We start from the raw sequence: 56664 nt of genomic DNA, 5'->3' as shown, positions 1-56664 counted from the left end.
CAGACGCTATGCGAAACGCCAGCTAACCTATTTCCGTAACAAGATGGATGTAAACTGGGTAACAGGTGATATAGAAGAAGTAAAAAAGTTTTTCTAGTTTTTTCTTTATTTTGAAGGAATATCTATATTAATGCCGAATAGTACAGTTATAGAAATATAATGACCAGGGGGAGCTCTCGTGAAATCAATGAATTTACAGGACACATTTTTAAATCATTTGCGGAAAAACAATGTTTTCGTAACAGTTTTCCTTTTGAATGGCTTCCAACTTAAAGGCCTTATTAAATCATATGATAATTTTACCGTATTGTTGGAATCAGAGGGTAAGCAGAATCTCATCTATAAACATGCCATCTCTACATTTGCCCCTGCTAAGCAAGTAACACTGAATGCAGAAGAATAGTAATTTCATCGCGCCACTGGCAACCTCCTCTTGTATCCCTTATAATGACAAGGAATGCTGATAGAGGAGGCGAATAGTATGAAAACAATGACAACAGATGAGTTATTGAATCTACTGGATGCAAATGAAGATTTAAATGTAATCGATGTACGTGAGGACTTCGAAGTAGAACAGGGCACGATCCCTGGTGCAAAGCATATTCCACTTGGTGATATTCCGGCACGCGCAGAAGAACTCGACAAGTCAAAGGCTTATATTCTTGTATGTAAAGGCGGCGTACGCAGTGCCAATGCATGTGAATATTTAGAGGAACAGGGCTTTGACGTTACGAATTTAGAAGGCGGTATGATGGCATACGACGGAGAGTTGGAGTTTAAATAATAAGATGAAAGGCACAGCTTTTGCTGTGCCTTTCATCCTGTTGACAAACGCTTTCATCCTGCGTTGCTTGTCTCGCTCGTCCGCTCATGAACTCAGGTTCTATTCGCGTCTTCACTCGTCAGCGCGCCTTGTCTGGCAAGCGTTTTCAAGACAGGCTGGGGACACCATCTCTTTTGTATTAACTAAAAATACGTAAAGACAAAGTCGTAAAAAGACTTTGTCTTCACTCTGGAAGGCCCAGCTTTTTGCTGTGCCTTTTTCTTTTGGAAAAGATGAGAAATCAAAAGACGATCCGCCAAATAAAAGAGAACAAATTTTTCTCTTTAGCAGATGCTGCCTATCCTACTTTTCGATATATAGTTTTTTACGGGGCAGCTGCCATTTCCGTGAGTAGGACATATAGCGGCAGAAGATAATGACTGCAAACAATCCGTATAATAACCAGTCGTTTATCATAAGCTGCATTCCGATGAGCAGTCCCGCAATAGCTGCCCATAATGCATATATTTCATCCCGCAGCACAAGTGGCTTTCTTCCAGCGAGCAAATCACGGATAATGCCTCCGCCGCAGCCTGTTAAGATGGCTGCTACGATTACCGCACTCAGCGGCAGCTCCAGTCTGACTGCATGCATCGCCCCCTGAATAGAAAAAGCGGCCAATCCGATGGCATCCGTAATGTTTCCCCAACGGTTCCAATGTTTAATAAGATGGTGGGGCATAAGGAAGAACAGTAAAATGGCGACCAATGTAATCTGAAACAGCATTTCCTGGTTCCATAGGGTAGAAACAGGTAAACCGATTAGTACATTCCGGATGGCCCCGCCGCCAAAAGCGGTAACAATCCCCAATATATAGACACCAAAAAGGTCATATTCTTCTTCCATAGCGATAATCGCACCAGATATCGCGAACGCCACAGTTCCAATAACACTAAAAAAAGTCCAAGCCACAAAAAAGCCTCCTAAACAATTTCTGAACCTTGAGAATAGCAGGTTTTAAGCAACTCGGCAATATGAAATAGTTGACGCATCCTTTCGAATTGATAAGATGGTAGAGGAATATAAAAGATAGGAGAGTCATCATGGCATTTCAGACCATATTAACAAACGATACATTGGCATTAGCCAAAAAAGTGGAAGAGCTTGTTCTTCCTTACCATAAAAGAGTAGATGATATGGCGTTCTTCAATCAGCAAAAAGTGCTGGCAGCGTTCCGTAAGCATCAGGTAAGCGATTATCATCTGCATCCATCGAGCGGCTATGGATATGACGATGAGGGGCGGGATAATCTAGAACGTGTCTATGCAGAAGTGTTCGGTACAGAGGCAGCAATTGTCCGCCCGCAAATTATTTCTGGTACGCACGCTATAACACTGAGCTTGTTCGGTGTGCTGCGTCCGGGGGATCATCTAGTATATATTACCGGAAAACCGTACGACACACTGCAGTCTATAGTAGACGGCGGCGAGAAAGATACAGGCTCGTTGAAAGATTTTGGCATCCACTATAGCCATGTGGATTTAGTAGATAATAAAGAAATCGATTGGGACGGCGTTAAGCAGAAAGTGAACGAACAGACAAAAATGGTCGCCATCCAGCGTTCAAAGGGCTATGCGACACGCCCTTCATTCACGGTGGCACAAATTGCTGAAATGGTAAAACAAATTCGTGCCATTGCCCCGAATGCCGTTATTTTTGTTGATAATTGCTACGGTGAATTTGTAGAGGCACTGGAGCCGACAGAAGTAGGCGCGGATTTAATGGCAGGCTCGCTTATCAAGAACCCGGGCGGAGGACTCGCAAAAATCGGGGGATATATTGCCGGCCGTGCAGATTTGGTGGAAAAATGTGCCTATCGTATGACTTCTCCAGGCATTGGGGCAGAAGCAGGTGCCACATTAAACACATTGGCAGATTTCTATCAAGGCTTCTTTATGGCTCCACATACGGTAGCACAAGCATTAAAGGGGGCGATTTTTACAGCAGCGATGCTGGAGGAAATGGGAATGACTACTTCGCCTCATTATACAGACGAGCGTACTGACCTGATTCAGTCCGTATCATTTCAGACAGCTGAACAAATGGTCGCTTTCTGTCGTCAAATCCAGGCCGCATCTCCTATTAATGCGCATTTTGCACCGGAACCTGCCTATATGCCGGGCTATGAGGATGATGTTATTATGGCAGCTGGTACATTTATTCAAGGCTCAAGCATAGAGCTGACAGCTGATGGCCCGATTCGTCCGCCATATACAGCGTTCATCCAGGGCGGGCTGACATATGAGCATGTAAAATATGCAATATGCTGTGCGGTACAAGCGTTAAAATAATGTTCACGTAAACATCACAACTCCGCCTCCACCTTATGCTATGCTAGCGGTGGAGGTGTTTTATATTGAAAAAATGGATTGGGGTAGCGTTTATTGTCATATTAATTGGGATAGCAGCCTGGACCGGTTTACGCAAGCCAGCCGTTGAATATGGGCTGACGGATAACGGTACAGGTGTTGAGCAGGGAGATACACCGCCGCAGTTTAAATTAGAGACACTTGACGGTGACCCAATGAGTCTGAAAGATGTAAAGGGGAAGAAGGTCATCCTGAACTTCTGGGCAACATGGTGCGGGCCATGCAGAGAAGAGATGCCAATCTTTGAAGCCTATGATGCTGCCCATGATGATGTCGTTGTAGTGGCCGTTAATATGACAAATAAGGATGCAAAGCTTGAAACGGTTTCTGCCTTTGTAGATAAGTACGGATTAACGTTCCCGGTACTGCTCGATCAAACAGGAGATGTTTCGAAGGCATACCAGGTCTTAAATATTCCAAGCACCTATTTTCTTAACGAGGAAGGTGTTATCCAGATGAAAGTTGAAGGATCCCTGGACAAAGCGATGCTTGATTCGTATATGCAGCAAATGTAGCGGGGAGCTGTTAATCCGCACGTACAACATATGTAAAGGGGAATGATATGTTAGGGGAGATAAGTGTTCAGGTAAAGTTAATTGTGTTTGCGCTAGCTTTGACTATTCTCACGCCATTTTTTACATTCTTTATACCGCTCGCTTACTTTGAAACAATCTATATACATATCGAAAGCTGGCTGATGCTTATTCCGATGCGGAATTTCGTACTGCTCGGGATAGGGTTCTCAGGACTTGTCGTTGTTTTAATGCTCCTGGCATGGAAGCGTAGCCGGTACACATATGTACTGGGTACTGTATTGCTCTTATGCACATTGCTTATCTTTTTTCAGTCGCAGCGCAACTATATCGCATTTCAGGAAAGCGGAATAGAAATGCTTGTGTATGGGCATGTGAAAAACTATTACTGGGAAGATATGAAGAGCATTGTGTATGAATCAGATGATAAAGATGGGAGCTATTATATTTTTCATATGAGAGATGGCCGTGCATTTGATATTGCAGAAAACGGACAGCTAAAAGAGGCAAGAGGAAAGCTGTTGGCGACAATTCGTCAATATGGAGTTTCTTACAAAGAAAATTACCATGAGTAAAGTACCCATTTTGGGTACTTTTTTATTTAACAATTAATAAAGAGTGGAAGAAGGGAAGGTGAATATTCTTCTAAGGTCACCTAAAGCTGGATGTATTGACTATTTCCTTGAGTTTTGAAATAGAGATTTATGAAACAGAAATTAGGAGAATAATAAGAGAAATAGAATTATTCGCTCTTTTGCCTATGTTTTTGTGTGTTTTTTTCATAGTGTGTTAGTTTTTCTGACATGTGATTGACAATGAATGTGACAAAGAGTAATATAACAGTAAGGGAGGTGGATTGAATGAGTAGTGAAATCAGAAGAACAATGCCGCTTTTGCCGATCAGTATTGTTATGCAATTGACAGAGCTGACAGCACGGCAGATCCGCTATTATGAGGAACATGAATTAATTCAGCCACACCGTACGGAAGGGAATCGCCGTATGTTTAGTTTAAACGACGTCGATACCTTATTGGAAATCAAGGATATGCTTGAACAGGGTGTAAACATGGCGGGTATTAAAAAAGTATTCGAAATGAAAAATGACCCGGCTGTCCAGGCGCAGGCAAAAGAAATTACAGATGGCGAACTCCGTAAAATATTACGCGAGGAAATGCGCCAGGCGCAACGTATGCAGAAAACATCAGTACGTCAAGGGAATTTATCGCGCTTTTACCAATAAAACGGTAAATTTCTATTCATCTGCTTTCCCATCAGCCGTCTAGTAGCACGAAGGCGAATGGCGCTGATGGAGAAGCAGGGGAGAGTTGCCGTTATGGTACATAAGTGTGTAAATTATATAACGATGAGGGAATTCCTCGGACAGCTTAAACATTTTAGGAGTGTGAAATTTTGGTTAAATACACAAAAGAAGATATTAAACGTCTCGTGCAGGAACAAGAAGTAAAATTCATTCGTTTACAATTTACAGATATTTTGGGAACGATTAAAAACGTTGAGATTCCAGTAAGCCAACTTGATAAAGCACTGGACAATAAAATGATGTTTGACGGTTCTTCCATTGAAGGATTTGTACGTATTGAAGAATCAGATATGTATCTATTCCCAGATTATGATACATTCATGATCTTCCCTTGGACTGCGGAAAAAGGAAAGGTAGCACGCTTTATCTGTGACATCGCACGTCCAGACGGTACACCGTTCGCCGGCGACCCGCGTTCAAACTTAAAGCGTATTTTAAAAGAGATGGAGGAACTAGGGTTTACAGACTTTAACTTAGGACCTGAGCCGGAATTCTTCCTATTCAAGCTTGATCAAAAAGGCGAGCCGACATTAGAAGTAAACGACCATGGCGGTTACTTCGACTTGGCACCAACTGACCTTGGGGAAAACTGCCGTCGTGATATCGTGCTGGAGCTTGAAGAAATGGGCTTTGAAATTGAAGCATCTCACCATGAGGTTGCACCAGGCCAGCACGAAATTGACTTCAAATACGCAGACGCTATAACTGCATGTGATAATATTCAAACATTCAAATTAGTAGTAAAAACAATTGCCCGCAAACACGGTCTGCACGCGACATTCATGCCGAAGCCATTATTCGGCGAAGCTGGATCAGGTATGCACTTTAACGTTTCTTTATTCAAAGGAAAAGAAAATGCATTCTTTGATGAATCAACAGAGCTAGGCTTATCTGAAACAGCAATGCAATTTATGGCTGGTGTTCTTGCGCACGTAAAAGGTTTTACAGCTGTCATCAACCCAACAATTAACTCGTACAAACGTTTAGTTCCGGGATATGAGGCGCCATGTTACGTAGCATGGTCTGCACAAAACCGTTCACCACTTATCCGTATCCCATCTTCACGCGGTGTATCAACACGTGTCGAAGTACGTTCGGTAGACCCATCTGCCAACCCATATTTGGCAATGGCAGTTATTTTGGAAGCTGGTCTAGAAGGAATCCGTCAGAAAATGACGCCGCCACCGGCGATCAACCGCAACATCTACGTGATGAGTGAACAAGAACGTAAAGCAAACGGTATCGACAACTTGCCAGCATCCCTTGACGATGCATTAGAATTACTTGCACAGGACGAAATCGTGAAAAACGCCCTTGGTGAACACATCTACGAAAACTTCCGTGAAGCGAAAGAAATCGAATCGGAAATGTTCCGTACAACTGTACACCAATGGGAACGTGACATGTATATGAAAATGTATTAATAAATAGGGAAAGCGTTGAAGCGGAAGGGCTTCAACGCTTTTTTTTGTTTGTGTTAAGGGGAGGGGGCGAATAGGAAAAACCGCTGTGCGACACAGCGAGATGAAACACCGTTGGTATTATGAATCGTATTGAATTTATATTACTTTAAGGTCAATCCACCTCTAACATAGGCTGTTCTATAATAGTAGGTGTTTGAGGTTCTACAGAAGGTTGATTTTGGATAATACTTTCTCCGTAGGTTATTGAAGATCCACCGCTGACTGTTGCTGAATCAGCAACAACTGTTCCTTTAACATGGGCTCCACGTATAACCTGAACATGAGCATTTGGAGCAATTATATACTGTGCATTAGCTGTAGCTCCACCGTTAAAAGTTACCTCTGGACCGGTAGTTACTATGTTTCCTCTTATTCCTCCCCCAATATTTTCGAATTTAATAGAAGTTTTTGCGAATAATGAGCCGCCTATCAATGTTTCTCCTATAAAGGATAAAGGTGAGTTCCCATTATAATAAATATTAGATAAATTAGGATCACGATTTTGACTATAATAACCTTTTATCGCTAGTGAATCTTTGACATACAAGTTTAGCTTACCGCTGCCAATTAGGTTAATAGATCCTTGAATAACATTTAAATTATCAACAATTAGATTTTTTTCTGTATCCCCTACATAAATATCCAAAACTCGATTACTCTCAATGGTAATGTTTTTTATATAAGAGTTGCTATCCAATTTTAAGCTACTGTCAGTCCCACCCTTTAGGTGTATGTTTTTAAGTTGGGTATAGACAGAGCTGTTTGAAAATATATCAGTTGGAAATGGTGGCGCTATTTGATTAAAATCAAAATATCCTAAACTCTGTTTGATTTTATTCTTATCTAAATTAAAATTTGAAGGTTGAGTAACCTTGTTTGGATTAACATTAATATTTCCGTCTAAAGAAAGTCCCCAATCTAATTTCAAATTTCCCGATAACGTACTAATGTCGCCTGTAATACTACTAGAAATCGTAGCACTCCTTTTAAAGATAACTGCGTGTTTTCCATCAATGGAAATATCCTCTGACGAATCTTTTAAGAAGGTGGGAGTAGGAATCGTCAATAATTGTGAAACGGTTCTAGAACTAGTTAATTTGGGTAAATAACCGGTTGACGTTAATTTATAAATTAATGGATTATCGGAATATTGTTCGACGGTAATAAGTGCTTCGGGAGATTGGTTATTTTGTTTTTCGAAACGACTATAAGTTGTCTTATTAATTGTATTAAGTCTTGATTTAATAATATTGAAGTAATTCATTACAAGTTGTTCTTCTGTACTTTTAGGATTAATAGAGGCTAAAACTTCGTTATAAGTATTTTGTACTACGTCGTTTATTTCATATTTGATATAGGTTAACCCCCCTTCTGCAATATAAAAAACAGACTGATCTTGGCGTTCTTTATCAGTTATTTTCATAGAATTTGCAGAGATAGTTAGCAAACCTACTCCGAGTACCGTTACTAAAATTAGTACCATAAATGTGTAAATCAACGCATAACCACTATCATTATTAAAGAAACTTTTGAAAAATTTCATTTGTTAGCTCCTCTAAAATATAATTTTGTTTCTATTGCTGGTCCCTTTTCTGAAGCGATTATTATATCCAAACTTTCATTTACCGAAAACTCTATAATATGATCTGCTAATAAAGTTCCGTTGCGATAAACTTTATTTGTTGAGTTGTTATATTCATAAAGATATTCTTCGCCAGTAACGCTGGAAGTAATTTTGAAGTTGCCATAATCTCTAAGCTTTTCATAATGAGTAGACTTCCGGATATCTTTAGTCAAAACTTTAGATAAATAGGTCACATCGACTAATTGTTGATTTTCTATAACCTGATTTTTATGTGTTTTACTACTGTTAGTAAGGATATTCATAATAATGATAGAAATAAGTGAAAGAATAATGACAACAGCTAAAATTTCAATGAGAGTTAAGCCGCTGTTATCCTTTTTTAGATTTTTCATTTATATTCCTCCCCAAATATAAATGTTTTCCATTTTACTTTTTAGTATATAACGATTATCAGATTGCAATTCTGAAACTTCAATGATGATTGAATATAGATTAGGTCTCAGTTCATTGAAACGAACAGCTATTTGATACTGTTGATCATCAGTTAATTGAATTAATTTATTGCCAACTAATTTATACTTTGTAAAAACCTTTCCAATAGCCTCTATATCAAATTTATTTGCCTTACTATACGCGTAGAAACTTTCCATTTCCTGTTGGGCTATATATGTGGAATTAATAACTCGTTCGGAAGTAACGCGGGCTTTTGATGTTTGAGTAAATATACTAATAAAAGATATCGAAATAATACTAATTAACAATATTGCAGCAATTACCTCTACTAAGGTAAAACCTCCCTTATTCTGTTTAAACCAATTTTTTATCATGTATTTACACCCCTAATTTATAACTCTTCATATCTGGATCGCATGTTGCTGATAGTGAGATTTTCCCTTTCTATCAATACCTGAAAGAAAACTAATAAATTTTATATGTGATTTATATCTTTTGTTAATAGAAAAGAAACTCTTATTCTAAATTGCTATAAAGAATAATTTTCTTTTAACCTTTATCCTTATATTTCGTTGTTTAATTTTCATGAAGTAACCAATAATCAATTTTTTGGAAAGTAAATATATTCTATTTACTATATCGATAAAGTGAAAATGAATCTATATTTCTTACATAAAGTTCCTATTTTAAGCATATAAAAAATATAAAAAAGACTAAAGGACTATACAAAGCGTATAGTGTTAGTGTATCTTATCTTTATAGTTATTTTCTAGTCTAAATGTAACTAGTACGTAAAAAATATTAAAATATGGTAGGAGTGTTGAGGGTGAAGAAAAATATCATTATGTTAGCTCTCCTGGCAAGTCTGCTGATTTATATTGTTTCCCCTCTGAACAGCTTTGAATTTAAGACTGCCTATGCCGAAGAAAACGGCTCTGTATCAACGATTGCCGGTATCGAGGTTGGGAATCTAACAGAGGGTGAAATGAGGACAGTACTGACAGATGCAGTCAACCAGTGGATGAATGAACCACTTGTAGTCACAGATGGAGGAAATGAACTTTCCTTGAATACGAGTGTGATTAGGTATGATATCGATAGTACGATAGCTTTATATAAAAACATGGTAAAAAAGGATTGGTATGCTTTTTGGAAGGATGATAAAGTCATCCATATTCCTCTCGAGGCTTTGCCAAATGAAGAAATAAAAAATGAAATTTCGAAGATGAGTATGTGGAATGAGGAAGAAACATACGCACAGGTCATGAGCTTTGCCGGTTATTTAAAATCAGGTGAGGTGGAAGCGGCAGTGGAAGATACATCGGCTTTGGAAACAGAGCGTATTGCTCTTGCGATAGAGAAAATTCCTGAAACGGCTTTTGGTACATATGATATTGCACAGGTATTAAATGATCAGGTTATTGCGCCGGGTGAGACGTTTTCTTTCGTTCAATCACTTGGAGAAAATGCTGATATAGCTAATAGTGAGGCGCTTCAATTTGTTGCTTCTCTTATTTACCAAAATGCTTTAAATATAAATACAGAAATTGTAGAAAGACAATCTCAGCATAAAATACCTAACTATTTGGAGCCTGGGATAGAGGCCGCAATTACTAGCAGCGGGGACAAGAATCTACAATTCACTAACCGCCTGGCAACCCCTATTAAGTTGAAGCTTTCAGTAGAAGAGCAGCAATTGAAAGCGGAAATGTATACAACACAAAAGGAAGCGGCTGTCACGACAAGGGTTGTACGTGATGAAGAGATCAAACCTCGGACAATTACACGCTATTCAAATGAGCTTGCAGCAGGACAGGTGAAGGAAGTCCAAAAAGGTGAACAGGGCTTACGTGTTTCGGTATACCGGGTAATAGACGGAGTTGAGGAACTTGTCAGCCGGGACTACTATCCACCGGTGAACCGTGTTCTTTTAAAGTCTTCGCGCCAGTTGCAGACACAGCAGTCTGCAGATACTGATCCGGATCTTCAAATGGATTTGAATGGTGATGGTCTGGCAGATGTGGAGTCAAGCGATGAAGCGGGAGCTGGGACAAAAGATGAAACGAATAATGAAACAATCAATGAAGCAGAGCTTGAGGTAGATGAAAACGGGAACGCAATCTTGCCTCCGGGCAGCTATTACGATAAAGGCGGCAACTTGATTACACCATAGGAAGGGGAGCCTAATGATGAGGACGGCAGCTCGCAAACGAATAGGGGACTTGCTTTTAGAAGCGGGAGTTATTACGGAAGAGCAATTGACGAATGCCCTTGACAATAAAAGCCGGGATGAAAAACTAGGGGATTTTCTGATTAAGGAAAACATCTTAACAGAGCAGCAGCTTATTGAAGTACTCGAGTTCCAGCTTGGAATTCCTCATATTTCGCTCAATCAAATTCCGATTGATCCGGAGCTTTTGCATCTTGTACCGGCTGAACTGGCAAAACGGGCCCAGCTTATCCCGATTCGGCGTGAGAAAAATAAGCTGTTCATTGCCATGGCAGACCCGATGGACTACTTTGCGATTGAAGAGGTACGGATGGCGACGGGATGCCAGATCGAAACGACGATTGCGGCAAAGGACGACTTATACCGGACGATTACAAAGTATTATGACCTGCAGGAATCGATGGAAGCCGCTTTGTCTGATGTACAGGTAAATGCACAGGATGCCCAGCAGGAAATTACGGATGAAGATTCACCGATTGTACGGCTTGTGAACCAAATTATCGCAAACGGAGTGGCACAGCGGGCATCGGATATTCACTTTGACCCACAGGAAACAGAGTTCAGAGTGCGCTACCGTGTGGATGGCGTACTGCGCACAGAGCGTTCTCTGCCGAAGCATATGCAGAATATGATGACCGCCCGTGTAAAAATCATGGGAAATTTGAATATTACAGAAAATCGGATTCCGCAGGATGGACGGATCAAGATAAATGTAAATTTCCGCCCGGTCGATATCCGGTTATCAACACTCCCGACAGTGTACGGTGAAAAGATCGTTATGCGTATTTTGGACTTGAGTAATGCACCGAATGATATCGGACAAATCGGGTTTTCTCCGGAAAACGAAGAGTTATTTAGCAGCATCATTAACCGCCCAAACGGGATTGTTTTAATAACCGGACCAACAGGTTCAGGGAAATCCTCGACGCTATATGCTGCTCTTTCTGAATTGAACGGAGAGGACGTTAACATTATTACAGTTGAAGACCCCGTCGAGTATCAGATGACAGGTATCAATCAGATTCAGGTGAAGGAGGAAGTCGGACTGACATTCGCAGCCGGACTACGCTCGATCCTGCGGCAGGACCCAGATATTGTCATGATCGGGGAAATCCGGGATTTAGAAACGGCACAAATTGCGATACGTGCATCCCTGACCGGTCACCTTGTACTCAGTACATTGCATACAAACAGTGCAGTAGAATCCATTTCACGACTAAAGGATATGGGGATAGAGCCGTTTCTGATCTCTTCGTCTTTAGTAGGTGCCATGGCGCAGCGTCTTGTACGAAAAATCTGCCGGGATTGCTCGAGAGAAGTCCCGGCAACAGAACGGGAAAAAGAGATATTTGCGGTTAACGGAATGACTGTTACAACTGTCCATCGTGGACGCGGCTGCGCAGCTTGTAGTAATACAGGCTATCGTGGACGTATGGCTATCCATGAAATTCTGCCGATTGACCGTGAATTGAAGGAGTTAATTCTTTCTCAAGTAAGCGGTAATGCTCTCCGTGACTGCATGAAGAAAAAAGGCTACAACACATTGCTGCAAGACGGACTTTTAAAAGTATTGAGCGGCATTACAACGACAGAAGAAGTGCTGCGTGTGGCAACAACGGAATAGGAAGTGACGAAATGACAATGACTGACAGCCTGCAAATTAAAGACTTGCTGCTATACGCCTATGAACAGAACGCGTCTGACCTGCATATAACGGTCGGGGTACCGCCTGTATACCGGGTGAACGGCAAGCTTATTCAATACGGGGAGACATCTGTCACTCCGGATATGGTAAATAAGATGGTCCGTGAACTTCTGCCGGAGCCGAAAATGGAAGAGTTTGACGAAAAGGGCGAAACAGACTTCGACTATACGCTGGAAGGCTACTGCCGCTTTCGTGTAAATGCCTACCACCAGCGGAATGCAGGTGCAATCGCTGCCCGTCTTATTTCCAATAACATTCCGACGATTGAGTCACTGAATATGCCAAAGGTGCTTTACGAGTTAGCGGAAAAACCACAGGGACTTATTTTAGTGACAGGGCCTACCGGTTCCGGAAAATCGACGACACTCGCAGCAATGATCAATTATATTAATGAAAATAAAGCGAAGCATATTATTACGCTCGAAGACCCGATTGAATATGTACATCATCATAAAAGATCCATCATTAATCAGCGTGAAGTCGGGACCGATACAGCAAGCTTTGCGAACGGACTGCGGGCATCACTCCGCCAGGATCCGGATATTATATTAGTCGGGGAAATGCGGGATCTGGAAACGATCTCGACTGCGATTACCGCGGCGGAAACGGGACATTTAGTATTTGCGACATTACATACATCCAGTTCACCAACAACAATTGACCGCATTATTGACGTGTTCCCGCCCCATCAGCAAGGGCAGATTCGAATTCAGCTGGCAAACGTCCTGCAGGGGATTATCTCACAGCGTCTTTTTGTTAAAAAGGACGGGAAAGGCCGGGTCGCAGCAACAGAAATTTTAGTCGGCGTGCCGGCAGTAACGAACCTTATCCGAAACGAGAAGGTACATCAAATCCCAAGTGTCATGCAGACAAGCCGGGCACTCGGCATGCATACGCTTGAATCATGTATACAAGGTTTAGTTTCGGAGGGGAAAATTTCACTTGAGGAAGCACGGCCGTATTTGAATGTGGGTGAGTACATTTGACCGTTTTTAAATACAGTGGACGTTCCAAAACAGGTGCGTTAAAAAAGGGAACGATCCAGGCAGCGAATAAAAATAACGCGATTCTCAAACTTCGCGAACAAGGGATAAACCCGCGGGAAGTGGAAGAGTCGACAAGCATCCTCCATAAGGATTTGAGTATCGGTGGAGGTATCAAAAATCAAGACTTTGTTATTTACTGCCGCCAGTTTGCGACACTCATTCGTGCCGGTATTTCAATTGTAGAAGCCACGAATATACTTGCCCGTCAGTCGACAAGCAAGCTGCTGAAAAAGGCACTTGAAGAGGTAGAAGAAGACGTGCGGACAGGGACTGCCTTTTCACAGGCAATTGCAAAGCATCCAAAAGTATTTCCAGATTTATTTATCAATATGATGCGGTCAGGCGAGGCAACCGGTAATATCGATGAAACATTGGACAGACTTGCCAATACATTTGAAAAGCAGTTTCGGATTAAAAAGAAGGTACAGTCGACGATGACATATCCGGCGATCCTGCTGCTGATTACGATCGGGGTTGTCTTCTTCCTGTTGATTTACATCGTGCCAACCTTTGTCCAAACGTTTGATGAGATGGGGGCGGAGCTGCCGCTGATTACCGTTATTACGGTGAAAATCAGTGACTGGCTCACAAGCTTTTGGTGGCTCATTTTAATAGGGATTTTAGGCGCGGTAATAGGATTTAACTCGCTTTATAAAAAGAATAAAAAATTCAATTATTTAGTTCATTACTCAATGCTGCGGCTGCCTATATTTGGACCATTGTTACAGAAAACAGCTATTTCCAGGCTGACACGCACGCTGTCTTCGCTATTCAGCAGTGCCGTGCCGATTTTACATGCCATTACAATTTCCGAGCGGGTAAGCGGAAACCCGGTCATCAGTGAAGTCATGATTGAGGCAAGAGAAAGCCTAGAAAAAGGTAGCACGCTAACCGAGCCACTGCAAAAAAGCTGGCTGTTCCCGCCGCTTGTGACGAGCATGACGCAGATCGGGGAATCGACAGGGTCGCTTGACTATATGCTCGAGAAGATCGCCGATTTCTACGAAGAGGAAGTCGATCGTGCCGTAGATACGCTGAAATCGTTGATTGAGCCCGCAATGATCTTATTTTTGGCCATTATAGTCGGCACAATTGTAGCAGCCATTATGCTACCGATGTTCAGCCTTTATGAACAAATGTAAGGTTTTTATTAAAAATAAGGATAATAGATTGCAAGTTAATTAAGGAAAAATGACTGGACGTTTGTAAGGAGGCATCAAAGCAATTTTGACGTCCGTACACAACAAAAAAACAAAGAATCAAAAAGAGGAGGTATTTTCATATGTTTCAACAAATGAAAAAACGTATTAAAAATGAAAAAGGTTTAACACTTATTGAGCTTTTAGCTGTAATCGTAATCTTGGCGATTGTCGCAGCAATTGCTATTCCTGCGATTGGAAACATTATTAACAACTCACGAGATAAAGCAATATTATCGGAGGCTACAAACGTAATAGCTGGAGCTAAATTAGCAAAAATAGATGGAGTATGTGGAGAGGGTTCTACTAAACCTTGTACAAATACAACTACTGATATAGGAAAATATATTGAGGGTGTCAAAGGGACATTTACTACTTACTATGATGGAACAGAATGGGTTATAACATATGGTGAGATGTCTAAAATTAGTAGTGGTGGTAAATTCAACGGTATGCAATCCTTAACTTTAATTAAAGAATCTGTAATAAAAAATGCACTCGATAAAGGTAGTTACAGTGCATCAACCCCAGCGACTTAAAAAGTTAGTAATTCATCGAACCCCCAACCCCTAGCAGGTTGGAGGTTCCATTGAGTGATTAACACTATATTCTAGCAGACTAACACGAAAGAACAGGAGGCCCGACTATGCTGAAATTATTAACACCAAGAAAGAAATCCCATGTCAGTATTGAGCTGAATGATTATGTACTGCGGGCACTTGTGGCGAAGGGGCCGGATCTAACGCAGGCAGAGTGTTTTGATATCCCGCTAGCGCAGGGAGTTTTGCAGGATGCGGCGATAATGGATGAGATGAGCCTGTTTGAGATTGTGAAGGCAAATGTGGCGCAGTGGGGCGGGAAGCGGCAGCATGTGCGCTTTTTTGTGCCGGATACGTCCGTTTTATTGAAGACAATCGAGCATCCGGATGATTTGACGGACATAAAGGATTTGCGTGGCTATGTTCAGCTGGAGGTTGGGCATTCCATTCATCTGCCGTTTCAGGAGCCGCTTGTTGATGTGTATGATCCGAATCCGGAAGATGGGAAAGCCGTATTATTTGCGGCGCCTCCGGAAGAAGTGCGGAAGTTAATGGGCATATTACTTGATAACCATTTATCACCTCAGGTTGCGGATATCCGCGCGCTGGCGAATTTACGTCTTTTGGCATCACTTGACTTGATCAATGATCACAAAACATATTTGATCGCGGATTGGTCAATTAATGAATTATCTATTTGTATCTATTCGGAGGGGCATGTAGAGTTTCTTCGTTATCAGGCGATCGAAACGGATTTAGAGAAATGGCAGACGGAACATGACGGAGAGAATGAATATGATATTTCGTTTACATATAAAGGCAATCTCCAGGATTACCTGATGATTGTAACGGACCAAGTGCTGGAGCTCGACCGAATGATGAATTTCTTTAAATTTTCTCTACATAAAGGTGAAAAATCAGTGGATGAGATTATTATTTTAGGGGACAATCCGCTGCTTTCCAATATTACGGAGTTTTTGGCGCAGAATTTTGACAACCCGATTATCGAAGTAAATGATGTCCTTATTGGCAAGAAATATCCAGGCTTTCAGGCGAAGCATGCGTCTCTCATCGGCCTTGCGTTAAAGGGGGAGACTGTATGAGTATGATTCCTGATATTAACCTGATGCCGAATTCCGAACAGGAAGACGGCCAATCCAAGCTGTTTTTCATCTTGCTTGGAATACTTGTCATCATCATGCTTGCGGTTATGTCATGGCTGTATTTTACGGCGAAGGCAGACGTGACAAATTTAACAAAAGAGGAACAGGCACTTCAAAGCGAACGAGATGCCCTGCAGTCAGAGTTATCTACTTTACAGGGGGCAGCACAAGGCTCTGTAGAGGAGTCACTTGCGTTTATTGAGCATATTTCTTATCCAGTGACGCCGCTCATTGATGAAACGAAAAATTTATTGCCGGAGAATACATACTTGCGTGATTACTCCTTTGGGGAATCGGCGGTGACGTTCTCTGTCGATTTTGAAACATTGAATGCCGTATCGACTTATATTAGCCGGCTTGAGGGCAGTCCGTACTTCCTGGATGTGCAGGTAGGAACAATTGAAGAATTCGAGCTTGGTGCTGAAGGGGAAGAGCGAAATGACGAAGTACGGTTCAGCGAGGTACCTCGTTATACGGTAGAGGTAACACTCGCTATCAGTAACGCGCAATTGGTTGCCGGGGGTGAATTATAATGCAGCTTTCCAGCAGTAAATACTCAGGGCCGCTTTTAGTGACAGCGCTTGTTTTGGCAATATTGTTTGCGCTATATTATTATGTCGTACTGCCGAAACAGGACGAAGCGGAGGCGAAGCAGAATGAGGTCAATACTTTACATAGCGACATCTCCACAATGAAGGAACAGCTAGCCCTTATAGAGGAGGGCGGCAACAGCAGCGTCCATAATGAATTTGCCATCCGTAAAAAGTTGCCGGCAAGCCGTGAGATTGACCAGCTCCTTCTATCATTTGAGGAGATTGAGTATGTATCGAATTCCCGTATTGTAGGCATCAGTTTTAATAATTACGATGATCTTGTTTCTGCATCAGGGCTTGCCGATCCGAATGCAGCAAGCGAAACAGAGGAAACTTCAGGAGAGGCATCGGCCGGCGGTACTGTCGATGAATCGGCTGCTAAGGAAACAGACAAGCAAGAAGAGGTTCCTATATCGACAATGTCGGTTGAAGCACTGCCTGCAAATTTAAAATTAATTACATTTCAAATAGATATTGAATCACCGGATGATGAGGAGCTGCAGCAGTTTATCAGAGAAATCGAACAGATGGAACGGGTCATGCATATTGATACAATCGAATACTCGCTGCCGGGTGAGGAAGATATGCTGACAGAAGAGGGTTCCACGATTACGTCAGCGAGCATCCAGGTGACGACGTTCTATTTTGAATAAGAGGTCATAAGATGGAAATTGTTTATAGTATCTTTATTGCGTTATTCGGTCTTGTGCTCGGGTCATTTTATAATGTCGTCGGGCTGCGGGTGCCAAAGGGAGAATCAATCGTGAATCCGCCTTCCCACTGCACGAGTTGTGACCGCAGACTGAAGGCTTTTGAATTAATCCCGGTTCTTTCATATGTAATGCAGGGAGGAAAGTGCAGAGGGTGTGGGGCAAAGGTATCGCCGATTTACTGTATAACGGAAATTGCGACCGCTGCTTTATTTGTAGGAAGCTATTTAACGTTTGGTTTTACAGCAGAGCTGGCCGTGGCCCTTTTGTTTATATCGCTTCTCGTAATCATTAACGTTTCAGACATGGCGTACATGCTGATCCCAAATAAGATTCTTTTATTTTTCCTGCCGCTTATAGTCATCGCGCGGATTGTTTCGCCGCTTGATCCGTGGTGGGATAGCCTGCTAGGAGCAGTGGTGGGATTTGGCATATTACTGCTCATTGCCGTTATTTCGAAAGGCGGTATGGGCGGCGGCGACATCAAGCTATTTTTTGTGCTCGGGCTTGTCCTAGGCACCGTCAATACACTTTTAACGCTTTTCTTAGCTTCACTTATCGGGATGGTTACGGGAATGATTATTCTAAAGGTGCGCGGACAGGGAAGAAAGACGCCGATTCCGTTCGGGCCATCGATTGCGCTCGGGGCTGTCATCACCTATTTTTATGGGGCGGACTTGATTGAATGGTACTGGCAGCTATTTTAAAAGAGAAGCTCATTATATCGGTTAAAACCCTTGGTCATTCCAATTATGGATAGCCAAGGGTTTTAAAATTTGTAAGGTTATACTGATAAATGTCTGCTCTATCGGAAAATCGCAGAGGTTCCTATCTAATACCGGTCCACCATTTCCGGCTCATTGACAGATTTAATATATTCTTCTTCTTCGTCACGCGTGAATTCCGTGTAGGTGGTGATTAAATCTTCATCGTATATTATTTTCAGCCGGGAATATTGTTTTGCGGTACCATTTAGCAATTGGGCTTGCTGGGTTGCGGAAAGGTAGCCGTTTGCTGTGTCTCCGCGCACTGCCGTTAAAATCAACCGCCGTGCTGAGATGCCGCCTGTTAAATTGATGTTTGAACCAACCCCATACATGAGCATATCCTGCTTCGTATAGAAAAATCCTTTAATTTTCGAAGCATTGGCTTGGTTGCTGTTCACCGATAAATTGTACATATCGATATTGCCGTTTGCAAAAACAATCATTGTACTATTTTCATCCACACCTTGAATCGTGCTTTCTGAAATATCGACTTTGCCTTGTACATAAAGAATAGCATCAGCCTTCAAATTGACATTGGTGATTGTTAAATCGCCATAAACATAATATGTGCCTTTTAATGTAATGTCTTTTCTATCGGTTTTGGTGCCTCCATTGATTGTCATACTGCCGAATTTAAAGGTATTACGATCTACCAGCCTTGTTCCTGTCCGTTCCTGCTGTTCCCATTCCACACAAACTTTTTCCTTCCAAATCGGCCAAAGAATCCATTTATCTTCTTGCTTAATACAAACATTTTCATAATAAGTATAGGTTTCTTGTACTTTTTCAGTGGCTGTACTGCTTACAAATACTGCATCCTTTTTTCCGTAACTTCTCGTTGGATGGTTTGTAGTAGTGATCTCTAAGTTATTCGTATAATTCGCCTTGTTGGAACTTGCATTGTATCTATCCAAAATCTTTGTAGTAATTTCCACCGTATCCTGTGGAACAGAGCTTTTTGTGATGACGCTTATCGCAGGGCTGTTGAAGAATAGATTGGATATTGCCGTCTGTCCGGCAGCGGTCGCCGTATCAAACTTTGTATAATACCCGGCTTTGCTAAGGTTCGTCCCGTTAATATGGTTGTTATAATCCTGGAATTTATTCAAATCATACACGGCTCTATTTTCTTTGCTGAAAATGACTTTTGGCGTCACACTGCCTGGGCTGGCTGTTAATTTAGCCCTCACACTGGGCTGCCATATAGCGGTACTGCCGCTGAACCAAGTGGCATTGCTTGAAATGATTAAATCATTATCTGTTTTAATATCGCCTTGGATTTCTACGCCGCCATGTAAATATAAGTTTCCGCCGTTATTGGTGGAAAGGGCATAACGCAATTGATCGGGAATAGCATCTGTACCAATGATAACTTTTGCTGTCGTTACTCTTTCTTTTCCATCTACTAAACCTGTGCTGATAATAGGGACTTGTTTTTTTAGCTCCTGCAGTATTTTTGTTCCGTCATCTTTTTCAGTGTAGACATTTTGAATGTTCTTTACATCTATACATACCGTTGTATTTCCTGTGTCTCCCGGAATTTTGATGCCTCCCCCCGTACAGCTCAACTCACCCGATGTAATAGTTTCATTTAATTTTGCCTGGAACTGCGCCTTTCCGATATTTCCTGAAAGGACATAGTTTCCAAGCTCGGCTTGCAGGCTGTCGACCATAAATTCAATGCCTTTATCCGCCAGGTCAGTAGCTTGTACGATATCTTCCCGGGTATTGTTCTTTAAAATGCCGTTTGTCGTCAAGGTAATCAAACTTAATCCGAGAATGGTAAAGATGAGGATGGTGCCTATTGCTATTAATAAAGAATATCCGTCGTCATTTTGTAAATATTTTCTCAAGTTTTCACCCCCCTCCAATAGACTCATTTTGAAGTGAGAATAGGCTGGATTTCATTAATGAACGTTTGTTGTTTTGAAATTTCCTTGTTCCCTCTTCTATAGGTACTTTGCAATGCAACAGTCACTTTATATAAATTTGTGCTATCTGGATTTCCTTCTATATAAGAGCTAGGCAAAATTTTGATATCCGTATGGGCAATGGCATAAACCTCATCCAAAATATAAAGCTTCGTCACATTGTTGCTAGTTTTGAAGCCAATCGGTTGTAAAGTAGCATTGCATGCCGCTGCTGTCACCAATACACCTTCCTCATTCTTTTGACATTTCCGCAAGTCGTTTGTCACTTCGATATAGCTATCACCTTTTCCATTTGTCACGTTCCGAATAATGTGAGTCTGCTTTGTTGAATAAAGCGCTTTAATGAATTTGCTTACAATAATATCTGCCTCATCCCTTACCATCGTTTCCTGCTGGATTATCCGGTTATGCTCGATCGTTTTTGTAATGAGCGAAAAAACGAAAATAGAGAGAATCGATAACAGGACAATACTTGCCAAAAGCTCAATCAACGTTAAACCTTTTTCATTTTTTAGGTGTTTATTCAAGGGAAACATATCCTTCCGAAGAGCCTTTGATTTTCCCATCAGGCGCAGTAACGGTGACGACTACCTTGATTAAATTAAGGCTTTTTTCCGAGTAACGTATCTTTCCGCTGGATGGTGAAACGTCACTTTGTGAGGCCTTATAGGAAACCATATATGTCTTCTCATTCATCGCTATCGCTAAAGGAGGCCTCTTTTTAATGGGATCCTTTTCAGTGGTATCGATAAAGTAATCGTTCATATTAGTAATGGCAGGTTTTTTTGTAAAAGTTTCCGATTGCAGTTTTGCAAGGGCTGCATCCGCCAAATTGATCGTGACAAGTTTCTCATTATTATGGACTGAGGCTTTATTTGCCTGAATAAAAAGTTGTGCAAAGCTTATAAGTACAATGGAGACTATAGCTATTGAAGCGACTAGTTCTATTAAACTAATCCCATTCTCGTTTTTTATTATTTTCAATGAAAAGCTCAACTCCTTGTTTAAAAATGTCAAATAAAGTCTATATGATAACAAGATAGTTTAATTTAGTAATATATTTCGCGAACAATTTTTCCTCTTTATGTAAATCTATATTCTTGCTTTTTGTTACATATTTATGATGGATTTCTATTACAGTTCATTTAAAAAATACCTTTTAAAAAATATTTAAAACATACATAAAAGCGTTTGTTGTTTTTAATAGTCAGAATATTCGGTTTTACTGTATTGCATCGCACTTTCCTTAAACATGTGTACTAGCTGCACGTTCCGCCTGAGGAGCCTATTATATTCGCCTTGATGAAACTAATAGACAATGAACAAAGATAGAGGAGGATATGAGAATGAAAACAAAACTGATTTTATTCGCTTTTATTGCAGGTCTGCTCATGTATATCATTTCGCCGCTGACTAATATTCCGACTGAAAATGCGTATGCTGATCAGGAAAATACCGGTTCGACCATTGCCGGTATAGAAGTTGACGGGTTAGAAAGGGATGAATTAAAAAAGACGCTTACTAAAGCGATTGACCAATGGCTGAATAAGCCAATGATTGTTTCGGGGAATGACAGCTCGCTGAACATTGATAAAATCAATATTCAATTTGATATTGATGGTACTATTTCTCTCTATGAATCTAAGGCAAAGCAAAAGTGGTACGCCTTTTGGAAAGATGAAAAAATATTCCACCTGCCTCTTGAGATAGTACTGAATGAAAGTGTGAAAGAGGAACTCGCTACAATAGCAGGATGGGATACAGAAGAAACGTACGCAAAGATTCTACATCATGCTGCTTATCTAAAAACAGGGGAAGTCGAAGCAGTCGCAGGAGATACATCCATTTTAGAAGCAAATCGGATAGCTCTTGCGATAGAAGAAATTCCTGAAACGGCTTTCGGTACATATGATATTGCTGCTATATTGAATGACCGGGTGATTGGGCCGGGGGAAACATTTTCCTTCATTCAGGCACTCGGGGAAAACAATGAGATTGGAAATACAGAAGCACTTCAATTTATCGCTTCTGTTATTTATCAAACTGCTCTGCAGATCAACTCGGAAATTGTAGAGCGCCACTCGCAGCATGAAATACCGGTGTATCTTGAGCCGGGAATCGAGGCAGCGGTTACTAGCAGCGGGGACAAGGACCTGAAATTCATTAACCGCCTAGCAACACCTATTAAGCTGAAGCTTTCAGTGGAAGCACAGCAATTAAAAGTGGAAATGTATACAACGCAGCAGGAAGAACCTGTGGCGACAAGGGTGGTGCGCGATGAAGAAATCAAACCACGGACAATTATCCGTTATTCAAACGAATTGGCAGTTGGACAAGTAAAGGAAGTCCAAAAAGGTAAACAAGGTCTGCGTGTTTCGGTATACCGGGCAATAGACGGAGTCGAGGAGCTCGTCAGCCGGGATTATTATCCACCGGTAAATCGTGTGTTATTGGAGTCAGCACGCCAATTGCAGACACAGCAGCCTGCCGAGAGCGATCCGGATCTGCAGATGGATCTGGATGGTGACGGATTAGCGGATGTGGAGTCAAAGGATGATGAGAAAAACGTACCTGTAAAACAAGAGGAAGAAGGTACAGAGAATAACAATAAAGATGAAAATCCAAAAAAGAATCAAGATAAAGAAGTAAAGATAGATGAAGATGGAAATCCAATATTGCCCCCAGGCAGCTACTACGATAAAGGCGGCAACTTGATTACACCGTAGAAAGGGGAGACCAGGCATGAGAGCGGCAAATCGTAAGCGGATAGGTGACTTGCTGTTAGAGGCAGGCGTTATAACCGAAGCGCAGTTAACATATGCACTTGAAAATAAAAGTCGGAATGAGAAATTAGGGGATTTCCTGATTAAGGAGAATATTTTGACAGAGCAGCAGCTCATTGAGGTTCTAGAAGTACAACTGGGCATTCCCCATGTTTCACTGAATCAAATTCCGATTGATCCGGAGCTTTTGCAGCTTATACCGGCTGAACTGGCAAAACGGGCACAGCTTATCCCGATCCGCCGAGAGAAAAACAAGCTGTTCATCGCCATGGCTGACCCGATGGACTACTTTGCAATCGAAGAAGTGCGGATGGCAACAGGGTACCAAATTGAACCGACAATTGCGGCAAAAGACGATCTGTACCGGACGATTACAAAGTATTACGATTTGCAGGAATCGATGGAAGCGGCATTATCGGATATGCAGGCCAACCTGCCGGATGCCCAGCAGGAAATCAGGGATGAGGATTCGCCGATTGTCCGCCTTGTGAACCAAATTATCGCAAACGGCATAGCGCAGCGGGCATCAGATATTCACTTTGACCCACAGGAAACGGAATTCAGAGTGCGTTACCGTGTAGACGGCGTGCTGCGTACGGAGCGTTCTTTGCCGAAGCATATGCAAAATATGATGACCGCCCGTGTGAAAATTATGGGGAATTTAAATATCACGGAAAGCCGGATTCCACAGGATGGCCGTATGAAGATTACGGTGAATTTTCGCCAGATCGACATCCGGTTATCAACACTTCCGACAGTGTATGGTGAAAAAATCGTTATGCGTATTTTGGACTTAGGCAACGCACCGAATGATATCGGGCAAATCGGTTTTTCACCTGAGAATGCAGAGCGCTTCAGCCGCATCATTAACCGTCCAAACGGAATTTTTCTCATTACAGGACCAACTGGTTCGGGGAAATCCTCTACCCTTTATACTGCTTTATCTGAGTTGAATAAGGAAGGGATTAATATTATTACGATTGAAGACCCTGTCGAATACCAAATGACTGGCATTAATCAAATCCAGGTGAAAGAGGAAGTTGGTCTGACATTCGCAGCAGGACTTCGCTCGATCCTGCGTCAGGACCCGGACATTGTCATGATCGGGGAAATCCGGGATTTGGAGACAGCGCAGATTGCGATACGTGCATCTCTGACAGGCCACCTTGTGCTCAGTACATTGCATACGAATAATGCAGTCGAGTCTATTTCACGTCTGAAGGATATGGGCATTGAACCATTTCTTATTTCCTCATCGTTAGTAGGGGCGATGGCACAGCGTCTCGTACGGAAAATCTGCCGGGACTGCTCAACAGAGGTAACAGCGACAGAACGGGAAAAAGAGATTTTTGGAGAAAATGGGCTGTCCGTTGAAACGGTTCATAGAGGACGGGGGTGTGCTGCCTGTAATAACACCGGCTACCGAGGGCGTATAGCGATCCATGAAATCCTGCCTGTTGACCGAGAGTTAAAAGAACTGATCTTTTCCCAAGTCAGCGGCAATGCGTTCCGTGACTATATGAAGAAAAAAGGCTACAACACATTGCTGCAAGACGGGCTTTTAAAAGTTTTGAGCGGCATTACAACAACCGAGGAAGTACTGCGTGTAGCAATGGCGGAATAGGAAGTGATGAAATGACGAACAGCCTGGAAATCAGAGAGTTATTATTACGTGCCTATGAACAAAAGGCATCCGATCTGCATGTTACGGTCGGCGTGCCGCCTGTATACCGTGTTAATGGAAGGCTTATGCAATACGGCGAGACACCCGTTACCCCGGATATGGTAAATAAAATGGTCCGTGACATTTTGCCGCAGCCGAAAATAGAAGAGTTCGATGAGAAAGGTGAGACAGATTTTGACTATACACTGGAGGGCTACTGCCGTTTCCGTGTAAATGCCTACCATCAGCGGAATGCAGGTGCGATTGCCGCCCGGCTTATATCGAGCAATATTCCGACGATTGAGTCACTCAATATGCCACAGATACTTTATGAGCTGGCCGAGAAACCGCAGGGGCTTATTTTAGTGACAGGTCCGACCGGTTCCGGAAAATCAACGACACTCGCAGCGATGATCAACTATATTAATGAAAATAAAGCAAAGCATATTATTACGCTCGAAGATCCGATCGAATATGTACATCACCATAAGAAATCGATCATTAATCAGCGCGAAGTGGGAACAGATACGGCAAGCTTTGCGAATGGCCTGCGGGCATCTCTCCGGCAGGACCCTGATATTATTCTTGTTGGAGAAATGCGGGATCTGGAGACGATTTCAACAGCAATTACTGCGGCGGAAACGGGGCATTTAGTATTTGCAACACTTCATACATCGAGTGCACCAACAACGATCGACCGCATTATCGATGTATTCCCGCCTCATCAGCAGGGGCAGATCCGAATTCAGCTGGCAAATGTTCTGCAGGGAATTATCTCGCAGCGTCTCTTTACAAAAAAAGACGGGAACGGACGGGTCGCAGCGACGGAAATACTTGTCGGCGTGCCGGCAGTGACAAATCTCATTCGGAATGAAAAGGTATACCAAATTCCGAGTGTCATGCAGACAAGCCGGGCGCTCGGCATGCATACGCTTGATTCCAGCATCCAGCGATTAATTTCCGAGGGCCAGATTTCACTTGAGGAAGCGCGGCCGTATTTGAATGTAGGTGAATACTAATGACCGTTTATAAATATAGGGGACGCTCGAAAAGTGGTGCATTAAAGAAAGGGATTATTCAAGCTGCCAACAGAAATGTCGCGATTGACCAGCTGCGTGAACAGGGAATCAATCCACGCGAAGTTGAAGCATCAAAAAATATATGGCATAAAGACCTGAATATCGAGCGGCCTGTCAAAAATCAGGATTTTGTTATTTACTGCCGCCAGTTTGCGACACTTATTCGTGCCGGTATTTCGATTGTAGAGGCAACGAATATCCTTGCCCGCCAATCTACAAGCAAGCCGCTGAAAAAGGCGCTTGAAGAGGTGGAAGGAGACGTAAGAAAGGGGATTGCTTTCTCCCAGGCTATTGCCAAACACCCAAAAGTGTTTCCGGATTTATTTATTAATATGATGCGTTCCGGGGAGGCGACCGGCAATATCGACGAGACGCTCGAACGCCTTGCCAATACATTTGAAAAGCAGTTCCGGGTTAAAAAGAAGGTACAGTCCACACTGACCTATCCGGCGGTATTGCTGCTGATCACAGTTGGTGTCGTCTTCTTTCTATTGATTTATATTGTGCCGACCTTTGTCCAAACGTTTGATGAGATGGGGGCAGAACTGCCGCTTATTACTGTCATTACGGTAAAAATCAGTGATTGGCTTTTGCGCTTTTGGTGGCTGCTGCTTCTGATTATCATTGGAGCGGTAATAGGCTTCAATTCGCTTTACAGGAATAATAAACGATTTCATTATCTAGTTCATTATTTTCTGCTCCGTGTGCCGATATTTGGTCCATTGCTGCAGAAAACGGCTATTTCCAGGCTGACACGTACGCTGTCTTCCTTATTCAGCAGTGCCGTGCCGATTTTACAGGCAATTACGATTTCCGAGCGGGTCAGCGGCAACCCGATTATCAGTAAAGTGATGATTGAAGCAAGAGAAAGCCTTGAAAAGGGGAGCACCTTGACCGAGCCGCTGCAAAAAAGCTGGCTGTTCCCGCCATTAGTTACAAGCATGACGCAGATCGGAGAATCGACAGGGTCTCTTGATTATATGCTCGAGAAAATTGCCGACTTCTATGAAGAAGAAGTCGATCGGGCGGTGGATACGCTGAAATCACTCATTGAACCGATGATGATTTTGTTGTTAGCCGTCATCGTAGGCTTTATCGTTGCTGCCATTATGCTTCCGATGTTCAGTCTTTATGAACAGATGTAAAAATCACAATGCTGTCTAGTTTGTTTGAATGCTGATTGTAATGTAAAGGGGTGCCAATCGGGCGTTTTGTAAGGAGGCATCAAAGAACTTGGCGTCCGTACAAAATAAATAACTACCATTAGAAAGGAGATGCAGTAAATATGCTACAGCAAATGAAGAAACGTATGAAAGACGAAAAAGGGTTAACATTAATTGAACTCTTGGCAGTAATTGTAATCCTGGCAATCATTGCGGCGATTGCCATCCCGGCGATAGGAAATATTATTGATAATTCCCGTGTGAAAGCAGCAAAGGCAGACGCAGTAAATATTTTAAATGCCGCCAATATGTACTTTACGGATGAAGGGGCGGGAAAAACAACTGCTGACAAAGAAGCCCTGAAAACTTATGTAGATAATTGGGGGACTTTTAAAGATGATACTGAGGTTAAAGTAACCAACGAATCTCCGAATAAGCTAACAGGTACAGCTACTTTATCCAGCGGGGAAACAATAACTTTCAAGGGTGCAACCATTGAAGACATTAATGAGGCAGATGTGGAACCAGGTGATACAATTTCAGGATCTCAACCTTAGAGGTATCCACTCACAGAACACCTAACTATAGTTAGGTGTTCCATTGAGTGACTGATAACTCGCAATAAGAGAAAGCTAGATAGGGAGGCCTTGTATGTTCAGTATATTCGGTAGTAAGAAGAACGCCCATGTCAGTCTGGAGCTGCATGACTACGTGCTCCGTGCGCTTGTAGCGAAAAGCGCGGATCTCGGACAGGCGCAATGCTTTGACATTCCATTGCCGGAAGGACTCGTACAGGAAGGAATGATTATAGACGAAATGGGTCTGTTTGAAATTGTAAAGGCACATATTGATGATTGGAATGCGAAGCGGCAGAATGTAAGGTTTTTCGTGCCTGATACGTCCGTTTTGCTAAAGGCTATTGAGCATCCGGAAGACCTCAACGATCAGAAGGAGCTGCTCGGCTATGTTCAACTGGAGGTAGGCCATACCATTCATCTTCCGTTTGAAGATCCTCTTATAGATGTGGTGGATAGGGATTCAGACGATGGAGAAGCAGTCATTTTCGCAGCGCCATCAGAGGAAGTACGCAAATTCATGGATATTTTATCGGACAACCACTTAAAGCCCAAGGTGGCAGATATCCGTGCACTTGCCAACCTGCGACTTTTGGATTCTTTAGGTCTACTCAGTAATAGCAGAACATATCTCATTGCCGATTGGTCGATCAATGCCTTATCCATCTGTATCTACTCATATGGAAATGTGGAATTCCTAAGGTTTCAAACGATTGATACGGATCTTGAAGAGTGGCAGTTCACGAGGGAGAATGAGAACGATTATGATGTTTCTTTCCATTATGAAGGGGATCTGCAACATTATCAGAGTACGGTAACAGATCAAATTCTAGAGCTCGACCGGATGATGAGTTTCTTCAAGTTTTCATTACATAAGGGAGAGAAGTCAGTGGATGATATTATTGTTTTAGGTGATAACCCGCTGCTTTCCAGTATTGCAGCATTTTTAGCGGAGAATTTTGAAAATACGATTATTGAAGTGAACGATCTCCTCATCGGGAAAAAGTATCCTGGCTTCAAGGCCAAGCATGCCTCATTAATCGGCCTTGCCCTCAAGGAGGATAACCTATGATTCCAGATATAAATCTTCTGCCGAATACAGGACGAGACGAAGAGCGATCGAGGATACAGTATATCATTCTTGGTATTATAGTCTTTCTTTTGCTTGCGTTTCTCTCGTGGATGTATTTTTCTGCCAGAGCAAATGTAACCAATCTGACGAACCAAGAACAAACCCTTCAGGCAGAATATGATACAGTACAAAAAGAGCTGGAAGAGCTGCAAGGCGCTGAACAGGGGTCAATTGAGGAGTCTTTAACATTTATTGAACAAATATCATACCCAGTGACACCGCTTATCGGGGAAACACAAGTACTGTTGCCGGAAAATACATACCTGCGCAGTTTTTCATTTGACCAAACTGCTGTTCATTTTACGATTGATTTTGAAATATTGAATGCCATTTCCACTTTTATCGAACGCCTTGAGCAAAGCCCTTACTTTCTCGATGTACAGGTAGGCGAAATTGCGAACTTTGAAATTGGACAATCAACGGACGAGAAGGATATGGAGGAAAGATTTAACGAACTTCCACGCTATACAGTAGAGATGACGGTACTGATTGATCCGGTATATGTATCTACAGGAGGTGGAGTGTAATGCAGCTTTCTGGTGGCAAAAATTCGGGACCCCTTCTCATAACGGCTCTTATACTGGCTCTTTTATTTGCAGTGTATTACTATGTCGTTCTGCCAAAACAGGAGGAAGCAACAGAAAAACAAAATGCTGTAAACCATTTAACGAGTGAAACAGCAACGATGAAAGATCAGATTGCTTTGATTAAGGAAAATAGAAATGATGAGGTAGACAGTGGGCTTATAATACGCCAAAAGCTTCCTGCCGATCGGGAAATCGATCAACTCCTCCTTGCTCTTGAGGAGGCAGAATATGTTTCAGGCTCACGTATACTTACTATTACCTTTAATAATTATGATAATCTCGTTTCAGAATCGGGACTTCTCGATCCGAATGCACCAACCGGGGATGAACAGGCAGATGGGGCAATGGAGGAAAGTGAGCGTGACGAGACAACAGACAATAGTGAAACAAATGAAAACATTGAAGATAAGGGGACACCTGAAAGTGATCAAACGGGCGGAACAGCTGTCGGGGAGACAGAGCAGGAGGCGGTTCCTGTATCGACGATGTCGGCTGAAGCACTGCCTGCAAATTTAAAATTACTTACATTTCAAGTAGACATTGAATCACCAGATGATGAGCAGCTGCAGCAGTTTATGAAAGAAATCGAACAGATGGAACGGGTTATGCATATTGACACAATCGAATACTCGCTGCCGGGTGAGGAAGATGCGCTGACAGAAGAGGGAGATAAGGTTGTCTCAGCGAGTATTCAGGTGACGACATTCTACTTTGAATAAGAGGACATCATATGGAAATTGTTTATAGTATCTTTATTGCGTTATTCGGCCTTGTGCTCGGATCGTTTTATAATGTTGTCGGACTGCGGGTGCCAAAGGGAGAATCAATCGTGAACCCGCCTTCCCACTGTACGAGCTGTGACCACAGATTGACAGCTTTAGAATTAATCCCGGTTCTTTCATATGTAATGCAGGGCGGAAAGTGCAGAGGGTGTGGGGCAAAGGTATCGCCGATTTACTGTATAACGGAAATTGCGACCGCTGTTTTATTTGTCGGAAGCTACCTGAAATTTGGTTTTACAGCAGAGCTGGCTGTGGCCCTTTTGTTTATGTCACTGCTTGTAATCATCAATGTATCAGATATGGCATACATGCTGATTCCAAATAAAATCCTGCTGTTTTTCCTGCCGCTTCTAATGATATCGCGGATTGTTTCGCCGCTTGATCCGTGGTGGGATAGCCTGCTAGGAGCAGTGGTGGGATTTGGCATATTACTGCTCATTGCCGTTATTTCGAAAGGCGGAATGGGCGGAGGAGATATCAAGCTGTTCTTTGTCATCGGGCTTGTCCTAGGCAACGTCAATACGTTTCTAACGCTTTTCTTAGCTTCGCTTATCGGTATGATTGTGGGAATAGTCATTCTAAAGGTGCGCGGACAGGGAAGAAAGACACCGATTCCGTTTGGGCCATCGATTGCGCTCGGGGCAATTATTGCCTATTTCTACGGGGCGGAGCTTATCGAGTGGTATTGGCAGCTGTTTTAGGGAATCATTTGTATAAAGAAAAGAAAAGTGTAGAAAAAGCTGTGTTAGCAGCATTTCTACACTTTTTTCATGGGTACAAACCAATCGTTTATTTACAAAAAAAAGCCGATCTTTTTAGACGGATTCATAATTTGTTTCTGTCAGTAAAGCGAATCCACGTTTTACGGCATTTATATATTCAGAGACTACTTGCTGGGCAATGGCAGATTGCGGATTTAATGTTTCAAAGCCATGGTAGGCGCCGGGATAAAGATGGAACTCTACATCTACCCCAGCTTGTGCCAGCTTGGACACATAGGCAATCGTTTCATCCCGGAACGGATCTAATTGCCCGACGCATGTATATGTGTAAGGTAAATTTGAATAATCCGTCGCTCGGGCAGGGGCAGCATAGGGCGGGATTTCCTCTGTACCATGTAAATTACCCAAATACATTTTCCAGCCGGCCTCGTTTGCTTTTTGATTCCATATAAATCCTTCTTTAATTTCGTTGGATGAAGGGGAATTATTTCGGTCATCAATCATTGGATACAGCGGCATTTGGAAGTGGACCTTCGGGAAGGAACGATCCCTTGCCAGCAGTGTTAAAGCTGCCGTCAGCCCTCCGCCTGCACTGGCGCCGGCCACGCCGATTTTTTCTTTATCAATAGACAGGTGCTCCGCTTCATTTACCATCCAGCAAAGTGCACTATAACAATCTTCGATAGGAGCCGGGTATGGATGTTCAGGTGCTAACCGGTAATCGACAGAAACGACAATACACTCCGCCTGTGTGACGAATTTAGCGCAAAGATGATCATCTGCTTCAACGGTACCGAGCACATAGCCACCCCCATGTATCCACAGTAATCCGGGCAGGTTTCCTTGTGCATCTAATGGTTTATAAATACGGAGACGTACATCATTTTGGTCCGGTCCAACGATAATTTCCTCATAGATTTCAACGTCAGCAGACAGCTCAGGCAGCGGGGATGCCTGTTCTAGGCCTTGACGGATAGCCGGCATATATTCAGGCGTTAAATCAAAATCTTGAAAAGCATTTAAAGCAGTTAAAAATTCCGGATGGACTCTTCTCTTCATTTACAATTCCCCTTTACTTTTTATTCGTTAAAAAAGTAAACAAATTTCTCGGAAGCGTAGTATTTTAATTGTTTTTATTTGTTCACAATTAAAATACCATTCTATGTTATAATAAGTCAAACTAATATTCTGAAAATTGGAGTAAAAATTATATGCAATTGCTTATTCAATCAGGAGATCTGGGGCCAAAATGGTTCCATGTAGCTTTACGGACACTTACGATGCTTGCTGTGAGTGAAGAATTGGTAAAAAGCCATCATATAGCGGAAAACCTTGGAGAAGACCCTACATATATAAGAAAAATAGTAGCGCGTCTGGTGAAAAACGGGATGGTTTCAGCAATAGGAGGAAGGTATGGGGGATACCGCCTTCAGAAAAATGCGAACGCCATCTCTGTGAAGGATGTTTATATCGCCTTGAGCGACTATTCGGTGACGCCGTTTTATGTAGTGCCATCGACGGGGGTGGAATATTCCATTTCCCAAATCATTTCTAAAGCTGAGCAAGTATTTCAATCATCATTGGATCAGTATTCCATCCAAGATATACTTGATACAAAGAAAGACTGAAGGGAAAACAGTATTCTTTTAGTTGGACGTACCGGTAAACAGGAAGAACAGTGGAAGGTGAAGGAAGCAAAGATCAGTTGATTATCCAAGCTTTGCTTTGTGTCTATACATGGGCAGCCATCCCGAAGAGACGGTAACCGAATGCAGAGAACCAAGATTTTTGGAGACATCTATTCGTAAGTATAAATAATACAAAAACAGCGTTCATCTATTGGAGATGGGCGCTGTTTTCTGGTTCACGGGAGATTAATGTACCGTACGATATAAACCTACCACTTTACCTAAAATTTTCACTTGGTCCACTAGAATCGGGTCCATCGAAGAGTTTTCAGGCTGTAAGCGGAAGTGTGTTTTTTCCTTATAAAAGCGTTTAACAGTTGCTTCGTCGTCTTCTGTCATTGCTACAACGATATCGCCGTTGTTTGCTGAGGACTGCTGTTTTACGATGACATAATCGCCGTTTAAAATACCAGCTTCAATCATAGATTCACCCATAATCTCCAACATAAAAATGTGATCTTCGCTCGTGCCGTATGTATTAGGCAGCGGGAAGTATTCTTCTATGTTTTCGATTGCCGTAATCGGCGAACCAGCCGTTACTTTACCAATTAACGGAACGTGGATAACGCTCTGCTTATTAACAAGTACTGTCTCCTGGTCCAATACCTCAATAGCGCGCGGTTTTGTTGGGTCGCGGCGGATCAGTCCTTTGCTTTCAAGACGTGCTAAGTGCCCATGCACTGTGGAGCTTGAAGCAAGCCCTACTGCTTCCCCGATTTCGCGAACGGAAGGCGGATAGCCTTTAGAACGTACTTCATCTTTGATAAATGCCAAAATTGCTTCTTGCCGTTTAGATACCTTTGTCATAATTATTCACCTCTCTGCCAGAGTCTTTCCTTTTTAAATTAGAATAAGTATACCATATACGAACAAAAATGCAAACGTAAGTTCGAAATAAAGTGTTGACAAAAAACAAGTGTTCGCATTAAAATGAGAACATATATTCCGAACAAACATTCTACAAGGAGATGGTCGTATGAATTGGGTAAAGAAAAACAGCTATGTAAAGGTACTGTTAGGGGTAGCAGTTGCTTTTATCGCATACATATACATAACAGATGAGAAAATTGAGCAATACGAACATATTACAATCGAACATGGCGATACATTATGGTCGTTAGCAGATGAATATCGTGGTAAAATGTCTACGCAGGACTGGGTCACTTTCGTCCAAAAGGAAAACCAACTGTTTAAGGGTGCCTTGCAGGCGGGACAGAAAATTATCGTCCCTGTAGCGAAAGATTCAGTATATATAGCCAACCTCTCAGAGGAGGAGGCTGGCAATTCCATTAAAGTAGCGAGTGATCAAAAATGACAAAACCACAATCGGCTGTCGTATACTGCCGTGTAAGTACGACAAAAGAAACACAGGAAACATCTTTGGCAAGGCAGCGTGAGGAGTTAACCCGCTATGCCAAGGATCAGGGATTTAGTGTGGAAGCGGTCTTTGAAGATCAGCATAGCGGATATGATGTGGATCGTGAAGGCCTGCTGGAAATGCTGGATTTTATGAAGGAATCGAATATCCCTGTCCTATTCATCCAGGACGAGACGCGACTTGGGCGTGGAAATGCAAGGATGGCGGTACTCCATCTATTGATGAAACAGGAAGTCATTGTCTATTCACTAAATGAGGCGGGGCCATTATCACTGAATGAAATGGATACAATGCTTCTCGAAATCCTGTCTATCGTAGAAGAATACCAGCGGAAGCTGCACAATGCAAAAATCCGCAGAGGGATGAAGCGGGCTGTGGAAAGAGGCTACAGACCGGAGCTGAACCTCCGGGAACGCGGTAATTTAGAAGGCCGGGACCGTATCGAGGTACCTATTGGAGAGATCGTAAAATTGCGTGATAAGGGTATGACCTTTAAGGAGATTGCCAATACATTGCAGGGGCTGGGCTTTCAGGTAAGTAAAGCAACAGTCCATAGACGCTATATTGAATATATAGAGGAAGTTGAACGTCAACAAACAACAGAGCTGCCAAAATAGAGATGGCAGCTCTTTTTCGTATATAAAAAGAAAATAAAGCGCAATCGCTTGCACTTCCTGGCGTTTTCTCATACCTTTGTAGTAGTCGATTAAGAAAGGTGAGACGAAAATGTTATCAAAAGACAAAATGGATAGAATCAATGAACTTTCGAAAAAGAAAAAAGCAGGTACATTAACAGAAGCAGAAGCGAAAGAACAAACACAATTACGCAAGGAATATTTGGATACATTCCGCAGTACGATGCGTGATACGATCGAAAATGTAAAAGTAATCGACCCTGAAGGCAATGATGTGACACCTGAAAAGGTAAAAGAAGCAAAGAAAAACAAATTTTTAAACTAATTAATGATATAAGAGGGGGCTATTTTCTTTATAAAACTCCCTGTCTAGCTTCTTATAATTTAGTAGAAAAAGTATAGAATCCTATGATTTTTTCAATAGAGGGAACGTTATAAATCTCATTTATTGATATGTCACATTTGGCTAAAAAGTATAACATATTTATGGAAAAAACGTTGTATTCTTGAGCGTTTATGACTAAACTATATAAGAACAATATTAGTGCGAGAAAGGATGTCACACATGACACAATACGCGGATCTGTTAGCGATCAATGCTATCCGTACATTATCAATCGATGCAATTGAGAAGGCAAATTCAGGACACCCTGGTTTACCAATGGGCGCGGCGCCAATGGCCTATACATTATGGACAAAACAATTACGCCATAACCCACAAAACCCAAAATGGTATAACCGCGACCGCTTTGTATTATCAGCTGGCCATGGTTCCATGCTTTTATACAGCCTGCTTCATCTTGGCGGATATGGTTTAGAGATGGAAGAGATCAAAAACTTCCGTCAATGGGATTCTAAAACACCTGGTCACCCTGAATATGGCCATACAGTTGGGGTAGAAGCAACGACAGGTCCACTTGGTCAAGGGATTGCAATGTCAGTTGGTATGGCAATGGCAGAACGTCATCTTGCAGGAACATACAACAAAGAAGGACATGAAATTGTAGACCATTATACATTTGCACTTTGTGGTGATGGCGACCTTATGGAAGGTGTCGCATCGGAGGCAATCTCGCTTGCAGGCCACCTGCAGCTTGAAAAGTTAATCGTGCTTTACGATTCAAATGATATCTCCCTCGACGGCGATTTGGAGAAATCATTCTCTGAAAACGTGCAAAAGCGTTTTGAGTCAAATGGCTGGAATTACTTAAAAGTACAAGACGGTACAGATATCGATGCAATTAATAAAGCAATCGAGCAGGCAAAAGCAAACAAAGGCAAGCCAACATTGATCGAAGTGAAAACAGTGATCGGTTTCGGGTCGCCAAATAAATCCGGTAAATCTGAGTCTCACGGTGCACCACTTGGAGCTGACGAGGTACTACTAACGAAGGCAGCGTACGAATGGGCACATGAGCCATTCCACGTACCGGAAGAAGTATATGAGACGTTCAAAAATGCTGCTGAAGTACAAGGTGTACAGGCTGAAAGTGACTGGAATGCAAAATTTGAAGCATATAAAGCGGCTTATCCTGAACTAGCAGAGCAGTTTGTAAAAGCAATGAACAACGAATTACCAGCAGATTACGATGCTGAAATTCCTGTATACGAGGCAGGTAAATCTGTAGCAACCCGCTCATCTTCAGGAGATGTTATCAATGCATTAGCGAAAAAAGTTCCTTCCTTCTTTGGTGGTTCGGCTGACTTAGCGGGCTCGAACAAAACAACGATGAAAGGTGCTGGCGACTTCTCAGCAGACAACTATGCAGGCCGTAACATTTGGTTCGGTGTACGTGAGTTTGCGATGGGGGCTGCATTAAACGGTATGGCCTTACACGGTGGTGTCAACGTATTCGGCGGTACATTCTTCGTCTTCTCAGACTATGTACGTCCAGCTGTACGACTGTCAGCATTAATGGGCTTGCCGGTAACATATGTGTTCACACATGATTCAATTGCGGTTGGGGAAGACGGGCCAACACATGAGCCGATCGAGCATTTAGCATCATTACGTGCTATGCCAAATCTTTCAGTGATCCGCCCTGCCGATGCAAACGAATCAGCAGAGGCTTGGCGTATTGCTATCACAAGTAAATCAACACCAACTGTTTTAGTATTATCCCGTCAAAACTTGCCGGTAATCAATACACCAATTGAAACAGTACGTGATGGTGTTCAAAAAGGTGCTTACGTAATTTCACCAGCTACAAAAGAAACGCCGGATGCTATCTTAATTGCAACAGGTTCGGAAGTATCGTTAGCTGTGGAGGCACAAAAAGCATTGCTTGCTGACGGTATCGATGCATCCGTTGTATCTATGCCATCTATGGACCGCTTCGAGCAGCAATCTGCTGAATACAAAGAATCTGTTCTTCCTAAGGCAGTAACAAAACGTCTTGCGATTGAAATGGGAGCTTCATTAGGCTGGCATAAATATACTGGCTTTGATGGGGATGTTCTGGCAATCGATAAGTTCGGCGCGTCTGCACCAGGTGAGCTGGTTATTGAGAAATACGGCTTTACAGTAGAAAATGTAGTAAATAAAGTAAAAGCGTTATAATTTCCAAGTGGTGGCTCGCAATTCGTTGCGGGCCGCCTTTTGTTTTGAATATTTGATTATGGAAATGAAGCAGGAACGGATTATGGAAGAAGCATTTCCGTCGAGAACTAGTTCGTCTGTCATTATGGTTGAATATTGAATAAGCTGGCCAGCTATAATAGTTGAAAAAGCGCTAAATAAAATAGTGACCTCAATGAGGATTACTTTGAAGATTACAGCAGCGAGAAAAAGGATAGAAAAGAGTAAAATAGTCTTAATGACCGGGCGGAGCAGCGTAAAGACATTATCAATGGCAAATTTATCATAAGTGACATTCATATTTTAATCTTATTACCTGAATATTACCTTATTAAATGAGAGCCGACCTTGTAAAAAAGGTACAAAAAGAAGAATATTATGAGGAATCCTGCTTGTCCAATTAATTCTATAGCAACCATTTTGGAATTAGTGTATAATCCTTTTTGGGGAGTTTTCTCGGGATCTTGCAAGTGGAGGAGGTTGGATACAAATGAATTTATGGCTTGGTATTGTACTTATCATTGTAGCTTTAATCGGGGGCGTTGCGATTGGTTTCTACGCAGCTCGTCAATATATGATGAAGTATTTAAAGGAAAATCCACCAATCAATGAACAAATGATTCGTGTTATGATGGCGCAGATGGGACGTAAACCATCTGAAAAGCAAGTTCGTCAAATGATGGCACAAATGAATAAGTTCCAGGATAAATAATATGAAAAGAGTGCAGATATTGAATCTGTACTCTTTTTTTATTGCTCATTTATGATGAAGTAGGGATATTTCTAATAAATTATAATTTTCTAAAAATGATGTTGCTTTATTTTAACCAATGTAATATTATAAAACAAACCTACAAACTAGGTTTTAAAAACAGGAGGAAAAATAGATGAAAAAATTATTATGTTTATTGTTTTTTACATTAATTTTGGCAGCCTGCGGAAATAAAGATGATGCTGCTGCAGACAAAACGAATAAGCTGGAAAAAATCCAGGAAGCCGGTGTCATTAATATCGGGCTGGAGGGAACATTCCCACCGTTCAGCTACCATGATGCATCGGGCAATTTGACAGGCTTTGAATACGAAATTGCCGCACAGGTTGCAAAGGATTTAGGTGTAGAAGCGAACTATATTGAAACGAAATGGGACTCACTGATCGCCGGATTGGATACTGATAAATATGATTTTGTTATTAACAATATCTCAATTACGGACGAGCGTAAGGAAAAGTACGACTTTACCATTCCTTATATGGAATCGGTGGCAGTGCTGGCAGTACGTAATGACAATGAAGATATGAAGACAATAGAAGATTTGGATGGGAAGAAGGCTGCCCAGACGGTAACGAGTAACTTTGCAAAGGATGCGGAGGCGCTTGGGGCTGAAATCGTTGCTACTACTGACTTAACAAGCTCCATTCAGCTGGTGGAGCAGGGGCGTGCTGATGGAACGATTCATGACCGTGTAACCTTTTTAACATACATGCAGGAGCAGCCTGATGCAAAACTGAAAATTGTGGAAGGATCGACAAGCTCGTCGGACATCGCCCTTATTTTAAATAAAAATAATAAGGAATTCCGTGAAAAGTTAAATGAAATTATCCAAACAAGAATTGAAGATGGCACATTTGCTGCTATTTCAGAAAAATATTTTGGCGAGGATATCATAACAAATAAGTAATTGAGGCGGGGCTATCAGACTGTAAAGAAGAAGGTTCCGGCGTTTGTAGAAAAAGAGGTGCTGATAGATGAGCAGAGAAATGGAAATAGCGCTGGAAGCATTTTGGCCTGTACTAAAGGCAGGGCTTGTTGTGACGATTCCGTTATCGTTATTATCGTTTGCGATTGCAATGATAATAGCGGTCGTTACTGCATTGGCAAGATTATCAAATATATCGATTTTACGGTATATTTTTGGACTTTACGTTTGGATTTTCCGGGGCACACCATTACTCGTGCAACTGTTCATCGTATTTTTCGGTCTGCCGAATTTAGGAATTGTACTGGATGCTTGGACAGCCTCCATCATTACATTTTCCTTAAATACAGGGGCATATGCCTCCGAATCGATAAGGGCTTCGATTATTGCCATTCCTAAAGGGCAGTGGGAGGCAGCGGAATCGCTGGGCATGACATATTGGCAGGTACTGAGACGTATTATTGCTCCGCAAACAATCCGGATTTCCTTGCCGCCGGTGACAAATGATTTCATAGATCTGGTAAAGGGCACATCACTTGTAGCCAGCATCACGCTGGCGGATATGTTTATGATCGGCCAGCAGATTACAGCCCGTACATATGAACCGCTATTGATTTATTCTTTAGTGGCGGCAATCTACCTGTTGTTTATTACTATATTGACATTCATGCAGGGCAGGCTTGAGAAATATGCTTCAAAATATATATAAGAAGGGAAGTGGATTTTATCGTACAGTTTTCGAACATGCATAAATTTTTCGATGGGCATGAAGCATTGAAAAATATTAACCTTACATTCAATAAGGGGGAGACAACTGTTATTCTCGGCCCTTCAGGTTCCGGCAAGTCCACTCTCCTGCGTTGTATTAACCTGTTGGAAACGCCTGAACGTGGTACACTTTCAATAGATGACATTCACTTGGATTTATCAGGCTCTGTATCGAAAAAGGAGCGGCTGGCGATTCGGCAGAATACAGCAATGGTATTTCAGAGCTTCAATCTATTTCCACATATGAAGGTTCTTGAAAACGTTATTGAAGGGCCTGTTACCGTTCTAAAAAAGGAGCGGATAGCTGTCATCGAAAAAGGAAAAATGCTTCTGGCAAAGGTAGGGCTTTCCCATAAGACGGAAAGCTATCCATCACAGTTATCCGGTGGGCAGCAGCAGCGGGTTGCCATTGCGCGTGCTTTAGCGATGGAGCCGAAATTTTTATTATTTGATGAACCAACAAGTGCTCTTGATCCGGAATTGGAAGGAGAGGTATTGAAGGTTTTAAAGGATTTGTCCGAAGAAGGAAAGTCCATGATTATCGTTACACATAATTTGAATTTCGCTAAAGAAGTGGCCGACAGAATCCTATTTTTAGAAAATGGTGAAATTTTATTTGACGGCGAGACGAAAAAGTTTTTTGATAATAAAGAAAACGATCGAATTCAATCGTTTATTCAATCAATGCAGTTTATTTAGGAGGAATGGGACATGGTAAAAGAGAAAACAAATGTGGAAAGCTTTGATCTTGATCATACGAAAGTAGCGGCTCCTTATGTACGTTTAGCCGGCAAGAAGGAAGGTGTGCACGGGGATGTCGTTGTAAAATATGATATCCGCTTTAAACAGCCGAATAAGGCACATATGGAAATGCCTGCACTTCATTCTCTAGAGCATTTAATGGCAGACCGCATACGCAATCATGCAGATTACGTAGTGGATTTATCTCCGATGGGATGCCAAACAGGCTTTTATTTATCCGTTATTAACCATGATCATTACGAGGAAATACTGGATGTCCTGGAAAAAACACTTCAGGACGTACTAGCTGCAGAAGCTGTACCTGCTTGTAATGAAGTACAGTGCGGATGGGCAGCAAGCCACAGCCTGGAAGGTGCCCAGCAATTAGCCCGGGAATTTTTGGATAAGCGTGCAGAATGGCCGAACGTTTTTGTGCAATAAGAAAGATTAATAGAAAAATAAGTTCTGATCGAAAAGCTTGATCATGTAAAAAGAAGTCGAGTCGCGGGGCGTTTCCTGGACTCGACTTTTATAATGCACTTTTTTCCTGTACGGCAGGAACGTACCGCTGCAGAAATTCAAGGACCATTTTTTCATAAGCAGCAGGATTTTCATTAAAGCCTTGTGCATGAGCTCCTTCTTCAAAAAGACAAAGCATTTTTGGTTCTGCTTTTTGTTCATATAAATCTTCCGTCATCGAACTGGGGATGAATGTATCCCCCGTCGTGTGGAAGAATAAAACAGGCTTTTCAATATGTTTTACTGCCTCAATCGGTAAAATATTTTTTGTCCAGTACCCATCCCGCAGCCGCATGAATAAATCTGTGACATGAACGGCGAGGCGCAGATCGATTGAAATGGAATTTTTAACAATCAGGTAGAGCAGTTTACGGAAGTCAGAAAAGGCACAGTCGGAAATATAAAAATCCGCCTCATCTGCAACGGTTCCGGCATACAGCAGTGTTGTGGCGGCACCCATCGATTCGCCATGTATACCAAGAACTGCCCCCTCACCAATCAGTTCCCGCACATATGCAACAACTGCCTGAAGGTCAATTTTTTCATAATAGCCATAGCTTGTCGTTTTTCCGCCTGAATCCCCATGCCGCCGGTGGTCATATACGACTGTATTAAAGCCGAGCCGCTCAAACATACGGGCATATTTTGTGGAGTTGATTTTATTTTCTGTTACCCCGTGGCAAATAATAATCGTATTATGTGTGGATAGAGGCTTGAAGAAATAGCCTTTAATATCATAGCCGTTTGGCGAGGAAATAGACAATTCCATCTTTGACACGCTGTCAAACCAAGCTTCGTCAAAGCGCTGCGCCTTCTTCTCCCTTTCTAAAATGAAGTCAGAGTCTTTTTGCTTAATGTACATTAGCTTGTTTGATAGCACATAGCCTGAAACAGCTGTTGCAGTAGCGAGTAAGGTTGTAGCAATGCCAGATAACAGCATGACCTTTTTCTTCATTATGTTCACCTCCCTATATACTATGTTGTCACTCCTATTTCCCTCTATGCGTAAATAAAAAAAGTTTGGAACGCAAAATTTTCGGCTATATCGATATAGCAGGGTATATTTGATAAAATGAAAAGGTAAGTAGTGAACTTACATACACATTGGGAAATAAGGGGGAATTATCAATGACACAAGCAGTAATCGTAAGCGCAGTACGTACAGCAATCGGCGCATTTCAAGGATCGTTAAAAGATATCCCGGCAACAACACTGGGCAGCACTGTCATCAAGGCGGCGATTGAGCGTGCGGGCGTTCCTGCAGAAGATATTGATGAAGTAATTATGGGGAATGTACTGCAGGCCGGCCTAGGGCAAAACCCGGCACGCCAGGCAGCATTGCAGGCTGGTCTGTCAACAGCTATTCCAGCTATGACAATTAATAAAGTGTGCGGCTCAGGCTTAAAGGCGGTTCATTTGGCAGCGCAGGCTATTGTAGCTGGTGAGGCAGATATCGTCGTAGCCGGCGGTTTTGAAAACATGAGCCAGGCACCTTATATTTTAAAAAATGCCCGTGACGGCTTCCGGATGGGTGATCAAAAAGTAATCGATACAATGATCCATGACGGATTATGGTGCGCAACGAATGACTATCATATGGGTATGACAGCTGAAAATTTATGTGACAATTATTCTATTACACGTGAAGAACAGGATGCTTTCGCTGCGCGTTCACAGGCACGTGCTGCTGAAGCGATTGCATCTGGTAGATTTGTAGATGAAATTGTACCGGTAGAAATCCCGCAGCGTAAAGGTGAACCGGTTATCTTTGACCAGGATGAGTATGTAAAAGCAGGCACAACTGCTGAAAAGCTTGCTGGTTTACGTCCGGCGTTCAAAAAGGATGGTTCGGTTACAGCAGGGAATGCATCCGGTATTAATGACGGAGCGGCAGCCGTTGTGGTAATGTCCCAGGAACGTGCCTATGAGCTTGGCTTAAAGCCATTAGCGACAATCGTAGCGAATGCAAGCGCTGGTGTAGATCCATCCATTATGGGTATCGGTCCTGTTTCTGCTGTGAAAAAGGTTCTGGCAAAGGCTAATATGACGCTTGAGCAAATGGATTTAATTGAAGCAAATGAAGCGTTTGCCGCACAAGCCATTGCTGTTGATCGTGAATTAAACTTTGACCACGAAAAGCTGAATGTTAATGGTGGAGCCATTGCACTAGGCCATCCGATTGGTGCAAGCGGTGCACGCGTGCTTGTTACGCTTCTTCATGAGATGCAAAAACGCGATGTGCAAATGGGACTGGCAACACTTTGTATTGGCGGCGGTCAAGGCGTAGCAACTATCATTCAACGCTAATTCTTTTGCCAGTGATGCCTGTAAGCAGAAAAAGTGCTATAATTTAGCCGAAAGTCGGTAAAGAAGGTGATTTCATTGGCAAAGAAAAAAGGGCAACAACAAGCGGGTGAGCTAAAGCAGGAAAAAGATCAAATGACGCTGGCTGACCAATTGGGTGGAGATGTTCTGGCGAAGCTAAAAGAAGCGAAACAATCCTTGGCTGCCGAAGAGCAGAAAAAGGAAGAAGAGCGCCAGGCAAAGCTTGCTTTTGAACGGAAACAGCGTGAAAAAAATATGAGTTTTGAAGAGTTGCTGGACCAATACGGCAGCAAAGGCTCAAAATATTAATAAATAGACTGCTGCAGTCCTTATATAAGGGCTTCGGCAGTCTTTTTATAATTTACAGCGTGTTTACTGCGCTTGCTTCTAGTCCTTTTTATGAAGGATTTTCATCTCGATTTGTCGTTTTGGACTCACTAAACCAAGCGGGCTGACGATGATAGAGGCAAAAGACAAGGCGTAAAGAATCTCGATTGCCATAAGCATTCGTAAGTTATCAAATAGTATAGAAGCCGCCATCCCTACCAATTTATTCTGGGATGGTAAATAGCAGTTATAGTTAAAACACCATACTAGTAAAATATGAAATTTAAAACAAAAACGAGTTTCCGTTAAGAGAAAACTCGTTTTTTGATTGCTAGAAAACTTGTGGTAATAGTGATAAAAAAGATGGCTCCTGCCGTATCGATCAGTACATCCCCGAACATACCAGTCCGGCCATCCGTAAATGTTTGGCGGAACTCATCGAGCGATGCAAGCAGAAAAATACTGCCTATTCCAAATAAAGCAGAAAAACGCCAGCCAAGCTTACGATAAAGCAGGAAAAACAATACGCCTATAATGCCGAATCCGACAAAATGTGTGCTCTTCCGAATCAAAAATTCTACAAAGTAAAAATACCCTCTTGTCTCCACAGAAATTGGTCTGCCCCAATACGTAAGATGAAGCTTGCTAAGCTGATCCTCGAACGGTTTGTTTTCCAGAACCGTTTCGAGTTCGGGTACAATCGTTTGCTGCTCATAAGATGTACTGGAAGCGATACAGACAATTATGACAGCGAGTACAACGAAGAAAACATATTTTTTCATCGGTGATCTGTATAAATATCCTTTTTAAGCTGGCTCATTGCCTCAGATACATCGCTAATCTGCTGGGCTTTCTGATAGGCTGTAACAGATGCCGCAAGCTGCTCCGCTGTACGGGCTCCAATGACGGTAGAGGCGACTACATCAAATGACAGATTGAAGGCAAGTGATAGCGCATGGATGTCGTTGTACTCTTTTTCAAGGCGGCAGATCACTTGCTGCAGCTCCTCCTCGCTATAGCTCATGTAAGGCTTCATACGTACTTGCCATTCGTTGGTCAGCAAGCCCTTTGCAATTGATCCGCGGGTAACGATGGAAGCACCACAGTCCTTTATTTCACCAAACCATTCTTCTGCTCTGCGGTCAAGCATGCTAAACTGCATCATATTGCTGATGGCATTGCTGCTCTTTAAAAATGGAATAAATACATTCGGGCGGATAGAAGAGATTCCGTATTCACGAATAAGACCTTCTTTTTTCAACTCTTCGAACGCAGTGATTATCTCTTCCCAAGGATCATCCGCTGTACCTCCGTGCAATTGATAGACATCAATATAATCTGTCTGCAAGCGGCGCAGGCTCTCCTTGACTCCCGCTTTTATATGGGCGGGGGAGGGATCCCAAGTCCAGCCGTCTGTTCCTTCCACCCACCGGTTGCCGACCTTTGTCGCAAGGATGATGTCTTTACGGTAAGGTGCTAAAACAGTACCGATGACCTCTTCATTCATTCCTTTATCATATAGATCCGCTGTGTCAAAATAAGTAATACCGGCATCAAGGGCGGCTTCTACAATAGGGCGCGCTTCGTGAACTGTTGGCGGCAGTGACATGCAGCCCAGACTCAGTTCGGATATTTCCAAGCTGCTTTTGCCAAGTGTACGTTTTTTCATCAATATTGCCCCCTTATCTATTTGTTCGTCCTTTTACTAATGTTACAATGAAATCAATCATAACGACAAGCGAGGTCCTATAAATGAAGAAATTTGAGGAGAAAACGATTCGGTCAGAAGAGATTTATAACGGAAAAGTTATTACGTTAAAGATAGATGATGTCACATTGCCAAATGGCGAAACGGGGAAGCGTGAAATTGTTAACCACCCTGGAGCTGTTGCTGTTATTGCTATTACGGAGGAAGGAAAGCTAGTAGTAGTAGAGCAGTACCGGAAAGCATTGGAAAGGTCGATTATTGAAATTCCGGCCGGAAAGCTGGAGCCTGGAGAAGAGCCGGCTACAACAGCTGTACGCGAGCTGGAAGAAGAGACAGGCTACGGCTGCAAGGAACTGACATACCTTCAATCGTTTGCAACATCACCGGGATTTGCAGATGAAATTATTCACCTGTTTGTGGCACGCGGGTTATATGAAATTGAAAACCGTGCTGCTATGGATGAGGATGAGTTTATAGAGCTAATGGAGATTACAGTAGAAGAGGGCGAGCAAATGGTAGCAGAGCAGAAAATCTTTGATGCCAAAACTGCATTCGCCATCCTTTGGTTAAAAATGCAAGAGTGAAAATGAATAAAGAGGGTAACAACATTAGAGGAATAGAGGCTGGCATTCTATGAAAATCTCCATTAAATTGCCTATTAAAAACTAGTCATATCCCTTCTGTCTGAGCATACAGTGTAGGACAAGGGGGGACAACATGCGAAAAAGTATTTTATGGCAAAATACAGCGATGATCACAGTCAGCTTTATAGCGGGGGTTGCGTTTTTTCAATTATTTTCACTTGCACAGGCAACAAAGGTTATTAAAATATTGGACAGGCGTCTCTTGTTCGAATCAACGCCTACTTTGGTAGAATCAATCATTCCAATAGCTATTTTTATGAGTATTGTGCTATTATTTGCAACGCATCCGTATTTTTTTAGCATAGCAAAAGTAGGAATTGCAATTAGAACCTGCTTTTTTGGGTTCAGTTCGGTCTATTTACTAGCCCAAAAAAACGAGCTGCTCGCCTACGGAGTTTGGTGGTTCCCATTCCAGTTTTTATATATTGTCATGCTTGTCGTATTTTGTGAATATTTGGTAGCGACACATAAGGCCTCAAAAAAGAAGGAACGTTTCTCTCTGCGGGAAGGCGGTATACTCCTCTTATTTATCGGTGTCATCTTTTCTTTGGAAATTGCAGTCATTTCGTACGTGTTAAAATAAATCATTATCTTGTAATAAGTTTTGCTCATTTGGTATAATAAAGAGAGTTTAGGAGGGCGTCACATGGAGAGCCGTATTGATCGTATTAAAAAGCAATTACATAGTGCTAGCTATAAGCTGACGCCACAGCGAGAGGCGACGGTAGCAGTTCTGCTTGAGCATGAGGAGGACCATTTAAGTGCGGAGGACGTTTACCTTTTGGTAAAGGAGAAAGCCCCGGAAATTGGTCTTGCGACAGTGTATCGAACATTGGAGCTGCTGACAGAGCTTAAAATTGTCGATAAAATTAATTTCGGTGATGGCGTATCGCGCTATGACTTGCGTCAGGAAGGTGCCGCACACTTCCATCATCATTTAGTTTGTATCGAGTGTGGTGCAGTAGACGAGATCCAGGAAGATTTACTGGAAGATGTAGAGCAGATTGTAGAAAAGCGTTGGAATTTTATCATTAAAGATCACAGATTGACATTCCACGGAATTTGTCATCGTTGCCAAGACAACGGAGAAGAGTAATAACTCGTAACGAAGAACAGCTTGAGGGGGCTGTTCTTTTTATTTTTCTACGGGACAATAGAAGAATATAAATAGAAAAGGGCCTTATAGTATAATGCATACTATAAGGCTGTTTTAAATACGGCTTTCTATTTGAAGAAAACTGTATCTCAATAAATTTTTCAATAACAAATTGTATAAGCAGGAGCAGGAGGCGTGATGATGAACGCATTTACATATCCAATAGAAGATTATATTCATTTTATCCGTGTGGAAAGGCAGCTTTCAGCGAATACATTAGCCTCTTATCGCCGAGACTTGGAGGCATATGCAACACATTTGGAAGAAGAGCAGCACCTGAAACATTTTAATGAGGTAACCCGGGAAAATATCCTTCTGCACCTGGAAAATCTGCGGCATAACGGCAAGACAGCACGTACAGTTGCACGGCATATTTCCTCGATCCGTTCATTTCATCAGTTCTTGCTGCGGGAAAAGGTCACAACGACCGATCCGACAGTCCATCTGGAGATGCCACAGCTTGAGCAGAAGTTGCCAAAAGTGCTGTCGATTGATGAGGTTGATGCATTGATTGCAGCTCCGGACCGCTCAAAACCACAGGGAGTCCGTGATGTGGCGATGCTGGAATTATTATATGCTTCCGGCATGCGAATTTCAGAGCTGATCGAGCTGGATTTGGAAGATATTCACCTGACAATGGGATTTGTCCGTGTATTCGGGAAAGGCGGTAAAGAGCGAATTGTACCGCTTGGACGAGGGGCATTAAATGCAGTAAGCAAATATTTGGAGCGTGCCCGCTATGAGCTTCAGGGAAGCTATCCGAAAACGAATGCGTTATTTATTAACCAAAGAGGGAAAAGATTAACAAGACAGGGCTGCTGGAAGCTGATTAAGCAGCATGCCCAGAAGGCCAATATTCAAAAAGAGCTGACACCGCACGTACTGCGGCATTCATTTGCCACTCATTTAATCGAAAACGGGGCAGATTTACGTGCCGTTCAGGAAATGCTGGGCCATGCCGATATTTCAACGACCCAGATTTACACACATGTCAGCAAAACCCGTCTATCAGAGGTATATAAACAGTATCATCCGCGTGCTTAGTCACAAAATAGTAAAGCAACTCTAAAAAAATTTACTGCGTCGGATGTCTGACCTTTATTTATTCGAGTTTTTTGATAAAATGAAAGGGTAGGAAAGAGGAGGACGTAAAGTCATGAATTCATTTAAAAAAGTACACATAATCGTTATGGACTCTGTCGGTATCGGTGAGGCGCCGGATGCTGAAAAATTTGGTGATCTTGGTTCTGATACACTAGGACATATTGCAAAAGAAATGAACGGGCTGAACATGCCTGTAATGGGTTCTTTCGGATTATCGAACATCCGTAAGCTGCAAGGAATTGAACCTGCAGAAACACCGAAAGCTTATTACGGCAAGATGCAGGAAGCGTCAGTCGGAAAGGATACGATGACAGGCCACTGGGAAATCATGGGTCTTAACATTGACAAGCCTTTTAAAGTCTATCCGGAAGGTTTCCCGCCTGAATTAATCACTGAGCTTGAGACACGTACTGGGCGCAAAGTGCTTTGTAATAAACCGTATAGCGGGACAGCAGTCATTGAAGACTATGGGAAAGAACATATGGAAACAGGTGCGATTATCGTTTATACATCGGCCGATCCGGTATTACAGATTGCCGCACATGAAGAAATCATTCCGCTTGATGAGCTGTATAAAATCTGTGAAATTGCACGCGAGCTGACACTTAAACCAGAATTTTTAGTAGGCCGTGTCATTGCCCGTCCATTTATCGGAGAGCCCGGCAACTTTGTACGTACATCAAACCGCCACGACTATGCTCTTTCTCCATTCGGTCGTACGACAATGAATGAAATGAAAGATGCAGGTCTTGATGTAATTGCTATCGGAAAAATTTCCGATATTTTCAATGGTGAAGGTGTAACAGAAGCGATTCGTACGAAAAATAACACAGATGGTATGGATCAATTAAATGCTGTTGTACGTCGTGACTTCCATGGGATGAGCTTTTTGAATCTGGTAGATTTTGATGCAAACTTCGGTCACCGCCGCGATCCAATTGGTTATGGTGAAGCGCTGGAGGAATTCGACCGTCGCCTGCCGGAAGTTTTGGAAGCGTTATCGCAGGATGATTTATTAATTATTACAGCGGACCATGGGAACGACCCTACATTTACCGGCACAGACCATACACGGGAATATGTACCTTTAATCGTATACTCCCCAAGATTTGCAGCGGGTGCTGAATTGCCGCTTCGTACGACATTTGCGGATATTGGCGCTACAGTTGCGGAAAACTTTGGAGTAGCTGCGCCGAAATTTGGCAAGAGCTTCTTATCGGATTTAAAATAAACGGCAGAAATTTGCCATAATAGATGAAAGCGTCATCAATCTTGAGACGGAGCGTTTTTAAATTTGCATGCTGGGAGTGTTACGATGAATATTTTATCAATTATTGAAAAGAAGAAAAATAAACAACCATTAACGAAAGAGGAAATTCAATACTTCGTTAATGGCTATACAAAAGAAGAAATTCCTGATTATCAGGCTTCTTCTCTCCTGATGGCAATCCGTTTAAACGGTATGGAAGATGAAGAGATGTTTTACCTGACAGAGGCAATGGTCAACTCAGGGGACGTCATCGACTTATCTGACATCGAAGGCTTCAAAGTGGATAAACACAGCACAGGTGGTGTCGGCGATAAAGTAACTTTAGTAGTGGCGCCGATTTTAGCAGCACTTGGCATCCCGGTAGCAAAATTCAGCGGCCGAGGTCTTGGTATTACAGGCGGTACAGTAGATAAACTGGAATCGATTGAAGGCTTCCATGTTGAACTGAGCCAGTCAGAGTTCATCGAGAACGTGAAAAAGCACGGCATTGCCGTTGCGGGCCAAACAGGCAATCTTTGCCCGGCAGATAAAAAGCTGTATGCTCTGCGTGATGTAACAGGAACAGTAGACTCTATCCCGCTGATTGCCTCTTCCATCATCAGTAAGAAAATTGCGAGTGGTTCAGACGGCATCGTGCTTGATGTGAAATACGGAAACGGTGCATTCATGAAAACGAAGGACGAAGCGAAGATTCTGGCTGAGAAAATGGCAGAAATCGGTAAACGATTCGGCCGTAAAATCGTTTACACATTAAGCGACATGAACAATCCATTAGGACGTTTCATCGGTAACAAGGTGGAAGTAGTAGAAGCGCTGGATGTATTAAGCGGAAATGAAGAAGCTACACATAAAGATTTAGTGGAAGATTGTGTAGAGGTTGCTTCCTTAATGTACATGCTGGCAACTGATTGCTCGAAGGAAGAGGCAGCTGTCAAAGTACGGGAAGTAATCGAAAATGGGAAAGCAAAGGATAAGTTCCTTGAGTTCGTCAAAGCACAAGGCGGTAATGTAGCTGATTTGAAGACGAAGGAAACAGCTCACACATACGAGATAAAGGCTCCAACAGCAGGACAAATTGCAAGCGTAAACGCACTGGCAATTGGTGAATTATCTGTTATGTTAGGTGCAGGCCGTCTCACTAAGGAATCAAAGCTTGATTTTGATGCAGGGATCAAGATTGTAGCGAAAAATGGAGATTCCATTCAGGCTGGTGATACGCTGGCGATTCTGTATGCGAACATACCGGTGACGGATGAAATGACAGAAAAGGCAGCAGCAGCATTTCAAATTAAATAGTTAAAAGCCCGATTTCTAGTGAAATCGGGCTTTTTCAATTTTTAATATGTATGAATGAACAGATATTTATTGTGATATAACGATAAAGGATTTTGAAATGATACAATATATTATATCGGAATATCAAACTAGGGAAGAATCCCTAGTAATTAATTTAGGACTCTCTATTTTAAAGTGGATTTAATATGGTATAATAGTAATGAATTTTTGTCGAAAATGTTATTTTTTCTCAAATTTAAGGAAGAGAAGGGATGGAATGAGACGTTTTTGGACGGGACGGTTTGAGGGATATACCTTCAACCATTTTAAGAAGGATTTATTATCGGGAACGATTGTGGGAATTGTGGCAGTTCCGCTGGCTATGTCGTTCGCCATTGCTTCTGGTGTAAAGCCTGAGTACGGAATCTATACAGCAATTATTGCTGGTATACTCATTTCGCTGCTAGGTGGCTCAAAATACCAGATTGGTGGACCTACAGGCGCATTTGTTCCCATCTTGCTCGGCATCGTACTAGTATATGGGTATGAAAATTTATTAATTGCTGGCATTATGGCGGGCTTGATGCTCGTATTAATGGGGGTATTAAAATTAGGCTCCCTCATTAAGTTTATTCCAAGACCAGTAACGGTAGGGTTTACAGCTGGGATTGCCGTCATTATTTTTACCGGGCAAATCGGGAATTTCCTTGGCTTAAAAGGACTTGGACAGCATGAATATTTGCTTGATACATTGAAGGATATCGTTGCACATCTCCATACGTTTAATGTCACGACAATCCTTATAGCGCTGATCAGCCTGGCGCTGATTTTGCTGACACCGAAAATCGCACCGAAAGTTCCGGGTGCTTTAGTGGGGATTATTGTCTCTGCTGTCATGACAGATGTCTTTTTTAACGGTCAAGTGGCTACAATCGGTTCTACCTATGGAGCGATCCCAAATACGCTGCCGGAGTTTCATGTTCCGGAGATGACGTGGGAGGTTATTTATTCCCTTCTTGGTCCGGCCTTTGTCATCGCCATGCTTGGCGGAATTGAATCGCTATTATCAGCGGTAGTAGCTGACGGTATGACAAACAGCAAACATCATAGCAATCGGGAGCTCATTGGGCAGGGGATTGCCAATATTATCACCCCGCTGTTTGGCGGCATCCCGGCGACAGGGGCAATTGCCCGGACAGCAACAAATATTCGAACAGGGGCAGTATCGCCGATGTCTGGTATTATTCATGGGGTCTTTGTGTTGCTGACCCTGCTTATACTAGCGCCGTTAGCTGTCCATATACCATTGGCTAGTCTTGCGCCTGTCTTAATGGTTGTGGCTTGGAATATGAGTGAACGCCACCACTTTGCTCATATTTTAAAATTAAAAACAGGAGATTCACTTGTTCTGATTGTCACTTTTTTACTGACAGTCTTTACAAGCCTTACAATCGCCGTTGAAGTTGGACTTGGACTTGCGGTTGTTTTATTTGCTAAACGGATGAGTGAAATACTTGTCGTGGCAAAAGTGCTTCCAGACCATAGTACAGAGCAGGGGAAGGTATTCCCGCACGTTGTAACAGAGGGGCATGACTGTCCGCAAATCAGCATATATACAGTCGAAGGACCGCTGTTTTTCGGAGCCGCTCAAACATTCGAGGATGCTGTATTATCTGCAGTTAACGACCGCCCGGAAGTGTTGATTTTGCGTATGGGGAAGGTGCCGTTCATTGATACGACCGGTGAGGAATACTTCCGGAATATTGTCAAGCATTTTAAAGCATCAGGCGGCACCCTCTTTGTAACGGGTGTGCAGCCGGCTCTAAAAACGATACTTGACACAAACGGGCTGACACAGGAAATAGGAGCTGAAAACTTCTTTTCTCGAACTGGCGCTGCCATAGATGGAGCAATGCGTCATCTCCAGCTTCGAAAGTGTTTAGGTTGTAAGCATTTTGCCTTCAAAGAATGCACAAAGTTATCAAGCGGCGGTGAGCCGGATATTATTTCTGTACATGAAAAAATCATAAGTTAACAGGAGCGGAAGCGCTCCTGTTTTTTTGCGTTGTCAAAATACGATTGGAGCTTTTTATTTAATAGATAATAATTAGAATCCTTTAATATCCACCTTAACGGTTTCAATGTATAAAAATAGAAAAGCCTTCCTATACTGTCAGTAAACCCTTTGTCTATTAAGCACTACTTACGCAGAATGAACACTAGTTTTGTCGGTTGGAAAGGAGATTATCTCCTGCTCTCGAAATCAAGGAGACGAAGGAGGAGAAGCGATGAAATGTAAAATTACAATGTATCCAAATGAAGTAGCGATTATTAAATTATACGGTGAGCTTGATCACCATGAAGTGGAAAAAGTGAGATCCCAAATTTCAATGACCATTCTGCAAGGAGATTTAAAAACACTTATTTGGAATTTAGAATATTTACAGTTTATGGACAGCGCTGGTGTAGGACTAATTTTGGGACGTATGCGGGAGCTGCATGCAGTGAGTGGCCGTACAATCATCCTAAATCCTTCACCAACGATGGAAAAAATCTTCCGTTTTTCTGGACTTGCTGCTTATATGATGCATGGGGGAGAAGAAATAGCAATTTCACAGGCGAGGGGGATTGTAAATGGATAACGAAATGATCCTTTCATTCTTAGCAAAAAGCGAAAATGAGAGTTTGGCGAGGATTGCTGTGACAAGCTTTATTGCACACCTTGATCCAACGATAGAGGAATTGGCTGAATGTAAGACGATTGTGTCAGAGGCTGTTTCCAATGCGATCATCCACGGATATGACGGTGCATACGGCATGGTAACGGTACACGCCATCCTGGATGGAGAAGTATTAAGTGTCACGATTAAAGATGAGGGGCGCGGTATACCTGATATCGAATCAGCTAAAGAGCCTCTGTTTACAACGAAAGGTCACGAGGAGCGATCAGGCATGGGCTTCACCATTATGGAAAGCTTCTCGGATGAGTTCAGGGTTGAATCACATATAGGCCACGGTACAACGATTACGTTTACAAAAAAATTTTCGCCCATCCAAGCTATAGCGATGTGATGAATTAGGGGGATGGAGACAATCGAACAGCCGTCAGAAACATTATTGACACAGGAAGAAATGCGAGATTTGATTGCACGTGCGCAAAATGGCGATGATGCCGCGCGGAAAAGGATGATTGAAGGCAATACAAGACTTGTCTGGTCCATTGTCCAGCGTTTCTCATCCCGTGGAATTGAGCTGGATGATTTATTTCAAATTGGCTGTATTGGCCTGATGAAATCCGTTGATAAGTTTGATTTGAAATATGAGGTAAAGTTTTCGACCTATGCTGTACCGATGATTATTGGTGAAATTCAGCGTTTTTTAAGAGATGACGGGATGGTAAAGGTAAGCCGCTCAATCAGGGAGCTGAATTTTAAGATCCGTCATGCGACGGAAAATTATATGAAGACCAATGAAAAGCCGCCTTCCATGGTAGAGCTGGCGGAGATGCTGGAGGTGTCGGTAGATGATATTATCATGGCGACTGATGCGATGCGCGACCCGGCGTCTCTTCATGAGCAGCTCTATGAAAATGAAGGGGATTCAGTGACGTTAATGGATCAAATGCGTGATGAAAAATCACAGCTGCCATTTGATTATATTCCGTTGAAGGAGGTGCTCAAACGTCTTGGTAAGCGGGAACAATCCATCATTTATTTGCGTTATTTTGTGGATTTGACCCAAACCGAAATTGCAGAACGCCTGGGGATTTCCCAAGTACAAGTGTCACGTCTTGAGAAAAAGATACTGGCGCAGTTGAAAGTCTGGATGGAAGCGACAACAAAGAAGACGGTGCATAAATGACAAATAAACTATTTACATCATTAGAAGAAGGACGCAAATTTTGTGAAGGTCAGTTCGGGAAGGGCGTATCGTTCGATTTAGTAATGCAGGACGTGTATATTCAAGAGCTTCCCGCACTGCTTATATATGTCAGCGGGTTAGTCGATAATGCAAATTTGACCAATATGCTCGTTCATTTACAGCATAATCACCATGATGATATTGAGGAAGAGGAGGCATACTTTTATGCCCACTTTAACTTCCAAAGTATCAGTCCATCATTATCGACGGAAAAATTCCTGCTTGGTGTGCTAAGTGGCCAAGTCGGGATTATTACAAAAAGCGGTTATAGCTATACAACGGAATTCCGGAATTATCCGGGTCGAAATCCCGAAGAGCCGGACAATGAACGGGTTATCCGGGGTTCGCGTGATGGCTTTGCTGAAAATATTATCATTAATGCTTCATTGATCAGACGTAGGATCAGAAGCCCTCAGTTACGGTTTGAGCTACAGCAAATTTCGACATTAGGGAGAACGGATGTAGCGATTTGCTATATGAATGAAGTTGTCAACCAGGAGCATTTGGAATGGGTTAAAAAACGTTTCGAGCAAATCCATCATGATGGGCTGACGATGGCAGATAAATCGCTTGAAGAATGGATATTTAAACAGAAGTTTAATCCGGTACCATTCGTTCGGTACTCGGAGCGGCCGGATATCGTAGCAGCGCATTTGCTGGAGGGGCATATTGCAATCGTGGTAGATACCTCGCCATCTGTCATGCTTATGCCGGTTACTCTTTTTCATTTATTGAGTCATGCGGAGGAATATAGACAAGCACCGCTGATTGGTACAGTCATGAAAGGACTGCGGTATATCGCTGCCTTCTTAAGTCTATTTTTGCTGCCTTTCTGGTACTTGATGGCAACACATCCAGAAATAATGCCGCATCATATATCCTTTATCGGTGTATCTGAAAAATCGCATGTCCCCTTATACTTGCAGCTTCTCTTGGCAGATATCGGGATTGAATTTTTAAGGATTGCCGCCATTCATACCCCTTCTCCGCTGTCTACCGCGATGGGGTTGATTGCAGGGATCATGATTGGGGATATTGCCATCAATGTAGGGTTGTTCACGGGAGAGGCCATTCTTTATACCGCTATTACGGCGCTTTTGACATTTGCTATCCCGCATTATGAGCTAAGTATTTCCATGAAGGTATTCAGACAGCTATTGCTTGCTGCTACCGCTATATTTGCTGCAAACGGTTTCTTCATTGCAAGCTTTGGAATTCTTCTGTATTTATATTCATTACGACCAATGCAGATTCCATATTTATGGCCATTAATTCCATTCTTCCCTAAAGCATTTGCAAGAGTAATGCTTCGTTTCCCAATGGCAGATGATGCGTTAAGGCCATATATTGTCGGTGCGAAGAAACGCAAGCGCTCATGAATAAAGATGTCTGGAAAAGTAATAATTATGCATTATTTGGTTTGAAATGTATAAACATACGTTGCATGGCTCTCTTCACTATGTTAAAGTTCAGATAAGATATTTTGTGACTTTTAAGAAAATTAGCAGCTGCTATTTTCTGAGTGAGGAGAGAGAAAATGCATTTATACGGGACACAGACAATTGAGAATGGGCATTTAACAATTGGTGGCATAGATACAGTGGAACTGGCAAAACAGTACGGTACACCGCTATTTGTATACGATACATCGCTTATCCGTAAGCGTGGACGTGGATTTAAAGATACTTTTGAAAAACTTGGTGTGACAGCACAAGTAGCATATGCATCCAAAGCATTTGCATGTGTCGCTGCATATCAGCTGGCTGCACAAGAAAACCTTTCATTAGATGTAGTATCTGGGGGAGAGCTTTATACAGCAATCAAGGCTGGCTTTCCCGAAGAACGCATCCATTTCCATGGTAATAATAAATCTATAGCGGAACTAGAACTGGCATTCGATACAAAAATCGGCTGTATCGTTGTAGATAATTTCCATGAAATTACTTTGTTAAAAGAAATTTCAGAGGCAAGAAAGCAAAAGATGAGCATTCTGCTTCGTGTGACACCTGGGAT

Annotated in this window: 63 protein-coding genes (2 of these 63 cut by a window edge); 50 read left to right on the top strand and 13 right to left on the bottom strand. The window is 42.4% G+C overall.

Annotated features, from left to right (window positions below; translation table 11 throughout):
• From miaA to BOD01S_RS10685, 3 genes are all read left to right on the top strand, one after another.
• Nucleotides 1-97, top strand: partial view of a tRNA (adenosine(37)-N6)-dimethylallyltransferase MiaA gene (gene miaA / locus BOD01S_RS10695; RefSeq protein WP_036154155.1) — the 3' end only. The gene continues 803 nt to the left of window position 1, outside the view; 97 of the gene's 900 nt are visible here — the last part of the coding sequence; its start codon lies off the left edge, out of view; it ends in the stop codon at nt 95-97.
• An 81-nt stretch (nt 98-178) separates the two neighbouring features.
• Nucleotides 179-403 carry an RNA chaperone Hfq gene (hfq, locus tag BOD01S_RS10690; protein ID WP_036154156.1) on the top strand — a complete coding sequence of 75 codons (225 nt, stop codon included), beginning with the start codon at nt 179-181 and terminating at the stop codon, nt 401-403.
• 78 nt (nt 404-481) lie between these two features.
• Nucleotides 482-784, top strand: coding sequence for a rhodanese-like domain-containing protein (locus BOD01S_RS10685; RefSeq protein ID WP_036154158.1), 303 nt, complete (start codon nt 482-484; stop codon nt 782-784).
• 342 nt (nt 785-1126) lie between these two features.
• Here the strand turns inward: BOD01S_RS10685 and BOD01S_RS10680 are convergent, their stop codons facing one another.
• Nucleotides 1127-1735, bottom strand: coding sequence for a trimeric intracellular cation channel family protein (locus BOD01S_RS10680; protein WP_036154160.1), 609 nt, complete (start codon nt 1733-1735; stop codon nt 1127-1129).
• 131 nt (nt 1736-1866) lie between these two features.
• Here BOD01S_RS10680 and BOD01S_RS10675 point away from each other — a divergent pair, with 131 nt between their 5' ends.
• The 5 genes from BOD01S_RS10675 (at nt 1867) to glnA (ending at nt 6471) form a co-directional block, all read left to right on the top strand.
• Nucleotides 1867-3114, top strand: coding sequence for a methionine gamma-lyase family protein (locus tag BOD01S_RS10675; RefSeq protein ID WP_036154162.1), 1248 nt, complete (start codon nt 1867-1869; stop codon nt 3112-3114).
• Between the two features lie 65 nt (nt 3115-3179).
• Nucleotides 3180-3707 (top strand): TlpA family protein disulfide reductase, encoded by a 528-nt coding sequence (locus BOD01S_RS10670; protein ID WP_052124824.1) that lies wholly within the window; start codon nt 3180-3182, stop codon nt 3705-3707.
• 47 nt (nt 3708-3754) lie between these two features.
• Entirely contained in the window at nt 3755-4300 is a 546-nt protein-coding gene (locus BOD01S_RS10665; protein WP_036154167.1) for a hypothetical protein, read from the top strand.
• A 285-nt stretch (nt 4301-4585) separates the two neighbouring features.
• The gene (locus BOD01S_RS10660; protein WP_036154169.1) at nt 4586-4966 is read left to right on the top strand and encodes a MerR family transcriptional regulator; all 381 of its coding nucleotides are present in this window, start codon (nt 4586-4588) and stop codon (nt 4964-4966) included.
• 170 nt (nt 4967-5136) lie between these two features.
• The gene (glnA, locus tag BOD01S_RS10655; protein ID WP_036154171.1) at nt 5137-6471 is read left to right on the top strand and encodes a type I glutamate--ammonia ligase; all 1335 of its coding nucleotides are present in this window, start codon (nt 5137-5139) and stop codon (nt 6469-6471) included.
• 151 nt (nt 6472-6622) lie between these two features.
• Here the strand turns inward: glnA and BOD01S_RS10650 are convergent, their stop codons facing one another.
• Genes BOD01S_RS10650 through BOD01S_RS10640 form a run of 3 tightly spaced genes read right to left on the bottom strand, consistent with a single transcriptional unit; the run spans nt 6623 to nt 8922 of the window.
• Nucleotides 6623-8053, bottom strand: coding sequence for a PilX N-terminal domain-containing pilus assembly protein (locus BOD01S_RS10650; RefSeq protein WP_036154173.1), 1431 nt, complete (start codon nt 8051-8053; stop codon nt 6623-6625).
• The gene (locus BOD01S_RS10645) at nt 8050-8487 is read right to left on the bottom strand and encodes a prepilin-type N-terminal cleavage/methylation domain-containing protein (protein ID WP_036154175.1); all 438 of its coding nucleotides are present in this window, start codon (nt 8485-8487) and stop codon (nt 8050-8052) included. The genes BOD01S_RS10650 and BOD01S_RS10645 overlap by 4 nt, the downstream gene beginning before the upstream one ends.
• Nucleotides 8488-8922, bottom strand: coding sequence for a prepilin-type N-terminal cleavage/methylation domain-containing protein (locus BOD01S_RS10640; protein WP_036154178.1), 435 nt, complete (start codon nt 8920-8922; stop codon nt 8488-8490).
• A 452-nt stretch (nt 8923-9374) separates the two neighbouring features.
• On the opposite strand from BOD01S_RS10640, the gene BOD01S_RS10635 reads away from it, so the two are divergent.
• From BOD01S_RS10635 to BOD01S_RS10595, 9 genes are all read left to right on the top strand, one after another.
• Complete coding sequence (locus tag BOD01S_RS10635) at nt 9375-10721, top strand: VanW family protein (protein WP_052124825.1); 1347 nt, start codon at nt 9375-9377, stop codon at nt 10719-10721.
• A gap of 16 nt (nt 10722-10737) precedes the next feature.
• On the top strand, nt 10738-12402 hold the full coding sequence (locus BOD01S_RS10630; RefSeq protein ID WP_036154182.1) for a GspE/PulE family protein: 1665 nt from the start codon (nt 10738-10740) through the stop codon (nt 12400-12402).
• Between the two features lie 11 nt (nt 12403-12413).
• On the top strand, nt 12414-13469 hold the full coding sequence (locus BOD01S_RS10625) for a type IV pilus twitching motility protein PilT (RefSeq protein WP_407655996.1): 1056 nt from the start codon (nt 12414-12416) through the stop codon (nt 13467-13469).
• The gene (locus BOD01S_RS10620; RefSeq protein WP_036154184.1) at nt 13466-14671 is read left to right on the top strand and encodes a type II secretion system F family protein; all 1206 of its coding nucleotides are present in this window, start codon (nt 13466-13468) and stop codon (nt 14669-14671) included. Before BOD01S_RS10625 ends, BOD01S_RS10620 begins: the two co-directional genes overlap by 4 nt.
• 140 nt (nt 14672-14811) lie before the next feature.
• Nucleotides 14812-15267: a prepilin-type N-terminal cleavage/methylation domain-containing protein gene (locus tag BOD01S_RS10615; RefSeq protein ID WP_036154186.1), complete on the top strand. Its 456-nt coding sequence runs from the start codon at nt 14812-14814 to the stop codon at nt 15265-15267.
• 107 nt (nt 15268-15374) lie between these two features.
• Nucleotides 15375-16370, top strand: coding sequence for a type IV pilus biogenesis protein PilM (pilM, locus tag BOD01S_RS10610; RefSeq protein WP_036154188.1), 996 nt, complete (start codon nt 15375-15377; stop codon nt 16368-16370).
• On the top strand, nt 16367-16963 hold the full coding sequence (locus BOD01S_RS10605; protein WP_233153124.1) for a PilN domain-containing protein: 597 nt from the start codon (nt 16367-16369) through the stop codon (nt 16961-16963). Before pilM (BOD01S_RS10610) ends, BOD01S_RS10605 begins: the two co-directional genes overlap by 4 nt.
• Nucleotides 16963-17676: a hypothetical protein gene (locus BOD01S_RS10600; protein WP_036154191.1), complete on the top strand. Its 714-nt coding sequence runs from the start codon at nt 16963-16965 to the stop codon at nt 17674-17676. Before BOD01S_RS10605 ends, BOD01S_RS10600 begins: the two co-directional genes overlap by 1 nt.
• Before the next feature lie 11 nt (nt 17677-17687).
• Nucleotides 17688-18440, top strand: coding sequence for a prepilin peptidase (locus tag BOD01S_RS10595; RefSeq protein WP_036154193.1), 753 nt, complete (start codon nt 17688-17690; stop codon nt 18438-18440).
• A 125-nt stretch (nt 18441-18565) separates the two neighbouring features.
• Here BOD01S_RS10595 and BOD01S_RS10590 read toward each other — a convergent pair whose 3' ends face one another.
• The 3 genes from BOD01S_RS10590 to BOD01S_RS10580 are packed head-to-tail and all read right to left on the bottom strand — an operon-like array spanning nt 18566 to nt 21415.
• A complete protein-coding gene (locus BOD01S_RS10590; protein WP_036154195.1) occupies nt 18566-20353 on the bottom strand; it encodes a hypothetical protein in 1788 nt (595 codons plus the stop codon).
• Nucleotides 20354-20376: 23 nt separating this feature from the next.
• On the bottom strand, nt 20377-20958 hold the full coding sequence (locus BOD01S_RS10585) for a pilus assembly FimT family protein (RefSeq protein ID WP_036154196.1): 582 nt from the start codon (nt 20956-20958) through the stop codon (nt 20377-20379).
• Nucleotides 20951-21415, bottom strand: a complete 465-nt coding sequence (locus BOD01S_RS10580; protein ID WP_036154198.1) for a PulJ/GspJ family protein — start codon at nt 21413-21415, stop codon at nt 20951-20953. Before BOD01S_RS10580 ends, BOD01S_RS10585 begins: the two co-directional genes overlap by 8 nt.
• Nucleotides 21416-21777: 362 nt before the next feature.
• On the opposite strand from BOD01S_RS10580, the gene BOD01S_RS10575 reads away from it, so the two are divergent.
• The 9 genes from BOD01S_RS10575 (at nt 21778) to BOD01S_RS10535 (ending at nt 30896) form a co-directional block, all read left to right on the top strand.
• The gene (locus tag BOD01S_RS10575; RefSeq protein WP_052124826.1) at nt 21778-23157 is read left to right on the top strand and encodes a VanW family protein; all 1380 of its coding nucleotides are present in this window, start codon (nt 21778-21780) and stop codon (nt 23155-23157) included.
• 16 nt (nt 23158-23173) lie between these two features.
• Nucleotides 23174-24838, top strand: a complete 1665-nt coding sequence (locus tag BOD01S_RS10570) for a GspE/PulE family protein (RefSeq protein WP_036154202.1) — start codon at nt 23174-23176, stop codon at nt 24836-24838.
• Nucleotides 24839-24849: 11 nt separating this feature from the next.
• The gene (locus BOD01S_RS10565) at nt 24850-25896 is read left to right on the top strand and encodes a type IV pilus twitching motility protein PilT (protein ID WP_036154204.1); all 1047 of its coding nucleotides are present in this window, start codon (nt 24850-24852) and stop codon (nt 25894-25896) included.
• Nucleotides 25896-27101 (top strand): type II secretion system F family protein, encoded by a 1206-nt coding sequence (locus BOD01S_RS10560; protein WP_052124827.1) that lies wholly within the window; start codon nt 25896-25898, stop codon nt 27099-27101. The genes BOD01S_RS10565 and BOD01S_RS10560 overlap by 1 nt, the downstream gene beginning before the upstream one ends.
• A 152-nt stretch (nt 27102-27253) precedes the next feature.
• Nucleotides 27254-27676: a prepilin-type N-terminal cleavage/methylation domain-containing protein gene (locus BOD01S_RS10555; RefSeq protein ID WP_244887300.1), complete on the top strand. Its 423-nt coding sequence runs from the start codon at nt 27254-27256 to the stop codon at nt 27674-27676.
• A gap of 94 nt (nt 27677-27770) precedes the next feature.
• On the top strand, nt 27771-28766 hold the full coding sequence (pilM, locus tag BOD01S_RS10550; RefSeq protein WP_233153125.1) for a type IV pilus biogenesis protein PilM: 996 nt from the start codon (nt 27771-27773) through the stop codon (nt 28764-28766).
• Entirely contained in the window at nt 28763-29353 is a 591-nt protein-coding gene (locus tag BOD01S_RS10545; protein WP_036154208.1) for a PilN domain-containing protein, read from the top strand. Before pilM (BOD01S_RS10550) ends, BOD01S_RS10545 begins: the two co-directional genes overlap by 4 nt.
• Nucleotides 29353-30132: a hypothetical protein gene (locus tag BOD01S_RS10540; protein WP_036154210.1), complete on the top strand. Its 780-nt coding sequence runs from the start codon at nt 29353-29355 to the stop codon at nt 30130-30132. The genes BOD01S_RS10545 and BOD01S_RS10540 overlap by 1 nt, the downstream gene beginning before the upstream one ends.
• An 11-nt stretch (nt 30133-30143) precedes the next feature.
• The gene (locus BOD01S_RS10535) at nt 30144-30896 is read left to right on the top strand and encodes a prepilin peptidase (RefSeq protein WP_036154212.1); all 753 of its coding nucleotides are present in this window, start codon (nt 30144-30146) and stop codon (nt 30894-30896) included.
• A 114-nt stretch (nt 30897-31010) separates the two neighbouring features.
• Here the strand turns inward: BOD01S_RS10535 and BOD01S_RS10530 are convergent, their stop codons facing one another.
• Entirely contained in the window at nt 31011-31976 is a 966-nt protein-coding gene (locus BOD01S_RS10530) for an alpha/beta hydrolase (RefSeq protein ID WP_036154214.1), read from the bottom strand.
• 152 nt (nt 31977-32128) lie between these two features.
• On the opposite strand from BOD01S_RS10530, the gene BOD01S_RS10525 reads away from it, so the two are divergent.
• Nucleotides 32129-32545 (top strand): Rrf2 family transcriptional regulator, encoded by a 417-nt coding sequence (locus BOD01S_RS10525; protein ID WP_036154216.1) that lies wholly within the window; start codon nt 32129-32131, stop codon nt 32543-32545.
• A gap of 246 nt (nt 32546-32791) precedes the next feature.
• On the opposite strand, the gene lexA is transcribed toward BOD01S_RS10525, so the two are convergent.
• Nucleotides 32792-33412, bottom strand: coding sequence for a transcriptional repressor LexA (gene lexA / locus BOD01S_RS10520; protein WP_036154217.1), 621 nt, complete (start codon nt 33410-33412; stop codon nt 32792-32794).
• 169 nt (nt 33413-33581) lie between these two features.
• Between lexA and yneA the strand changes: the two genes are divergently transcribed.
• From yneA to tkt, 4 genes are all read left to right on the top strand, one after another.
• Nucleotides 33582-33920, top strand: a complete 339-nt coding sequence (gene yneA, locus BOD01S_RS10515) for a cell division suppressor protein YneA (RefSeq protein ID WP_036154219.1) — start codon at nt 33582-33584, stop codon at nt 33918-33920.
• On the top strand, nt 33917-34600 hold the full coding sequence (locus BOD01S_RS10510; protein WP_036154221.1) for a YneB family resolvase-like protein: 684 nt from the start codon (nt 33917-33919) through the stop codon (nt 34598-34600). Before yneA ends, BOD01S_RS10510 begins: the two co-directional genes overlap by 4 nt.
• Before the next feature lie 109 nt (nt 34601-34709).
• A complete protein-coding gene (locus BOD01S_RS10505) occupies nt 34710-34943 on the top strand; it encodes a DUF896 domain-containing protein (RefSeq protein ID WP_036154223.1) in 234 nt (77 codons plus the stop codon).
• 240 nt (nt 34944-35183) lie between these two features.
• On the top strand, nt 35184-37178 hold the full coding sequence (gene tkt / locus BOD01S_RS10500) for a transketolase (protein ID WP_036154225.1): 1995 nt from the start codon (nt 35184-35186) through the stop codon (nt 37176-37178).
• On the opposite strand, the gene BOD01S_RS23280 is transcribed toward tkt, so the two are convergent.
• A complete protein-coding gene (locus BOD01S_RS23280; protein ID WP_036154227.1) occupies nt 37173-37496 on the bottom strand; it encodes a hypothetical protein in 324 nt (107 codons plus the stop codon). The two genes, tkt and BOD01S_RS23280, sit on opposite strands and share 6 nt — an antisense overlap.
• Nucleotides 37497-37686: 190 nt before the next feature.
• Here BOD01S_RS23280 and BOD01S_RS10490 point away from each other — a divergent pair, with 190 nt between their 5' ends.
• From BOD01S_RS10490 to BOD01S_RS10470, 5 genes are all read left to right on the top strand, one after another.
• Nucleotides 37687-37908 carry a YneF family protein gene (locus BOD01S_RS10490; RefSeq protein WP_036154229.1) on the top strand — a complete coding sequence of 74 codons (222 nt, stop codon included), beginning with the start codon at nt 37687-37689 and terminating at the stop codon, nt 37906-37908.
• A gap of 175 nt (nt 37909-38083) precedes the next feature.
• Nucleotides 38084-38875, top strand: a complete 792-nt coding sequence (locus BOD01S_RS10485) for a transporter substrate-binding domain-containing protein (RefSeq protein ID WP_036154231.1) — start codon at nt 38084-38086, stop codon at nt 38873-38875.
• 67 nt (nt 38876-38942) lie between these two features.
• A complete protein-coding gene (locus BOD01S_RS10480; protein WP_036154233.1) occupies nt 38943-39602 on the top strand; it encodes an amino acid ABC transporter permease in 660 nt (219 codons plus the stop codon).
• A gap of 17 nt (nt 39603-39619) precedes the next feature.
• Nucleotides 39620-40360, top strand: a complete 741-nt coding sequence (locus tag BOD01S_RS10475) for an amino acid ABC transporter ATP-binding protein (protein ID WP_063180332.1) — start codon at nt 39620-39622, stop codon at nt 40358-40360.
• Nucleotides 40361-40372: 12 nt separating this feature from the next.
• On the top strand, nt 40373-40843 hold the full coding sequence (locus tag BOD01S_RS10470; protein ID WP_036154235.1) for an S-ribosylhomocysteine lyase: 471 nt from the start codon (nt 40373-40375) through the stop codon (nt 40841-40843).
• A gap of 88 nt (nt 40844-40931) precedes the next feature.
• Here the strand turns inward: BOD01S_RS10470 and BOD01S_RS10465 are convergent, their stop codons facing one another.
• On the bottom strand, nt 40932-41876 hold the full coding sequence (locus tag BOD01S_RS10465) for an alpha/beta hydrolase (protein WP_036154236.1): 945 nt from the start codon (nt 41874-41876) through the stop codon (nt 40932-40934).
• A gap of 173 nt (nt 41877-42049) precedes the next feature.
• Here BOD01S_RS10465 and BOD01S_RS10460 point away from each other — a divergent pair, with 173 nt between their 5' ends.
• Together BOD01S_RS10460 and BOD01S_RS10455 are read left to right on the top strand one after the other, a co-directional pair.
• Complete coding sequence (locus BOD01S_RS10460; RefSeq protein ID WP_036154238.1) at nt 42050-43228, top strand: acetyl-CoA C-acetyltransferase; 1179 nt, start codon at nt 42050-42052, stop codon at nt 43226-43228.
• A 75-nt stretch (nt 43229-43303) separates the two neighbouring features.
• Nucleotides 43304-43555, top strand: coding sequence for a YqkE family protein (locus BOD01S_RS10455; protein ID WP_036154241.1), 252 nt, complete (start codon nt 43304-43306; stop codon nt 43553-43555).
• A 323-nt stretch (nt 43556-43878) separates the two neighbouring features.
• Here the strand turns inward: BOD01S_RS10455 and BOD01S_RS10450 are convergent, their stop codons facing one another.
• Nucleotides 43879-44355 carry a VanZ family protein gene (locus BOD01S_RS10450; RefSeq protein ID WP_036154243.1) on the bottom strand — a complete coding sequence of 159 codons (477 nt, stop codon included), beginning with the start codon at nt 44353-44355 and terminating at the stop codon, nt 43879-43881.
• The gene (locus tag BOD01S_RS10445) at nt 44352-45242 is read right to left on the bottom strand and encodes an aldo/keto reductase (protein WP_036154245.1); all 891 of its coding nucleotides are present in this window, start codon (nt 45240-45242) and stop codon (nt 44352-44354) included. Before BOD01S_RS10445 ends, BOD01S_RS10450 begins: the two co-directional genes overlap by 4 nt.
• An 83-nt stretch (nt 45243-45325) precedes the next feature.
• Here BOD01S_RS10445 and BOD01S_RS10440 point away from each other — a divergent pair, with 83 nt between their 5' ends.
• From BOD01S_RS10440 to lysA, 12 genes are all read left to right on the top strand, one after another.
• The gene (locus BOD01S_RS10440; RefSeq protein WP_036154247.1) at nt 45326-45865 is read left to right on the top strand and encodes an NUDIX domain-containing protein; all 540 of its coding nucleotides are present in this window, start codon (nt 45326-45328) and stop codon (nt 45863-45865) included.
• A 133-nt stretch (nt 45866-45998) separates the two neighbouring features.
• Nucleotides 45999-46508 carry a hypothetical protein gene (locus BOD01S_RS10435; RefSeq protein ID WP_036154248.1) on the top strand — a complete coding sequence of 170 codons (510 nt, stop codon included), beginning with the start codon at nt 45999-46001 and terminating at the stop codon, nt 46506-46508.
• Between the two features lie 63 nt (nt 46509-46571).
• Nucleotides 46572-47021: a ferric iron uptake transcriptional regulator gene (gene fur / locus BOD01S_RS10430; protein WP_036154250.1), complete on the top strand. Its 450-nt coding sequence runs from the start codon at nt 46572-46574 to the stop codon at nt 47019-47021.
• Between the two features lie 201 nt (nt 47022-47222).
• Complete coding sequence (xerD, locus tag BOD01S_RS10425; RefSeq protein ID WP_036154253.1) at nt 47223-48125, top strand: site-specific tyrosine recombinase XerD; 903 nt, start codon at nt 47223-47225, stop codon at nt 48123-48125.
• A 112-nt stretch (nt 48126-48237) separates the two neighbouring features.
• On the top strand, nt 48238-49416 hold the full coding sequence (gene deoB, locus BOD01S_RS10420) for a phosphopentomutase (protein ID WP_036154255.1): 1179 nt from the start codon (nt 48238-48240) through the stop codon (nt 49414-49416).
• Between the two features lie 84 nt (nt 49417-49500).
• A complete protein-coding gene (locus BOD01S_RS10415) occupies nt 49501-50751 on the top strand; it encodes a thymidine phosphorylase (protein WP_052124828.1) in 1251 nt (416 codons plus the stop codon).
• A gap of 256 nt (nt 50752-51007) precedes the next feature.
• Entirely contained in the window at nt 51008-52765 is a 1758-nt protein-coding gene (locus BOD01S_RS10410) for a SulP family inorganic anion transporter (RefSeq protein WP_036154257.1), read from the top strand.
• Nucleotides 52766-53018: 253 nt separating this feature from the next.
• Nucleotides 53019-53372, top strand: a complete 354-nt coding sequence (locus BOD01S_RS10405) for an anti-sigma factor antagonist (RefSeq protein ID WP_036154259.1) — start codon at nt 53019-53021, stop codon at nt 53370-53372.
• The gene (spoIIAB, locus tag BOD01S_RS10400; RefSeq protein WP_036154261.1) at nt 53365-53802 is read left to right on the top strand and encodes an anti-sigma F factor; all 438 of its coding nucleotides are present in this window, start codon (nt 53365-53367) and stop codon (nt 53800-53802) included. The genes BOD01S_RS10405 and spoIIAB overlap by 8 nt, the downstream gene beginning before the upstream one ends.
• A 12-nt stretch (nt 53803-53814) precedes the next feature.
• Complete coding sequence (locus BOD01S_RS10395; protein WP_036154264.1) at nt 53815-54591, top strand: SigF/SigG family RNA polymerase sporulation sigma factor; 777 nt, start codon at nt 53815-53817, stop codon at nt 54589-54591.
• Complete coding sequence (locus tag BOD01S_RS10390) at nt 54588-56030, top strand: spore germination protein (protein WP_036154266.1); 1443 nt, start codon at nt 54588-54590, stop codon at nt 56028-56030. The genes BOD01S_RS10395 and BOD01S_RS10390 overlap by 4 nt, the downstream gene beginning before the upstream one ends.
• Before the next feature lie 158 nt (nt 56031-56188).
• A protein-coding gene (gene lysA, locus BOD01S_RS10385) for a diaminopimelate decarboxylase (protein ID WP_036154267.1) crosses the window boundary here: on the top strand, nt 56189-56664 show its 5' end (the start). It continues 838 nt past the right edge of the window; 476 of the gene's 1314 nt are visible here — the first part of the coding sequence; its start codon is at nt 56189-56191; its stop codon lies beyond the right edge, outside the window.

Source organism: Lysinibacillus odysseyi 34hs-1 = NBRC 100172, assembly GCF_001591965.1.
GTDB classification, from domain to species: domain Bacteria; phylum Bacillota; class Bacilli; order Bacillales_A; family Planococcaceae; genus Lysinibacillus_B; species Lysinibacillus_B odysseyi.
Note: the sequence above shows the minus strand (reverse complement) of the source record. Positions and strands in the feature narration are given on the sequence as shown.

What these genes read in the sequence shown, in the direction of transcription:
- BOD01S_RS10530 (WP_036154214.1), bottom strand. Translation starts at nt 31,976, where the DNA reads ATGAAGAGAAGAGTCCATCCGGAATTTTTAACTGCTTTAAATGCTTTT.
- BOD01S_RS10410 (WP_036154257.1), top strand. Translation starts at nt 51,008, where the DNA reads ATGAGACGTTTTTGGACGGGACGGTTTGAGGGATATACCTTCAACCAT.
- tkt (WP_036154225.1), top strand. Translation starts at nt 35,184, where the DNA reads ATGACACAATACGCGGATCTGTTAGCGATCAATGCTATCCGTACATTA.
- BOD01S_RS10595 (WP_036154193.1), top strand. Translation starts at nt 17,688, where the DNA reads ATGGAAATTGTTTATAGTATCTTTATTGCGTTATTCGGTCTTGTGCTC.
- BOD01S_RS10485 (WP_036154231.1), top strand. Translation starts at nt 38,084, where the DNA reads ATGAAAAAATTATTATGTTTATTGTTTTTTACATTAATTTTGGCAGCC.
- BOD01S_RS10540 (WP_036154210.1), top strand. Translation starts at nt 29,353, where the DNA reads ATGCAGCTTTCTGGTGGCAAAAATTCGGGACCCCTTCTCATAACGGCT.
- BOD01S_RS10525 (WP_036154216.1), top strand. Translation starts at nt 32,129, where the DNA reads ATGCAATTGCTTATTCAATCAGGAGATCTGGGGCCAAAATGGTTCCAT.
- BOD01S_RS10395 (WP_036154264.1), top strand. Translation starts at nt 53,815, where the DNA reads ATGGAGACAATCGAACAGCCGTCAGAAACATTATTGACACAGGAAGAA.
- BOD01S_RS10630 (WP_036154182.1), top strand. Translation starts at nt 10,738, where the DNA reads ATGAGGACGGCAGCTCGCAAACGAATAGGGGACTTGCTTTTAGAAGCG.
- BOD01S_RS10645 (WP_036154175.1), bottom strand. Translation starts at nt 8,487, where the DNA reads ATGAAAAATCTAAAAAAGGATAACAGCGGCTTAACTCTCATTGAAATT.
- BOD01S_RS10440 (WP_036154247.1), top strand. Translation starts at nt 45,326, where the DNA reads ATGAAGAAATTTGAGGAGAAAACGATTCGGTCAGAAGAGATTTATAAC.
- BOD01S_RS10450 (WP_036154243.1), bottom strand. Translation starts at nt 44,355, where the DNA reads ATGAAAAAATATGTTTTCTTCGTTGTACTCGCTGTCATAATTGTCTGT.
- BOD01S_RS10640 (WP_036154178.1), bottom strand. Translation starts at nt 8,922, where the DNA reads ATGATAAAAAATTGGTTTAAACAGAATAAGGGAGGTTTTACCTTAGTA.
- BOD01S_RS23280 (WP_036154227.1), bottom strand. Translation starts at nt 37,496, where the DNA reads ATGAATGTCACTTATGATAAATTTGCCATTGATAATGTCTTTACGCTG.
- spoIIAB (WP_036154261.1), top strand. Translation starts at nt 53,365, where the DNA reads ATGGATAACGAAATGATCCTTTCATTCTTAGCAAAAAGCGAAAATGAG.
- BOD01S_RS10615 (WP_036154186.1), top strand. Translation starts at nt 14,812, where the DNA reads ATGTTTCAACAAATGAAAAAACGTATTAAAAATGAAAAAGGTTTAACA.
- lexA (WP_036154217.1), bottom strand. Translation starts at nt 33,412, where the DNA reads ATGACAAAGGTATCTAAACGGCAAGAAGCAATTTTGGCATTTATCAAA.
- BOD01S_RS10560 (WP_052124827.1), top strand. Translation starts at nt 25,896, where the DNA reads ATGACCGTTTATAAATATAGGGGACGCTCGAAAAGTGGTGCATTAAAG.
- BOD01S_RS10650 (WP_036154173.1), bottom strand. Translation starts at nt 8,053, where the DNA reads ATGAAATTTTTCAAAAGTTTCTTTAATAATGATAGTGGTTATGCGTTG.
- BOD01S_RS10445 (WP_036154245.1), bottom strand. Translation starts at nt 45,242, where the DNA reads ATGAAAAAACGTACACTTGGCAAAAGCAGCTTGGAAATATCCGAACTG.
- fur (WP_036154250.1), top strand. Translation starts at nt 46,572, where the DNA reads ATGGAGAGCCGTATTGATCGTATTAAAAAGCAATTACATAGTGCTAGC.
- BOD01S_RS10555 (WP_244887300.1), top strand. Translation starts at nt 27,254, where the DNA reads ATGAAGAAACGTATGAAAGACGAAAAAGGGTTAACATTAATTGAACTC.
- deoB (WP_036154255.1), top strand. Translation starts at nt 48,238, where the DNA reads ATGAATTCATTTAAAAAAGTACACATAATCGTTATGGACTCTGTCGGT.
- BOD01S_RS10505 (WP_036154223.1), top strand. Translation starts at nt 34,710, where the DNA reads ATGTTATCAAAAGACAAAATGGATAGAATCAATGAACTTTCGAAAAAG.
- BOD01S_RS10545 (WP_036154208.1), top strand. Translation starts at nt 28,763, where the DNA reads ATGATTCCAGATATAAATCTTCTGCCGAATACAGGACGAGACGAAGAG.
- BOD01S_RS10490 (WP_036154229.1), top strand. Translation starts at nt 37,687, where the DNA reads ATGAATTTATGGCTTGGTATTGTACTTATCATTGTAGCTTTAATCGGG.
- BOD01S_RS10570 (WP_036154202.1), top strand. Translation starts at nt 23,174, where the DNA reads ATGAGAGCGGCAAATCGTAAGCGGATAGGTGACTTGCTGTTAGAGGCA.
- BOD01S_RS10435 (WP_036154248.1), top strand. Translation starts at nt 45,999, where the DNA reads ATGCGAAAAAGTATTTTATGGCAAAATACAGCGATGATCACAGTCAGC.
- BOD01S_RS10625 (WP_407655996.1), top strand. Translation starts at nt 12,414, where the DNA reads ATGACAATGACTGACAGCCTGCAAATTAAAGACTTGCTGCTATACGCC.
- BOD01S_RS10470 (WP_036154235.1), top strand. Translation starts at nt 40,373, where the DNA reads ATGGTAAAAGAGAAAACAAATGTGGAAAGCTTTGATCTTGATCATACG.
- BOD01S_RS10415 (WP_052124828.1), top strand. Translation starts at nt 49,501, where the DNA reads ATGAATATTTTATCAATTATTGAAAAGAAGAAAAATAAACAACCATTA.
- BOD01S_RS10480 (WP_036154233.1), top strand. Translation starts at nt 38,943, where the DNA reads ATGAGCAGAGAAATGGAAATAGCGCTGGAAGCATTTTGGCCTGTACTA.
- BOD01S_RS10565 (WP_036154204.1), top strand. Translation starts at nt 24,850, where the DNA reads ATGACGAACAGCCTGGAAATCAGAGAGTTATTATTACGTGCCTATGAA.
- pilM (WP_036154188.1), top strand. Translation starts at nt 15,375, where the DNA reads ATGCTGAAATTATTAACACCAAGAAAGAAATCCCATGTCAGTATTGAG.
- BOD01S_RS10675 (WP_036154162.1), top strand. Translation starts at nt 1,867, where the DNA reads ATGGCATTTCAGACCATATTAACAAACGATACATTGGCATTAGCCAAA.
- yneA (WP_036154219.1), top strand. Translation starts at nt 33,582, where the DNA reads ATGAATTGGGTAAAGAAAAACAGCTATGTAAAGGTACTGTTAGGGGTA.
- BOD01S_RS10510 (WP_036154221.1), top strand. Translation starts at nt 33,917, where the DNA reads ATGACAAAACCACAATCGGCTGTCGTATACTGCCGTGTAAGTACGACA.
- BOD01S_RS10685 (WP_036154158.1), top strand. Translation starts at nt 482, where the DNA reads ATGAAAACAATGACAACAGATGAGTTATTGAATCTACTGGATGCAAAT.
- BOD01S_RS10405 (WP_036154259.1), top strand. Translation starts at nt 53,019, where the DNA reads ATGAAATGTAAAATTACAATGTATCCAAATGAAGTAGCGATTATTAAA.
- BOD01S_RS10460 (WP_036154238.1), top strand. Translation starts at nt 42,050, where the DNA reads ATGACACAAGCAGTAATCGTAAGCGCAGTACGTACAGCAATCGGCGCA.
- xerD (WP_036154253.1), top strand. Translation starts at nt 47,223, where the DNA reads ATGAACGCATTTACATATCCAATAGAAGATTATATTCATTTTATCCGT.
- BOD01S_RS10465 (WP_036154236.1), bottom strand. Translation starts at nt 41,876, where the DNA reads ATGAAGAAAAAGGTCATGCTGTTATCTGGCATTGCTACAACCTTACTC.
- BOD01S_RS10535 (WP_036154212.1), top strand. Translation starts at nt 30,144, where the DNA reads ATGGAAATTGTTTATAGTATCTTTATTGCGTTATTCGGCCTTGTGCTC.
- BOD01S_RS10660 (WP_036154169.1), top strand. Translation starts at nt 4,586, where the DNA reads ATGAGTAGTGAAATCAGAAGAACAATGCCGCTTTTGCCGATCAGTATT.
- pilM (WP_233153125.1), top strand. Translation starts at nt 27,771, where the DNA reads ATGTTCAGTATATTCGGTAGTAAGAAGAACGCCCATGTCAGTCTGGAG.
- BOD01S_RS10600 (WP_036154191.1), top strand. Translation starts at nt 16,963, where the DNA reads ATGCAGCTTTCCAGCAGTAAATACTCAGGGCCGCTTTTAGTGACAGCG.
- BOD01S_RS10390 (WP_036154266.1), top strand. Translation starts at nt 54,588, where the DNA reads ATGACAAATAAACTATTTACATCATTAGAAGAAGGACGCAAATTTTGT.
- BOD01S_RS10665 (WP_036154167.1), top strand. Translation starts at nt 3,755, where the DNA reads ATGTTAGGGGAGATAAGTGTTCAGGTAAAGTTAATTGTGTTTGCGCTA.
- BOD01S_RS10575 (WP_052124826.1), top strand. Translation starts at nt 21,778, where the DNA reads ATGAAAACAAAACTGATTTTATTCGCTTTTATTGCAGGTCTGCTCATG.
- BOD01S_RS10605 (WP_233153124.1), top strand. Translation starts at nt 16,367, where the DNA reads ATGAGTATGATTCCTGATATTAACCTGATGCCGAATTCCGAACAGGAA.